The 42736-nt window shown below is 71.2% G+C and carries 35 protein-coding genes and 1 pseudogene; 19 read left to right on the plus strand and 17 right to left on the minus strand.

Annotation, left to right across the window (positions count from 1 at the left end; translation table 11 throughout):
• Positions 1-133: 133 nt before the first annotated feature.
• Together ABZ795_RS27120 and ABZ795_RS27125 are read left to right on the plus strand one after the other, a co-directional pair.
• Positions 134-715, plus strand: coding sequence for a LemA family protein (locus tag ABZ795_RS27120; protein WP_357532392.1), 582 nt, complete (start codon positions 134-136; stop codon positions 713-715).
• 28 nt (positions 716-743) lie between these two features.
• Positions 744-2573, plus strand: coding sequence for a hypothetical protein (locus ABZ795_RS27125; protein ID WP_357532393.1), 1830 nt, complete (start codon positions 744-746; stop codon positions 2571-2573).
• Between the two features lie 5 nt (positions 2574-2578).
• Here ABZ795_RS27125 and ABZ795_RS27130 read toward each other — a convergent pair whose 3' ends face one another.
• Positions 2579-3541: a helix-turn-helix domain-containing protein gene (locus tag ABZ795_RS27130; RefSeq protein WP_357532394.1), complete on the minus strand. Its 963-nt coding sequence runs from the start codon at positions 3539-3541 to the stop codon at positions 2579-2581.
• Positions 3542-3599: 58 nt separating this feature from the next.
• Here ABZ795_RS27130 and ABZ795_RS27135 point away from each other — a divergent pair, with 58 nt between their 5' ends.
• From ABZ795_RS27135 to ABZ795_RS27165, 7 genes are all read left to right on the plus strand, one after another.
• Positions 3600-4820, plus strand: coding sequence for an MFS transporter (locus ABZ795_RS27135; protein WP_357532395.1), 1221 nt, complete (start codon positions 3600-3602; stop codon positions 4818-4820).
• Between the two features lie 85 nt (positions 4821-4905).
• Complete coding sequence (locus tag ABZ795_RS27140) at positions 4906-6969, plus strand: copper resistance protein CopC (protein WP_357532396.1); 2064 nt, start codon at positions 4906-4908, stop codon at positions 6967-6969.
• Positions 6970-7135: 166 nt separating this feature from the next.
• Positions 7136-10150, plus strand: a complete 3015-nt coding sequence (locus ABZ795_RS27145; RefSeq protein ID WP_357532397.1) for a family 43 glycosylhydrolase — start codon at positions 7136-7138, stop codon at positions 10148-10150.
• Between the two features lie 71 nt (positions 10151-10221).
• On the plus strand, positions 10222-12633 hold the full coding sequence (locus tag ABZ795_RS27150; protein WP_357532398.1) for a family 43 glycosylhydrolase: 2412 nt from the start codon (positions 10222-10224) through the stop codon (positions 12631-12633).
• Positions 12634-12662: 29 nt separating this feature from the next.
• Positions 12663-13295, plus strand: a complete 633-nt coding sequence (locus ABZ795_RS27155) for a hypothetical protein (RefSeq protein WP_357532399.1) — start codon at positions 12663-12665, stop codon at positions 13293-13295.
• Between the two features lie 93 nt (positions 13296-13388).
• Positions 13389-14279 carry a hypothetical protein gene (locus tag ABZ795_RS27160; RefSeq protein ID WP_357532400.1) on the plus strand — a complete coding sequence of 297 codons (891 nt, stop codon included), beginning with the start codon at positions 13389-13391 and terminating at the stop codon, positions 14277-14279.
• 67 nt (positions 14280-14346) lie between these two features.
• Positions 14347-14874 (plus strand): AAA family ATPase, encoded by a 528-nt coding sequence (locus ABZ795_RS27165; RefSeq protein ID WP_357532401.1) that lies wholly within the window; start codon positions 14347-14349, stop codon positions 14872-14874.
• A gap of 12 nt (positions 14875-14886) precedes the next feature.
• Here ABZ795_RS27165 and ABZ795_RS27170 read toward each other — a convergent pair whose 3' ends face one another.
• The 3 genes from ABZ795_RS27170 to ABZ795_RS27180 form a co-directional block, all read right to left on the minus strand.
• Positions 14887-15522 (minus strand): response regulator transcription factor, encoded by a 636-nt coding sequence (locus ABZ795_RS27170; RefSeq protein WP_327025294.1) that lies wholly within the window; start codon positions 15520-15522, stop codon positions 14887-14889.
• Positions 15491-17611, minus strand: a complete 2121-nt coding sequence (locus tag ABZ795_RS27175) for a sensor histidine kinase (RefSeq protein WP_357532402.1) — start codon at positions 17609-17611, stop codon at positions 15491-15493. Before ABZ795_RS27175 ends, ABZ795_RS27170 begins: the two co-directional genes overlap by 32 nt.
• 107 nt (positions 17612-17718) lie before the next feature.
• Positions 17719-18417, minus strand: a complete 699-nt coding sequence (locus ABZ795_RS27180) for a hypothetical protein (protein ID WP_357532403.1) — start codon at positions 18415-18417, stop codon at positions 17719-17721.
• A gap of 235 nt (positions 18418-18652) precedes the next feature.
• On the opposite strand from ABZ795_RS27180, the gene ABZ795_RS27185 reads away from it, so the two are divergent.
• Positions 18653-19084: a Fur family transcriptional regulator gene (locus ABZ795_RS27185; protein WP_357532404.1), complete on the plus strand. Its 432-nt coding sequence runs from the start codon at positions 18653-18655 to the stop codon at positions 19082-19084.
• Positions 19085-19150: 66 nt separating this feature from the next.
• Positions 19151-21355 (plus strand): catalase/peroxidase HPI, encoded by a 2205-nt coding sequence (gene katG / locus ABZ795_RS27190; RefSeq protein WP_327027082.1) that lies wholly within the window; start codon positions 19151-19153, stop codon positions 21353-21355.
• 48 nt (positions 21356-21403) lie between these two features.
• Here the strand turns inward: katG and ABZ795_RS27195 are convergent, their stop codons facing one another.
• From ABZ795_RS27195 to ABZ795_RS27225, 7 genes and pseudogenes are all read right to left on the minus strand, one after another.
• Positions 21404-22480, minus strand: coding sequence for a DUF2332 domain-containing protein (locus ABZ795_RS27195; protein WP_357532405.1), 1077 nt, complete (start codon positions 22478-22480; stop codon positions 21404-21406).
• A 236-nt stretch (positions 22481-22716) separates the two neighbouring features.
• Positions 22717-23318, minus strand: a pseudogene (locus ABZ795_RS27200) (S8 family serine peptidase); the annotation flags it as partial.
• 24 nt (positions 23319-23342) lie between these two features.
• Complete coding sequence (locus ABZ795_RS27205; protein WP_357532423.1) at positions 23343-24293, minus strand: hypothetical protein; 951 nt, start codon at positions 24291-24293, stop codon at positions 23343-23345.
• A 5-nt stretch (positions 24294-24298) separates the two neighbouring features.
• The gene (locus ABZ795_RS27210; protein WP_357532406.1) at positions 24299-25666 is read right to left on the minus strand and encodes a hypothetical protein; all 1368 of its coding nucleotides are present in this window, start codon (positions 25664-25666) and stop codon (positions 24299-24301) included.
• Positions 25663-25968 carry a DUF6403 family protein gene (locus ABZ795_RS27215; protein WP_357532407.1) on the minus strand — a complete coding sequence of 102 codons (306 nt, stop codon included), beginning with the start codon at positions 25966-25968 and terminating at the stop codon, positions 25663-25665. The genes ABZ795_RS27210 and ABZ795_RS27215 overlap by 4 nt, the downstream gene beginning before the upstream one ends.
• 232 nt (positions 25969-26200) lie before the next feature.
• Positions 26201-26995 (minus strand): hypothetical protein, encoded by a 795-nt coding sequence (locus ABZ795_RS27220; RefSeq protein WP_357532408.1) that lies wholly within the window; start codon positions 26993-26995, stop codon positions 26201-26203.
• Positions 26988-27560 (minus strand): RNA polymerase sigma factor, encoded by a 573-nt coding sequence (locus tag ABZ795_RS27225; protein ID WP_357532409.1) that lies wholly within the window; start codon positions 27558-27560, stop codon positions 26988-26990. The genes ABZ795_RS27220 and ABZ795_RS27225 overlap by 8 nt, the downstream gene beginning before the upstream one ends.
• A gap of 84 nt (positions 27561-27644) precedes the next feature.
• On the opposite strand from ABZ795_RS27225, the gene ABZ795_RS27230 reads away from it, so the two are divergent.
• Together ABZ795_RS27230 and ABZ795_RS27235 are read left to right on the plus strand one after the other, a co-directional pair.
• Complete coding sequence (locus ABZ795_RS27230; RefSeq protein ID WP_357532410.1) at positions 27645-28886, plus strand: hypothetical protein; 1242 nt, start codon at positions 27645-27647, stop codon at positions 28884-28886.
• A gap of 157 nt (positions 28887-29043) precedes the next feature.
• Entirely contained in the window at positions 29044-29454 is a 411-nt protein-coding gene (locus ABZ795_RS27235) for a roadblock/LC7 domain-containing protein (protein ID WP_357532411.1), read from the plus strand.
• Positions 29455-29458: 4 nt separating this feature from the next.
• Here the strand turns inward: ABZ795_RS27235 and ABZ795_RS27240 are convergent, their stop codons facing one another.
• Positions 29459-29848 (minus strand): DUF2267 domain-containing protein, encoded by a 390-nt coding sequence (locus ABZ795_RS27240; protein ID WP_357532412.1) that lies wholly within the window; start codon positions 29846-29848, stop codon positions 29459-29461.
• 189 nt (positions 29849-30037) lie between these two features.
• On the opposite strand from ABZ795_RS27240, the gene ABZ795_RS27245 reads away from it, so the two are divergent.
• On the plus strand, positions 30038-32230 hold the full coding sequence (locus tag ABZ795_RS27245) for an alpha-glucuronidase (RefSeq protein ID WP_357532413.1): 2193 nt from the start codon (positions 30038-30040) through the stop codon (positions 32228-32230).
• 105 nt (positions 32231-32335) lie between these two features.
• Positions 32336-33109 (plus strand): LppX_LprAFG lipoprotein, encoded by a 774-nt coding sequence (locus tag ABZ795_RS27250; RefSeq protein ID WP_357532414.1) that lies wholly within the window; start codon positions 32336-32338, stop codon positions 33107-33109.
• A 58-nt stretch (positions 33110-33167) separates the two neighbouring features.
• On the opposite strand, the gene ABZ795_RS27255 is transcribed toward ABZ795_RS27250, so the two are convergent.
• Positions 33168-34115 carry a DMT family transporter gene (locus ABZ795_RS27255; RefSeq protein WP_357532415.1) on the minus strand — a complete coding sequence of 316 codons (948 nt, stop codon included), beginning with the start codon at positions 34113-34115 and terminating at the stop codon, positions 33168-33170.
• 81 nt (positions 34116-34196) lie between these two features.
• Between ABZ795_RS27255 and ABZ795_RS27260 the strand changes: the two genes are divergently transcribed.
• Positions 34197-35096, plus strand: coding sequence for a LysR family transcriptional regulator (locus tag ABZ795_RS27260; RefSeq protein ID WP_357532416.1), 900 nt, complete (start codon positions 34197-34199; stop codon positions 35094-35096).
• On the opposite strand, the gene ABZ795_RS27265 is transcribed toward ABZ795_RS27260, so the two are convergent.
• From ABZ795_RS27265 to ABZ795_RS27280, 4 genes are all read right to left on the minus strand, one after another.
• Entirely contained in the window at positions 35093-35788 is a 696-nt protein-coding gene (locus ABZ795_RS27265) for a DUF624 domain-containing protein (protein WP_357532417.1), read from the minus strand. The two genes, ABZ795_RS27260 and ABZ795_RS27265, sit on opposite strands and share 4 nt — an antisense overlap.
• A 99-nt stretch (positions 35789-35887) precedes the next feature.
• Positions 35888-37528 (minus strand): extracellular solute-binding protein, encoded by a 1641-nt coding sequence (locus tag ABZ795_RS27270; RefSeq protein ID WP_357532418.1) that lies wholly within the window; start codon positions 37526-37528, stop codon positions 35888-35890.
• Between the two features lie 44 nt (positions 37529-37572).
• Positions 37573-38511 carry a carbohydrate ABC transporter permease gene (locus ABZ795_RS27275; protein ID WP_357532419.1) on the minus strand — a complete coding sequence of 313 codons (939 nt, stop codon included), beginning with the start codon at positions 38509-38511 and terminating at the stop codon, positions 37573-37575.
• A complete protein-coding gene (locus ABZ795_RS27280; protein ID WP_357532420.1) occupies positions 38508-39467 on the minus strand; it encodes an ABC transporter permease subunit in 960 nt (319 codons plus the stop codon). Before ABZ795_RS27280 ends, ABZ795_RS27275 begins: the two co-directional genes overlap by 4 nt.
• A gap of 333 nt (positions 39468-39800) precedes the next feature.
• On the opposite strand from ABZ795_RS27280, the gene ABZ795_RS27285 reads away from it, so the two are divergent.
• From ABZ795_RS27285 to ABZ795_RS27295, 3 genes are all read left to right on the plus strand, one after another.
• Positions 39801-40832 carry a LacI family DNA-binding transcriptional regulator gene (locus ABZ795_RS27285; RefSeq protein ID WP_327025310.1) on the plus strand — a complete coding sequence of 344 codons (1032 nt, stop codon included), beginning with the start codon at positions 39801-39803 and terminating at the stop codon, positions 40830-40832.
• An 18-nt stretch (positions 40833-40850) separates the two neighbouring features.
• Positions 40851-41891 carry an acetylxylan esterase gene (locus tag ABZ795_RS27290; protein ID WP_357532421.1) on the plus strand — a complete coding sequence of 347 codons (1041 nt, stop codon included), beginning with the start codon at positions 40851-40853 and terminating at the stop codon, positions 41889-41891.
• Between the two features lie 322 nt (positions 41892-42213).
• The coding region (locus ABZ795_RS27295) for an endo-1,4-beta-xylanase (protein WP_357532422.1) at positions 42214-42736 on the plus strand (523 nt) is incomplete at its 3' end.

A 42736-nucleotide genomic window follows, 5' to 3' on the forward strand; every position in this document is an offset into this window, starting at 1 on the left:
ATGCTCGCCGACCGGCCTCGCGGCGACCGGCTGGGCCGTCAGCCCGCGCGCCGTGTTACCCCGAACACCGTGAACGTTTGTGGTCATGGCACTAGGCTGCTCATGCTCGGGCCAGGACTGCCGGGGGGTGGGGATGGGCAGGGGCGTGATGCTCGGCGCGGTCGGCGGGCTGTTCTGCCTGCTGGTGGTGCTCGTGCTCGGTTGGGGGCTGGTCGCCTACAACCGGTTGGTCCGGCAGCGCAACCAGGTGCAGGCCTCCTGGGCCCAGATCGATGTGCAGCTCAAACGCCGCTACGACCTGATCCCCAATCTGGTGGAGACCGTCCGGGGCTATGCGACACATGAGAACGCCGCCCTGACCGGGGTGATCGCTGCCCGCAGCGGGGCGATCGCGGCAGCCGGTGCCCCTGCGGTGGTCCACCGGGCGGAGGCGGAGAACACCCTCACCCAGGCCCTGGTGCGACTGTTCGCGGTCGCCGAGGCGTACCCGGAGCTGAAGGCCAACCAGAACTTCGCGTCCCTTCAGGGCGAGCTGGCCCGCACCGAAGACAAGATCGCCTACGCCCGGCAGTTCTACAACAGCGCGGTGTTGACCTTCAACACGAGTGTCCAGTCGATTCCCACCAACCTGGTAGCGAACCTCGGCGGGTTCCGACCGACGGAATACTTCCAGGCCGACGGGGCGGAACGCGCCGCCGTCCAGGTCCGGTACTGACGGCGAGAGCACCACAAGGGAGGCCGGGTTGTTCGTCGAGATCGCGGTGATCGCGGTGGCGGTGGCCGGCTGGTTCGCGGTGTACGGTGCCATCCGGTTCGCCACCCGACCGGCCAACCCGACACCGGCGCCGGCCACCATGGAACTCGGCGACGAACCACCGGCCCTGGTCAACCTGCTGGCCAACCGGTGGACGGTCACCGAGGACGCGGCCGAGGCTACCCTGCTCGATCTCGCGGCCCGTGGCTTCGTCGAGCTGCGCCAGCCGGGCGACGACCCGATGCACACCACCCTGCATATGCCCGCCTCGCCGCCGGACGAGACCGGGCTGCGTCCGTACGAACGCCGGGTGCTGAACCGGGTGCGAGGGCTGGCCGCCGGCGGGGCGCTGCCGTTGACCGCCCTGACCTTCCGCGACCAGGGCCAGGCCAAGGCGTGGAACAGGCGGTTCCGCGCGGAGGTGGTCGACCACGCGCGGCAGGCCGGGTTGTCCCGGCGGCGCTTCGGCCCGAGGGTTACCGCGTTGCTGTCGGCCGCCGCCCTGGTCGCCGGGGTGTTCGTCTGGCTCGCCGTCACCAGCTACGGAGTGTCGCACTCGGCGGGGGGCATCCGGGGTGTGGCCGCCGGGTTCTTCACTTTCGCGGTGCTGTCCAGCCTCGGCGCGGCCGCGCAGGGCGAGCGGGACACCCCCCGGGGCGCCGAGGTGGCGGCGCGGTGGCTGGGGGTGCGGGACTGGCTGCGGGGGCACGAGCAGTTCGATGATCTGCCCCCGGCCTCGGTGGCGATCTGGGACCGGTACCTAGGCTACGGCGCGGCACTGGGCGCCACCCACCTGACCAGCGCGGTCCTGGACCTGGGCATGGGCGATCGAAACCTGGTCTGGTCCTCGTACGGGGGCACCTGGCACCGGGTCCGGGTCCGCTACCCCCAGCGGACCCACCAGGGTCGCACCCTGCCGGGACTGCTGCTCAGAGCGGTGATCCCCGGCGGGGTGGCGTTCTTCGTGCTGAGACTCTTCGGCCCGGTGGCCGATCCCACCCCGAATAGCGACTATCCCGGCTCCCGGGCCTTCTCCATGGTCATCTTCGGCCTGGTCGTGGTGGCGGGGCTGATGCTGGCCCGGGCCGTCTACACGCTGGTGCGCGGGGTGGTGGACCTGTTCACCGAACGCACCATCACCGGCGAGGTGCTCTGGGTGCAGGTGTGGAAGTCGACCTCCCAGGGGGAGAACATGCCGTCCCGGCCCTGGCTGTACCACCTGGCGGTGGACGACGGCCGCGGAGATCGGACCACCGCCTGGGGGCTGCCGAGTCAGTGGGCCGGTCAGTGCCACGACGGGGACATCGTGACCATCCGGGTGCGGCCCTGGTCCCGACGGGTGGTCGGGTTCGCGGTGGTGGGCCACGGTCGGTCCCGCAACCTGGCCGAACCGGTCACCCACCCCAGCGAGATGTCGGCCGCGACCGGTGCCGAATCGCCCGTGTACCTGATCACCCCGGAGGAGATCGGCGAGGCGCTGGGCCTGGCGGTGCACGCCCCCGAGGCGGTCGACCTGCCCGGCCCGGTCAGCGGGGTGCAGTTCCGGGCGGCCGGGGACGGCCGGCCGGTGCTGACCATCCAGGCGGTCTCCGGTACGGCGGCGGAGTGGATCTGGCGGATCAACACCCGAGGTCAGGAAGTGCCCGGGGTGGGTGACGGGGCGTACCTGCGCGGTGAGCGGGCCGTGCTGCGCCTGGGTGACCGTACGCTGCTGGTGACCCTGCACGGTGCCGCCCGGTCCCGGACGGCCAGCCTGCCCTGGCTGCTGACCCAGGCCGCCACCCGGGCCTCGGCGGGCCGACCGGAGACCACCGGCTGACCGGATCATTCGCCGGTAGCCGGTCCACAGAGGGTCGCCCCCCGCGAGGTCTGCCAGTAGAGCACCTCCCGACCGGACCGGCGCTTGGTCACCAGACCGGAGTCGAGCAGCACCCGCAGGTGGTCACCGACCGAGCCCAGGGACAGCCCGGTGACCGAGGCCAGCTGCGAGGTGCTCAGCGGGCTGGTCAGCCGGACGAGGATGGCCGCCCGGTTCGCCCCGATCAGCCGGTCCAGCCCTTCCGGCACCGGTGGGGTGGTCTCGGCGAGGATGCCGGTGGCCGGGTAGACCATGCCGAACCGGGTAGGTTGGTCCCACAGCACCCAGCCCCGAACGCAGTGGGCCGGGACGAAGACCAACTCCTCGGCCCGGTCGAGGGGCAGTGGTGCCGCCGGATAGTCGTTGACCCGCAGGCAGCCGTCACCCAACCACCGCATCCCGGGGTTGAAGCCCGCCAGCACCCCGGCCCACCCCTCGGCGCTCAGCCGGGCGGTGCGGGCCACGATGTCGGCCTGGAGCCGACGTCGGCGGTTCGGCCACTCCGGCCGTACGGTGTGCCCCCAGACCCAGTCCAGCAGGAACACCACCTCGGCGGTCAGCCCGTCGGCGGACAGGATCTCCGGTAGCGGGCCGGGCCGGGTAGCCCGCAGGTCCGCGCGGATCTGGTCGTCGCCGCGTTCAGCGACGACGGCCAGTTCCTCGGCGAAGTCCGGTGCGGCCGTCGCGGGGGCCAGGGTGAGGAAGTCGGCCGTCCACCGTGGTTGGAAGGCCGCCGCCAGCACCGCCCGCAGGGTCGCCCGCCGCGCCAACATCTGTCGGTACGCCCCGAGGTGCGGCTGTCGCCAGGCGTGTTGCCAGGGACGGGCGGGGTGGTGCAGGGCCCGCAGCGCGGCGACCGTGTCCGTCATCGGCGAGACGATGAACCGGCTGCGCGCCAGCAGGTCCACCGGTACCCGCCAAATCGACATGTTTCGCCTCCAGCCGTAACTCTACGGGTACGCCCCGGACGCCACGAGGATCGTGCCGGTGAGGACCTACTCGGACCTGTTCGCCGTAGCCGAATTCCGCAACCTGTTCGTGGCCAACTGCGCCGGCATCGCCGCCCACACCACCTCGGCGCTGGCCCTGGGCTCGCTGACCTATGCCGCGACCGGCTCCGCCCTGCTCACCGCTCTGAGCATGTTCGGTGCACCCCTGGCGGGCGTGCTCGGCAGCCTGACCCTGCTCTCGGCGGCGGACAGCCTGCCGCCGCGTCGGGCCCTGGGCCTGGCCGCGCTGGTCGCCCTCCTGGGGGCCGGACTGCAAGCCCTGCCCGGGCTGCCGTTGTGGGCCCGGTTCGCGGTCATCCTGATCGTCGCGTACGTCGGATCGGTCACCGGGGGTGCCCGCTGGGCCCTGATCAACGACATCCTGCCCGCCGGTGGGTACGTGCTGGGCCGCTCGGCGATGAACGTCAGCGTCGGGGTCATGCAGATCGCCGGGTTCTCCGCCGGCGGGCTGCTGCTGGTGTGGCTGAGTCCGGACCAGGTGTTCGGAGTGGCCGTCCTGCTGCGGGCGGTGGCGCTCGCGGTCACCCGCCTCGGGCTCAGGGAACGTCCCGCGCGGGCCACCGGAACCGCCTCCACCCGCCGTACCCTGCGGGTCAACCGGCAACTGTGGCGGGACCCGGGCTGCCGGTCGCTCTACCTCAACCTGTGGCTGCCCAACGGTCTGGTGGTCGGCTGCGAGGCGCTGTTCCTGCCGTACGCGGGCCAACGGGCCGGTTTCCTCTTCGCCGCCGGGGCCTTCGGGATGCTCGCCGGTGACGTCCTGGTCGGACGCTTCCTCTCCCCGTCCGCGCGGGACCGGTGGGTGCTGCCCCTGCGGCTGCTGCTCCCGCTGCCGTACCTGGTCTTCCTGGTGCAGCCGGCGCTGCCGCTGGCGATGCTGGTCGCCCTGGTCGCCTCGGTGGGTTTCGCGGTCTCGCTGCCGTTGCAGGAGCGGCTGATCGCCCGGGCCCCGGCCGAGGCGCGGGGCCAGGTGCTGGGTCTGAATCACAACGGCACGATGACCGGGCAGGCGGTGTTCGCCGCCCTGGCCGGGGTGCTGGCCGACCTGGTGCCGACCCACCTGGCGGTGGCCGCCCTGGCCGGCTCCTCCCTGGTCATGACGGCCCTGCTCACCCCGGGCCTGCGCGGCACCCATCCGGTGTCGGCAGAGACTCCGGAGTCGACCGGACCCAGCCGGGTCGGGGGCGGGCCCGGATGAGGGCGGCCGATGTATTGACTTTCGTCATGCATGCAAAAAGATGTATGGGTCTTGGCTGAAGCTGTGCCGTCGTGAGGATGAACTGATGCGTCGTCTCCCCAGGACCCCCATCCGGGTCACCTCCGGGCTGCTAGCGCTCCTCCTGGCCACGGCGGTCGGGATCCTGGTCGGTGCGGCCCCGGCGGCGGCGCACGGCAGCCTGGCGATGTCCACCCCGAAGGCCGACGCCACCGTGACCGAGCCGCTGACCAGGGTGCAGCTCTACTTCACCGAACAGGTGGTACCGAACGCCCACTTCGCGGTCACCGCACCGGGTGGCATCCGGATCGACAACGGCTGGACCCAGGGGGAGCCCCGCCCACTGGACCAACCGGTGCGCGAGTACTTCCTGGTCGACGGCACCTTCCAACCCCGGGAGTACACCACCGGCTACCCGGCGGTGGTCAACCTGGCCCACCTGCCGGCGACCGGGCGGTACACGGTCAGCTACCTCTCCGTGGCCTCCGACGGGGAACCGGTACGCGGCACCCTGAGCTTCCGCTACACCGGGCCGGTGACCCCGGCCCCGGCCGGATGGCGCCCCCCGACCGATCAGCCGGACCCGGCCCTGGTGGCCGCCGTCGACCAGCACGGGCACGACGCCGAGCCCGCACCCGCCTCCGCCGTCCCACCGGCCTCGGCACCCCCGGCCGCCGCCCCGACGCCACCCGCCGAGGGCGGCCTGAGGGCCGGGGCCTGGACGGCGGTGGCGGTGGCGGTCGCCGTCGCCCTGATCGGCCTGCTCCTCTGGCGCCGCCCCACCCTGGCCGCCGGGTTGCTCCACCGCCCGAGCCGTACCGCCCCGGGTCGCCGCCCCGCCACCGGCTCCCGCCCCAAGGGAAAGAAGAAGACCACCGCCCGCTCCGGTGCGACCGCTCGCTCCGCTGCGGTGACCCCTCGTTCTGGCGCGACCGCTCGCTCCGGTCCGGCGACCGCAAAACCCGGGCGAGGCGGTACCGGGTCGGACCGGAGCGCTACCGGGTCGGATCGGGGCATTACCGGGTCGGATCGGAGCGCTACCCGGTCGGATCGGGGCAGCACGGGCGAGGCCGGGGCGGCCGACCGAAAGGGTGCGTCTGTCGTCGCGGCGACCCGGCCCCGGCCGTCCGGCGACCCGGTCACCGTCGGCCTTCCGGCGGCTGCCGAGTCGGCGGCACCGACGGAATCGTCGGCGTTGGCCGACGAACCCGTGCCCACCGACCGGTCCAGCAACCTCCGCCTGGCCCTGCTCGTGGGTGGGTTGGTGATCGCCCTGTTGGCCGGTTTCGGGCTGGGCCGGATCGGCGGCGGCGAGCAGCCCGGCAACACCGGGGCCCGGCCGGGGGACCCAGGGGTACCGGCCGGATCGGCCGCCGAGGGGCACCAGCACCCCCCGGGCACCGGGGCACACACCCACCCCGGGGAGGACCAGGTGGCCGGGGCGGGGGTCAGCGCGGCCGGCTACACCCTGCAACCGGTGCAGCGGTCCCAACCCCCCGGGGTGCGGGTGGACTACCAGTTCCGCATCGTCGACGGCAACCGGCAGCCGGTGACCGACTTCGCGGTCGTACACGACAAGCCCCTGCACCTCATCGTGGTCGGCCGGGACCTCGGCGGCTACCAGCACCTGCACCCCAGCATGGGCGAGGACGGAGTCTGGCGGGTGCCCCTGGAGTTGCCCCGGGCCGGTGACTACCGCCTGTACGCCGACTTCTCCGTCACCACGGCTGACGGCCGGCAGCTGCCGCTGGTGCTCGGGGTCGACCACCAGGTGCCGGGGGTCTACTCACCGGCACAGTTGCCCGCCCCGGCGCCCCAGGCCACCGCCGGGCCCTACACGGTGTCGATGGACGGTGCGCCGACCATCGGGCTGAGCGCACCGATCGTGCTCCGGGTGGCCGGTGCCGCCGGGCCCGCCGAGTTGCAGCCCTACCTCGGGGCGTACGGGCATCTGGTCGTGCTGCGGGAAGGGGACCTGGGCTATGTGCACGTGCACCCGGAACCGGAGGTGGTCGACGGGGCGGTCACCTTCTGGCTGACCGTGCCGAGCCTCGGGCGGTACCGGGCCTTCTTCGACTTCCAGGTGGACGGCAAGGTGCACACCGCGGAGTTCACTCTGGACCTGAGCTGAGCAGATCCACTGTGGCAGCGAGCGGGCTGAGCACTGGGAGCGCTCACACCGGACCTTCCGGGAGATGTTGCTCGTAGATTTCGCCGAAGTGTCGATCAGGGTCTTGACGATCGTTGTTAGCGCTAACACCATAGGGGTCCCGTCACGCTCGCGTCTGGAGCCCGCCATGCACGTGCCCGTCGCCGCTGCCGCCGACCCCTGCCCCGACTCGTCTCGCCGCACCCCGCCGCTGCTGACGATCGTCCGCACCATGACTCGCCTGCTGCGCCGGATGCGGCCAGGTCGGCAGGGTCTGGGGGTGGCCACGGTCGGCACCCTGGTCGGCGCCGCCGCCCTGGTGCCCGGTGCCGCCGCCCACGCCGACCAGCCCTGGTCGCCCCGCTCGTCGTACACCTCGACCGACCGGGGCGACGGCACCTACACGGTGCCCCTGCTGCGCTCCGACGTGCCGGACATCAGTGTGGAACGGGTGCCGGCCGCTGAGAACGACGAGGGCCGGGACATCTACTACATGATCAGCACCACCATGCACCTGAGCCCGGGCGCGCCGATCATGAAGTCCTACGACCTGGTCAACTGGGAGATCGTCAACTACGTCTTCGACCGGGCCAGCATCGGCGACTCGTTCTCCCTGCGCAACGGCCAGAACTCGTACGGGCAGGGCCAGTGGGCCTCCTCGCTGCGCTACCACGAGGGCATGTTCTATGTCGCCTTCAACACCAACAACCTGAGTGGCGCGTACATCTACCGCACGGACGACATCGAGGACGGGGCCTGGCAGCGTACGGCGTTGGGCCGGGGCCTGCACGACCCCTCCCTCTTCTTCGACCACGACGGTACGCCGTACATCTTCTACGGCAACGGCACCATCAGCGCGGTACGCCTCAACGCCGGGCTGACCGCCATCGTGGCCGACTACCCGAACGTGTTCAGCGCCAACGACTACGCCGGTCAGCCCTTCATCGGCGGCCTGTTCGAGGGCGCCCAGTTCTACTACATCGACGGCCAGTACTACGCCGTCATCATCACCTGGCCCTCCGGTCAGGGCCGCCAGGTGGTCATGCTCCGCTCACCGGAACTGCTCGGCCGGCACACCGCCCCGGGTGGGACGAACACCTGGCAGGCCCGCGGGGTGCTCAACTCCAACGGCTTCGCCCAGGGCAGCCTGGTGCCGATCGCCCGCACCGGCGGCGCGACCGACTGGTACGGCATGTTCTTCCGGGACACCTTTCCGATCGGCCGGATCCCGGCCCTGATCCCCGCCACCTGGGCCGACGGCTGGCCGACCTTCGGCGACAACGGTGTGGTGCCGGTCGAGGGCGGGTTCGACAAGCCGATCCGACTGAGCCCTGCGGAGGAGCTGTTCGAGCGGCAGAAGAGCATCGTGGTCTCCGACGACTTCGCCAACGACGCGCCGCACAAGGCGTACCTGGACGAGCAGTGGACCATTCCCACCCCGCCGGCCGTCGACGAGTCCCTGCTCGGGGTCGAACTGCTGACCAACCCCGGCTTCGAGTCCGAGGAGGTGTCGCCGTGGGCCGCGCAGTTCGGGGCGACCCTGACCCGGGACACCGCCGACCCGGCGACCGGCGCGGCGGCGCTGAAGGTCGGCAACCGTACCCTCAACGGCTCCGGCCCCCATCAGTACCTCGCCGGCAAGCTGCAGCACGGGGTCACCTACACCGTCTCCGCGAAGATCAAGTACACCTCGGGCCCGAGCAGCGTACGGTTCAACCTGGTCGCCGACTGGGGCTCCGGGGTGCAGGTGATGACCTTCGGCACCGTGCCTGCCGGGCAGTGGACCACCGTCACCGGCCAGTACACCCTGCCGGCCTCGGCGAACGTGAGCAACGTCAAGTTCGCCGTGGAGACCCCCTGGGCCAACCCGCAGCCGGCCTCCTCCAGCGTGGAGTACCTTCTCGACGAGGTGTCGATCGTCGGGCAGCGCTCCAGCATCGAACACCCCACCGAGGCGGAGATCCGGCCCAACGGGTCGCGGCTGGACATGGCCTGGGAGTGGAACCACGCCCCGGACAACCGGTACTGGTCGCTGACCGACCGGGAGGGCTGGCTGCGGCTGACCACCGGCAAGGTGGTGACCGGCGACTACGTCTACACCAAGCTGTCCAACCGGGCCGAGCTGGCCTGGTTCGAGGAGGCCCGCAACACCCTGTCCCAGCGGACCTTCGGCCCCCGACAGTCCGTCGAGACGAAGATGGACATCTCCCGGATGCGCGACGGGGACGTCGCCGGGCTGGCCGCCTACAACCGGGGCTTCTCGTACGTGGCCGTCAAGCGGGCCGGTGGGGTGAACACCCTCGGGGTGGTCAACCGGGGTCAGCCCTTCGCGGTCGACCTGGACCAGTCGACCCTGGAGAACTTCCTGCCCGGCACGACGGTCGCGCTCGGTGAGGCCACCGAGGTGCACCTCAAGGCCGACCTGGACTTCGCCGCGCCGACCGGGCAGCTCTGGACCACCTTCCACTACAGCCTGGACGGGCTGACCTGGACCCAGTTGGGCAACCGGGTCGGTCCGCAGGTCCTGGACGGCAGCCTCGCCCACTTCATGGGTCACCGGGTCGGCCTGTTCAACTACGCCACCCAGCAGACCGGCGGGCAGGTCGACTTCGACCACTTCCTGCTCAGCGACACCCTCACCGCCCAGAGCCGGCCCCTGGACACCATCGCCCTGGACGCGGCCATCGCCCACGCCGGCACCCTGGACCAGGCGCAGTACCCGGCCGAGGCCTGGGCCGCGATGCGGGCCGCCCTGGCCGCCGCGAGCGCAGCCCGGGCCGGTGAGTTCGGCACCCAGAACCAGATCGACGCGCCCGAGCGGGCCCTGAGCTACCACCTGGCCCGGCTGGGGGTGCTGCGGGATTCCGTCGAGCTGCCGGTCACCGTCAGTGCGCAGACCCGGTGCGTCGCCGGCAAGGCGTACCTGGCGGTGCAGGCCCGCAACGACCACGACGGTCCGGTCGAGGTGGTCGTGGAGACCGCGTACGGCCAGCGCAGCTTCCCGGCCGTCGCCCCGGGCGCCAACGCCTTCCAGCAGTTCACCACCCGGGCGACCGCCATACCGGCCGGTACGGCGACCTTCCGGGTCACCGGCACGGTCGAGGGTCGGACGGTGACCACCGTCCGCACCGCGGAACACGCCGCCACCACCTGCGGCGGCTGACCCCCTGAGCTGCCCCGGGGCCGGACCCACGCCGGCCCCGGGGCCCCCGTCCCACGTGAAGGAGGGCATTTGTGACACCCCATCTGCGAAGGGTGGCCCGTCGCCGGGTCGCCGCGGTCGCGGCGGCCGGCCTGCTGCTGGCCGGTTTCGTGTCCGCGGCACCGGTCCAGGCCGCCGAGGCCGACCTCATCGTCAACGGCGGCTTCGAGCAGGGGCTGACCGGCTGGTTCGTCAACAACGGCAACGCCACCGACGCCGCGACCCTGACCCCCACCAGCGACGCCTACTCCGGATCGAGCGCGGTGCACGTCACCGACCGGGCCACCACCGGCTCCGGCCCGATGCAGGACCTCTCCGGCAAGGTGCAGGCCGGGCAGACCTACGCGCTGAGCGCCCGGATCAAGTACGACAACCCGCAGTCCCCGGCGACGAAGCAGTTCTTCGCCACCATGCACTACGGCGGCGGCACCTACACCAACCTGGTCAGCGTGACCGCCACCCGGGGTCAGTGGGCCCACTTCAACGGGCAGTTCACCATCCCGGCCGGGCAGGGGGTGTCCACCGCACGGCTGTTCTTCGAGACCCCCTGGACCAGCGACCCGGCAAGTGACCCCAACCTGCACCTGATGGACTTCACCCTCGACGAGGTCTCCGTGGTCGGCGCCCCGCCGCCCCCGCCCGCCTCGAAGACCATCGAGGTGGTGGGCAAGCTGCCCGGCGAACACAACCCCTTGATCGGGCACAAGTTCGGTGCCGACGGGTACGGCTTCGTCCACGACGGCCGGGTGTACATGTACATGACCAACGACACCCAGGGGTACGCCCCGAACCCCACCACCGGGGTCTCCCCGGGCATCAACTACGGCGACATCAACCAGATCACCGTGATCTCCACGACGGACATGGTCAACTGGACCGACCACGGTGAGGTCCCGGTCGCCGGCCCCAACGGTGTCGCGCCGTTCACCAACAACTCGTGGGCGCCCGGCATGGCCAAGAAGGTCGTCGACGGCCAGGAGAAGTTCTTCCTCTACTACGCCAACGGTGGCGGCTCCAGCAACGTGATCACGGGTGCCTCGCCGGTCGGCCCGTGGACCAGTGAGCGCACCAGCACCCTGATCGACGGTCGTACCCCCGGTGCCGAGGCGGTCGCCTGGAAGTTCGACCCGGCGCCCTTCGTCGACACCGACGGCGAGCCGTACCTCTATTTCGGTGGGGGTCCCGCCTCGACCAGCATGCCGGCGGCCGAGCGGTTCAACAATCCGAAGAACCTGCGCGCGATCAAGCTGGGTGACGACATGGTGTCGACCGAGGGCACCGCGGCTGTGGTGGACGCCCCGGTGGCCTTCGAGGCCGCCCAGGTGTTCAAGCGCGACGGCAAGTACTACCTGTCGTACTCCTCGCACTTCGGCGGCAGCGACTTCGGGGGCAACCAGACCCCGCTGCCCGGCTACCCCGGCGGCGGCCAGATCGGCTACATGATCTCCGACGACCCGATGTCCTGGCCCAAGGAGACCTACGCCGGGGTGCTGTTCCCCAACCAGTCGCAGTTCTTCGGCACCGGCACCGGCGGCAACAACCACCAGTCGGTCTTCGAGTACGAGGGCAAGTACTACTTCACGTACCACGCCCCGACCCTGAACAAGCGGATCAACGGCAACACCACCCAGGGCTACCGCAGCCCGCACATCCAGGAACTGGCCTTCAACCCCGACGGCACCATCCAGCAGGTGGTCGGCACCTACGCCGGGGTCGAGCAGGTCCGGGACTTCGACCCGTACCGGGTGTTCGAGGCGGAGACCTTCGGCTGGAGCAAGGGCATCGCCACCGCCAAGGTCGACGGCGGCTCCGCCGAGTTCGGTGGCTCCGCCCCGAACCTGGTGGTCCGCGACATCGACAACGGGGACTGGACGGCCCTGTCCTCGGTGAACTTCGGCTCCGGCGCTGGCAGCGTGACCGCCAGGGTGCGCCCGCTGGCAGCCGGTGGCCAGATCCAGGTGCGCCTCGACGAGGTAGCCGGGCCGGTCGTGGCGACCATCCCGGTGGAGGGGACCCTCGGCGAGTGGACGGAGCTGACCGCCTCCCTGGAGGGGGTCTCCGGGGTGCACGACCTCTACTTCACCTTCAGCGGTGCCGCCGGGGCCGACCTGTTCGAACTCGACACCTGGCAGTTCACCGCCGCCACCGACCAGCTGCCGGTGACCGCCACCGCGCAGACCCGGTGCATCGGCGCGAACGTGTACCTGGCGGTGCAGGCCCGCAACGACCACGACGGGCCGGTCGACATCGAGTTGGAGACCGCCCACGGCAAGCGCACGGTCTCCGGGGTGGCCGCCGGGGCCAACGCGTACCAGCAGTTCAACACCCGCACCGCTACCCTCACGGCCGGATCGGTGACGGTCCGGGTCACCGGCTCGATCGAGGGCCGGACCGTGACCACCACCCACACCGTCCCGCACTCGGGCGCCACCTGCGGCGCCTGACCGACCCTCGGGCAGAAACGGAGCATTGAATGGACACAGGCAAACGCGGGCGGCTGCTGGCCGCCGGTGCCGCCGGCACCCTGCTGGTCGGCGCGGTGGCGCTGGCCGGGCCGGCCCACGCCGAGCCGGGTGACGAGACCGGGGTGGAGGTGACCGTCGAGATCGAGGAGATCCGGCAGCCGGGTGTCCTCGCCATGTCGGTCGCCGCCGACTCGGTGGCGTTGTCCGAGGACGGGTCGACCCTGCTGGTCCGCCAGTTCACCGGCAACCTGCCGACGGTGACGGTCACGGACACCCGTACGGCCGACGAGGTGCCGGCCGGTGCCGCGTGGGCGGTGCTGGGCAGCGCTACCGATTTCGTCGGTGACGCCGACCAGGCCCCGATCGGTGCCGGGCACCTGGGTTGGAAGCCGAAGCTGATCGAGGGTGGGGACACCGGTCTGGTCAGCGCCGGTGAAGAGGTCGTCACCGTCGTGGACGAGCCGACTCAGCCGGGTAACAACGTGGGTCTGGTGGACCAGGAGCTGCTGGTCTCGACCTTCGATTCGGGTGCGGTGACCCCTGGCGAGTACACCGTCGACGCGGATCTGTTCCTGCGTACTCCGGCGGATGTCGCCGCGGGTGCGTACACCTCGACCCTGACCCTGTCCCTGTTCGAGTAGGAAGCCGATCGTGGGGGCCGCGCGGTGCGGGCGGCCCCCACATCCGGTGCGGGATCGACGAAACCGATCCGGGCGCGGCTACGTCAGATCGGCATGACAACCACACGCTACGGGCGACTGGCCGTCGTTCCCCTGCTGTTGCTGGCGTCGGCGGCCTGCGGGCAGCAGGCCGCCGACGGTGCCGGGGACTCCGGCGCTCCCGAGAAGTCCTACTCCGCCGACGCCGTGGTGTTCCGGATGGACCACGTCGGCGGGTTCACCACCCCGGCCATGCTGGCCACCCGACTGCCCGCGATCAGCGTCTACGGCGACGGACGGGTGATCACCCAGGGGCCGGTCAACCTGGTCTATCCCGGTCCGGCCCTGCCCAACCTCCAGGTCGGCACAATCAGCACCGATGAGCTGGAGAACCTGATCAAGGCGGCCCGGGAGGCCGGGGTGGGTAAGGTCAGCGACCTGGGCAGCCCGCCGGTCGCCGACGTCCCCGCGACCCGGTTCACCATCTTCGACGGGACCAGCACCGAGCAGTTGGAGGTGCAGGCGTTGGACATGGGCGCCGACCCCGGCGCCGACCCCGGCCAGGGGGTGACCGCCGAGCAGCAGGCCGCCCGGGACAAGCTACGGGCCTTCGCCGAGTCCCTGACCACGGAAACCGGCCCGCTGGGCAAGGCGACCACGGACACCCAGGCGTACGCGCCGACCGCCGTCGCCGCCGTCGCCGAGGACTACGTGACCAACTCCGAGGTCGGCGACCAGCCCGAGGCGGCCTGGCCGGGCCCGGCGCTGCCCGGCGCCGAGCTGAGCAAGGACCTGGGCCTGAGCTGCGTCACCGCCACCGGCGATCAGGCCAAGCAGGTGCTGGCCGCCGCCGCCAGCGCCAACACGGCCACCCCCTGGGTCTCCGAGGGCAAGCAGTGGACGGTCCACCTGCGGCCGCTGCTGCCGGACGAGACCGACTGCGGCGACCTGGCCAGCAAGCGCTGACCCGGCGTCCGGGGCGGTCGGGCGCTGACCCGGCCGCCCGTGGCACGCTGCACTAGGCTGCACCGCGATGAACCCGCCCGCGCGCATCCTGGTCTACGGGGTCCACGGCTCCGGCAAGTCCACCCTGGCTCACCGGCTGGCCGAACGGCTGGGGTTGCCCTGGCACCCGGTCGACGACCTGCTCTGGGAGCCGGGCTGGGTGGAGGTGCCGGTCGCCGTGCAGCGCAGCCGGATCGAGGCGATCTGCCGGCGCGAACGGTGGATCCTCGACGGGGCCTACCACGGCTGGCGGGACGTACCCCTGTCCCGCGCCGACCTGGTGATCGGTCTGGACTATCCGCGTGGACTGTCCTTCCGCTGGCTGCTGCGGCGCACCCTGCGCCGACTCTCCACCGGGGAGGTGATCTGCAACGGCAACCGGGAGTCGCTGGGCAGCGTGCTGGGCTGGGACTCCGTGCTGCGCTGGCACCTCACCGGGTACAGCCGGGAACGACGCCGGATGCGGGCCTGGCAGCAGGACCCGGCCGGGCCCCCGGTGCTGTTGTTCGACACCCCGCAGGCCTTGGAGCACTGGCTGGCCGGCCTGCCCGGGTAGGCCGGCCCACGCTCACAGCCGGCGTTCCCGGGCCACACTGATCGCCTGCGCCCGGTCGACGACCTGAAGCTTGGCGAAGATGTTGGAGACGTGGTTGCGCACGGTCTTGGTGCTCAGCCCCAGCCGGGTGGCGATCTGCGGATTGGTCAGGTGCTCGGCGATCAGGGTGAGGATCTCCCGCTCCCGGGTGGTGAGTTCCGGGAAGGCCGGCTCGTTGCGGGCCAGCCCGGCGAAGTACCCCATCAGCCGGGTGGCGATCGCCGGACCGAAGATCGCCTCACCGTCGGCCACCACCCGCACCGAACGGATGATCTCCTGACGGCGGGCCCCCTTGAGGACGTAACCCCGGGCCCCCGCCCGCAGGGCGGCGAAGACCGAATCGTCGTCGTCGGCCATGGACAGGATCAACACCCGGGCGTGCGGACTCATCCGCACCAGCCGTTGCGTGGTGGCGATGCCGCCGATGCCGGGCATGGTCAGATCCAGCAGCACCACGTCGGGCTGGAGGCGAGCCAACACGGCCAGCGCCTCCTCGCCGCTGGCGGCCTCACCACACACCTCGATGTCGCCGCTGGTGGCCAGCAACGCCCGCAGCCCCGTCCGGAACGGCGCGTGATCATCGACCAGCAGTACCCGGATCTGATCCATCGGTCCCCTTCGTGCCGGTGAGCAGGGTAGCGGTGACCTCGGTACCACCACCCGGGGTGGAGGTGACCACACAGGAACCGCCGAGTTCCTCGGCCCGTTCCCGCATGGAGTGCATACCGACGCCGTCCGGTCGGCCCGGCTGGCGGCCACATCCGTCGTCGCGTACCTGAAGGTGCAGCAGGTCCGCCTCCACCCACAGCCGCAGCTCCACCCGGTCGGCCCGGGCGTGCCGGCGGGCGTTGTTCAACGCCTCCACCGCGATCAGGTACGCCGCCACCTCGGCGGCGGCCGACAGCGCAGGCAGGGCCGCCGGGACCTCCAGGAGCACCTGCGGCCCGTCGGAGGGGCCGGTGGCGATGTGCGACCGCAGCGCCGCCGCCAGGTCCATGGTGTCCAGGGCGGGAGGGCGCAGACCGTGGACCAGCCGTCGTACCTCGGCCACCGCGGTACGGGCGTCGACCACGATCTCCTCCAGCAGCCGCTGCGCCGGGGCACCCGGCCCGAGTTCCTGAGCCGCCTCCGCGCGCATGGTCAACCCGGCCAGGGTAGGCCCCAGGCCGTCGTGCAGGTCCCGCCGCAACCGCCGACGTTCCTCCTCCCGGGCCAGCACCAACTGTTCCCGGGACCGTTGCAGGTCGGCGGCGAGGGACTGGGCCCGGTCGAGAGCCCGGACCGCCTGCACGGCCACCCCGATGTGCCGGGCCAGATCCCGCAGCAGCCGCAGTTCCCGGGCGCCCAGGGTGCTCTCCCCGGCCCGGGGACCGAGCAGCAGGTGTCCCACCGGCGTACCGGCGGACAACGGCAGCCGCACCGGCTCGGCGGGGGGCGCCCCCAGCCGGTACGACCACCCGTCCACGGTGGCGATTTCCACGTACGACAGTTGCAGCGCCTCGCGGACGGTGGCGGTGCTGGTGGCCAGTACGGCGGCGGCGTCCTGGGTCTGCTCCAGCCGCTGCCCCAGCCGGGCCAGGACGGCGTACGGGTCGTCCCGTTCGCCGTACACCAGCAGGTTCACCCGCCGTTGCAGCCAGTGCCGCACCGGGGCTACCAGCAGGGCGGCCACCGCCGCCCCGACGAAGGAGACCGGCAGGCTGGCCGAGGTGCCGAAACCGGCCCCGAGTAGCCCGACGACCAGCACATAGGTGCCCCCCACGACGGTCGACAGGGCGACGAACACCGCAGTCCGGCTGATCAGCAGATCGATGTCGAACAGTCGGTGCCGCCGGATGGCGATGCCGATCGCGATCGGGATCAGGGCACCACTGATCCCACCGGCCAGGTCCCAGAACACGTTGCCGTACGGGAAGGGCCCGGGTCGCCCGTCGGTCAACCCGGCCACCAGCCGGGCGGCCACCACCGCGACCGCCAGGGCCACCGCGTACCCGAGCCACTTGACCTGCTGGCGGCGTACCCCGTGGGCCCGGCGGGCCTGCCAGGTCAGGGTGGCGCCGGCCGCCAGGAAGACCAGGGCGCTGGTCAGGGTGGCCACCCCGGCGGTCAGATCGGCCACCGGCTGCCAACCCGGAACCCCCAGGGGGTTGACCGCGCCGACCGGTGCCACCTGTTCGTTGGCCCCGGGCCGCAGGGCCCCGGTGACCATCGCCGCCGCCCCGGTGACCAGCACCGCCCAGATCGCCGGCCGCCACCTGGGCGAGGGCGGCCGACCGTCCGGGAAGAAGACCGGGATCAGGGCCAACGCCGCGTTGCCGGGCACCCACAGCCAGTTCTGCGGCCAGGCCAGGGCGGCGGCCATGGGCAGGGAGCCGGGCTCCACGACCAGGCCGTGTGCCGCGTACTGGCCGCAGGCCTCCTGCAGGGCGAAGCAGAAGGCGCTGGTCAGGGCCAGTACGCCGATCGGGTGCCCCGGGCGCGCTGCGGCGATCGTCGCCCCGACCACCGCACTGGCCACCACCAGGAACAGATGGGTGACATCGTTGACCGTGGCCCGGTTGAGCACGGCCAGGGCCACCGCGCAGGCGCACAGCAGCAGGGTGGTGACACACACCGGCCAGGCCGCCCGGCGTACCCAGCCGAGTCGGCGGTCCGTCGACACCTCGGCGGGGGTGTCGGCCGTACGGTGGCTGGTCATGGCCTCGCTGACACTAATGGCTGCATCCGTTGCGGTGGATCGGACGACCGGCCCGGCACCTCGTACCTGATGCCGAGCCGATCGGTGCGGCTCCGCAGGCGGCACGGTCAGTTCCGGGCGGGCCGGCTACCCTGACCGACCGCCAGGACCAGTCCGGCCACGATCGTCCAGATTCCGGCTGGCACCAGCGCGATGTACTGCACCGGGGCCAGTTGGGTGGCCGCGATCAGTACGGCGATCACCGCGCTGAAGACCGCGAACCAGCGGCTCACCGAACCATGCCGCAGCCCACCGACCGCCACCGCACCGGCGCTCAGCCCGATGCCGCCCCACAGCCAGGTCATGGTGGCGACGATGGTCAACTGCGGGGCGATCACGTCCGGGTCGTACTGTTCGGCCGCGCCCAGGGCGAAGAACAACTCCGTCGAGATGCCGCCGCCGACCAGCAGCCCGACCAGCACCAGCCCGACCCCGGTCGCGGCCAGGGTCGGCACCAGACTGTCGGCCGGTTCCTGGGCCGCCAGGTATCGCCGCAGACCGGCGGCGAAGACGGCCAGGCAGACGATGGCCACCACGGTCACCACCTGGTGTGCCCAGACATGCCCGGTGCGCTCGGTCAGGGTGGCGACGTACTCGGCGTTGTCGCCCCGGAACTGCTCGGCGGGTTCGGTGAGGGTGGCCGTGGTGAAGATGCCGACCAGGCCGACCAGGCCGCCGACCGCGCCGGAGAGGGCCCAGGCCCGTCTCGGGCGTACGGCCTGCGGTGGCCTCCCGGTCGGGCCGGTCGGTGTCGTGGCGGGATACATGGGTGGTCGCCTCCTCGGTCGGTGAACCTCTTCGGCACCGACCCTGTCGCCCGACCGACCCGGCCCACATGTGTCATTCCGTCCCGACCGACCGGGATTTCCCCGGGACACCCGCTGAACCGGGTGTTCGGAGTGACCGAATCGACGCTCGATTCTGCCCGGGAACGGCCTTTTATCGCCGAATGCCCGAGACTTCTTCTTGACTCATTCCAGAAAAGCGGCAAGACTGCACGGCATGCCGACGCCCGAGGATCTCGAACAGCTGCTGCGTGACGCGGCGCTGCGCGTGACCCGTCCCCGGGTGGCGGTGCTGAAGGCGGTGTACGCGCAGCCGCACGCCGACACCGAGTCGATCATCAAAGCGGTCCGGCAGGACCTGCCCGGCGTCTCCCACCAGGCCGTCTACGACGTGCTCCGGGCGCTGACCGGGGCGGCCCTGGTACGACGCATCGAACCACCCGGTTCGGTGGCCCGGTACGAGTCGCGGGTCGGTGACAACCACCACCACGCGGTGTGCCGGTCCTGCGGCCTGATCGTCGATGTGGACTGCGCCGTCGGTGCGGCGCCCTGCCTCACCGCCTCCGACGACAACCACTTCGAGATCGACGAGGCCGAGGTCATCTACTGGGGCCGGTGCCCGGACTGTTCGACCGCCCAGATTTCCTGAACCACCCGTTCCCGCAATCCTGGAAGGATCCCCGTGGCTGAGAAGCACGACGCAGTCGTAGGAGACATGCAATCGGAGGAGAGCGAGGGTCGCTGCCCGGTCACGTCCGCGCGCGCTCCGCACCCCACCCAGGGCGGGGGGAACCGCGAGTGGTGGCCGAACCGGCTCAACCTGAAGATCCTCGCGAAGAACCCCGCGGTGGCCAACCCCCTCGGTGTGGACTTCGACTACGCCGAGGCGTTCAAGAGCCTGGACCTGCCCGCCGTCAAGCGGGACATCGCCGAGGTGCTGACCACCTCGCAGGACTGGTGGCCGGCCGACTACGGCCACTACGGCCCGTTCATCATCCGGATGGCGTGGCACAGCGCGGGCACCTACCGCATCAGTGACGGCCGTGGTGGCGCCGGCGCCGGTCAGCAGCGCTTCGCCCCGCTGAACAGCTGGCCGGACAACGCCAACCTGGACAAGGCCCGCCGCCTGCTCTGGCCGGTCAAGAAGAAGTACGGCAAGAACCTCTCCTGGGCCGACCTGATGATCCTCGCCGGCAACGTGGCCCTGGAGACGATGGGCTTCGAGACCTTCGGCTTCGCCGGTGGTCGGGCCGACGTGTGGGAGCCCGACGAGGACGTCTACTGGGGCCCGGAGTCCACCTGGCTCGGCGACGAGCGCTACACCGGTGAGCGGGAGCTGGAGAACCCCCTGGCGGCGGTGCAGATGGGTCTGATCTACGTCAACCCGGAGGGCCCGCACGGCAGCGGTGACCCCCTCGCTGCGGCCCGGGACATCCGGGAGACCTTCCGCCGGATGGCGATGAACGACGAGGAGACCGTCGCCCTGATCGCCGGTGGGCACACCTTCGGCAAGACCCACGGCGCGGCCGACCCGAACAAGTACGTCGGCCCCGAGCCCGAGGGCGCCTCCCTGGAGGAGCAGGGCCTGGGCTGGCGGAACACCTTCGGCACCGGCAACGCCGGTGACACCATCACCAGCGGCCTCGAAGGCGCCTGGACGAACACCCCGATCGCCTGGGACAACAGCTTCTTCGAGATCCTCTTCGGCTACGAGTGGGAGCAGACCCGCAGCCCCGCCGGAGCGATCCAGTGGAAGCCGAAGGACGGCGCCGGCGCCGGCACCGTCCCGGACGCCCACGACCCGACCCGCAGCCACGCCCCGACCATGCTCACCACCGACCTGTCCCTGCGGGTCGACCCGATCTACGAGCAGATCTCGCGGCGGTTCCTGGCCAACCCGCAGGAGTTCGCGGACGCCTTCGCCCGGGCCTGGTTCAAGCTGACCCACCGGGACATGGGCCCGATCCAGCGCTACCTCGGCCCGGAGGTTCCCAGCGAGACCCTGATCTGGCAGGACCCGATCCCGGCGGTGACCCACGAGCTGGTCGACGCCGAGGACATCGCCGCCCTCAAGCGCCAGATCCTCGACTCCGGGCTCTCCGTGGCCCAGCTGGTCTCCACCGCCTGGGCGTCGGCCTCGACCTTCCGGGGCAGCGACAAGCGGGGTGGCGCCAACGGTGCCCGGATCCGCCTCGAGCCGCAGAACGGCTGGGAGGTCAACAACCCCGACGAGCTGGCCCAGGTGCTGCGCACCCTGGAGGGCATCCAGGCCTCCTTCAACGCCGCCCAGACCGGTGGCAAGCAGATCTCGTTGGCCGACCTGATCGTGCTCGCCGGCTCCGCCGCCGTCGAGAAGGCCGCCCGCGAGGCCGGGGTCGAGGTCGAGGTGCCGTTCACCGCCGGGCGTGCGGACGCCACCCAGGAGCAGACCGATGTGGAGTCCTTCGCGGCGATGGAGCCCACCGCCGACGGGTTCCGCAACTACCTCGGCAAGGGCAACCGCCTGCCGGCCGAGTTCCTGCTGATCGACAAGGCCAACCTGCTGAACCTCAGCGCGCCCGAGATGACCGTGCTGGTCGGTGGCCTGCGGGTCCTCGGTGCCAACTACCAGCAGTCGAAGCTGGGTGTCTTCACCGCCACCCCGGGGCTGCTGACCAACGACTTCTTCGTCAACCTGCTCGACCTGGGCACGGCGTGGAAGTCGACCTCCGAGGACGCGAACACCTTCGAGGGCCGCGACCTCGCCACCGGTGAGGTCCGCTGGACCGGCACCCGCGCCGACCTGGTCTTCGGCTCGAACTCCGAGCTGCGTGCGCTGGCCGAGGTGTACGCCAGCGACGACGCCCGGGAGAAGTTCGTGCACGACTTCGTCGCCGCCTGGGCCAAGGTGATGGAGCTGGACCGCTTCGACCTGGCCTGATCCATCCCCGACGCCCAGGTCGGCCCGTCCCCCGGGCCGCCCTGGGCGTCACCCTTTCCGGTCCTCTGCTCCGAGAATGATCGGCGTGCCCAGCTCGGGTAGCGGCTCCAACCAGGCCAGGTGGCCGTCGGCGACGGCGATGGTCCGGCTACCGGCGGCGTCGGTGGCGGTCAGCCCGATGCCGGCCCGACCGGAGGGCGCGATGCGCTGATCGTCCTCCAGCGCGAGATGCAGCATCGGCCCGCCCGCAGCGAAGGCGGCCACCCCCGCGTCGAAGGCCGGACGGCGGTCGACGGGCACATGGATCCGGGTCGCGGTGTGCACCACCAGACGCGGCAGCCCGGCCGGAAGGCTGGCCGCTACCTCGGCACCGATCTCGGCGACGTCACCGCGTAGCACCCGCGGCGGATCGTCGGCCACCACCCGCATCGCCTGGGCCAGCAGCGCCGCCTGAGGCGCGTTCTCCGGCCACACCAGCGCGCGTAGCCAGGCCCGGTCCCCGGCGTCGGTGAGATCGGGCGGATCGAGATCGACCCCCACGACATCGGCGACGACCGGCAGTCGGGCGAGGTCGGGCAGTAGCCGAGCGTCCGGCACGTCGACACGGATGTGCACGCCCGAGGTGGGATCACCGATGGTGCTGCCGCCCACGCTGAAGGCGTACCGGTCGGCGCGCAGGTTCAGACCCGCACTGCACCCCACCTCGACGACGCAGACCGGCGCCCGCGTGACCGCGCGCAGCAGCGCCAACCCCAGCCGGGTCACCAGGGACCGTTGCACCTGGTTGGTCTGCACCAGCCGGGTGGCCAAAATCGCCGAGATCCGGTCGGCGTGCGCCAGGCAGAACCGGGTGAAGACCCGCCCGGTGTCCGCGTCGACCGCCCGGGCCCGCGCCCCGACGACCGACGGGTAGTACGCGGCGAGCGGATCGGTCACGCCGCCCAGCAGCAACTGGTGCACGGCCCCGAACAGGGCAAAGGTCGGCTGCTGCCCCGGCCTGGCACCCGCCGCCAACTCGACCAACGCCGGATCGTCCGCCACCACACCGAGCAGATGCCGGTACAGCGGCGAACTGTCGAACCCACGCGCCCCCCGAAACACCTCCGCCGTCCCCACACCCCCCATTCCCCGGACTCTATCGGACCCCTTAAATGAATCTTGGTACGAAACCGCCCCTCCGAGGGCGCTTGCATACCAAGAACTGCCTGCGGCCCTGTCGAGCTGATGGCGTGGGCGGATCGTGGTGACCGGCCAACCCCGTGGCGTCTCGGGTGAGAGCGCAGACGGGTCAGCTCGACAGGGTCGCGACAGGGCTGGCTGGACCGGCCAGGTGGACCGAACGGGTCGCCGCTGCCGGGTGCCTACAGGTTGCGCTTGTTGAGCAGGCGGTTCGGGGTGCCGGAGAGGCTGCCGCCGACCACCCCGGTGGTGGCGTTGTTGACGATCCAGTTGTGCACGGTGGCCTGGCTGGCGTCGCCGTAGGTGGCCTTGTAGAGGGCGGCCACCCCGGCCGCGTGCGGGGTGGCCATCGAGGTGCCGTTCAGGCTCGAGGTGGTGGAGGTGGGGTATGTCGAGACGATCGCCGAGCCGGGAGCGTAGAGGTCGACACACGAGCCGGTGGAGGAGTAGCTGGCCCGGGCGTCGGTGTTGGTGCTGGCGGCGACCACCAGGGCGGCGGTGAGGTTGCGCGGCAGCCGGTCACACGAGTTGCCGCCGGTGTTGCCGGCCGAGGCGGCGAGGAAGGCCCCACTGTTCATCATGTTGGTCAGCGCGGTGGCCAGGGTGGAACTGTAGGCACCCCACTGCCGGTGGAGGTGTAGGTGTAGCTGCGCGACAGCGGCAGGTTGGTCTGGTCGATGCGGTCCAGCCCCCAGGAGGGCGGGTTGCTCTGGGTGGCGTCGAGCACGTCGTACTGGATGATGTCGCGTTCGATGCTCAGCACGTCGGCGTTGTGCGACAGCTCGGCGAACATATAAGGCTGTGGATGTTACGAATCGGTGTCGGGTTTGCCGTCCGGTGTCACGAGCTTCCTGCCATGAGCCTGCCGTGCCTCGGTGAGCCCGGCGGCCTGCCGGCTGAGCGCCTCTACCTGCTCGCGCAGTCGGCGTACGGCGTCCTCGTCGGCCCCCCGCACCGCCGTGACCTCGTCCAGCAGCCGGGTGTAGTCACCGGCCAGCCGCAGATACTCCGGTTGGGTCTGGATCCGGCGGCCCCCGAGTCGCTGCTCCAGGTCGACGATCTGCTGGGCCAACTCGGCCATGGCCGTGCTCAGGGCGGCCCGCCCGTCGGCGTACTCGGCACGCCGCGCCTGCCGGGCCTCGGCCAGTCGACCGGCCCGGCGCCCGAACAGCCAGAGGATCGCCGCCCCGGCCAGGACACCCCCGAGCGTCGCCCCGGCCAGCAGATAGCGCGGCAACGAGGGGCTGATGACCCGGGCGCCGTCGGGCACCGTGCCGGCCCGTACCAGCAGGTCGTAGTTGAGGGTGACCACCTTCAAGGCTTCCAGCGGCTGGTCGACGAAGAGGTCGACCCCCCGGCTGATCGTCATCTCCATCACCACCGCGCGACCGAAGTCCCGGCTGTCCCGCTGCGGGAAGCGGGAACATCCGTAGGTGTCCCAGTCCTGCTCGGCCCGGCTGATCGCCAGCACCAGGGTGCCGGAGGCGGCCCCCTCGGTCTCGGCGCAGGCCTCCCGCAGATCGTCGCCGGGGGCCATCAGCAGCACGACCAACCGGCGGTTACCGATGATCCGCTCCGCGGCGGGCTCGTCCAGGTCGACCCCCGGCGCGACATACACCGAGGAGGCGCGGACCTCCCGGGCGATCCGACCGTCGAAGATCCCACCGGACCACAACGCCCACCCGGCCAGCACCAGAGCGGCCAGCGAGGCAATCCCGAAGGTGCTGCCGAACAGGGTGCGGACACCTCGGCGGAGCATGGGGGTCACGACAACCGTCCCTGGAGGTAGTTGGCCGGTCGGTAGCTGGCGATGCCCACCACCCGGGCGGCCTCGTCCAGTTCGGTCGTCGCCTCGTCGAGCAACTCCCACACGTGGCGGGCGGGCAGGCCCTCGTCCAGGGCCTGACGGGCGGCCTGAAGCTTGCCGATGCCCCGGGTCAGCGCCGGATCGCTGCGGGCGTCGGTCAGCAGCGACACCTCGACGGCCAGGGAGGTCAGCCCGGCCAGCCGAGCCGCGTCGGCGCCGTGGCGGGCCCGAGGCGGGCTCCCCAGCACCCCCGAGCGGCGCAGCGAACGGGCCGACAACACCAGGAACCCGGCCACGCAGAGGGTGAAGATCCAGGGCAGGGCCGGCAGGGCCACCCGCAACGGGTCCACCGGCCGGTACGGCAACGGCCGGTCGAACAGACCGGCGTACCGAACGTCGGTCACCTTGCCCAGGTAGACGCCGAGCACGTTGAGCTGCGGATAGTCGTACCGGCTGAGTCGATCACCGAACTGGGCGTAGAAGCTGCCCGCGGCCAGGTCCGCGAACTCGGCCGCGGCCGGACCGTGGTACTCGATCCACCCGCCGTACAGCACCACGATCGGCTGGTCCGGGACGAGCCGGGTCAACGCCGGACCGTACGCCGGCAACGGCTTCCCGTACGGCTGGGCGGGCAGGGCGACGAACCAGGCCCCGTCCGGGAAGGCGGCCCGCACGGCCTGCTCCGGTACCCCCTCCAGGGTGGCGCCCCGGCCGAGGTGCAGCCCTCGGGCGCGCAGGTCGGCCAGGACGGCGGCCACCTCCCGTTCGGAGGGGTCCCGCCATCGCAGGTCGTCGACCTCCGGCGGGGCCGGCACCTCCCGCAGCCTGGCGATGAGGGCGATCAGCGGGTCGGTCACATCCATGGTGGCGAACCGGGCCCGCCATCCGGCCAGGGTGTCCGGGGTGGCAACCAGGCCGCCGCCGCTGACCTGGGTGCCGATCACCCGTACGGCGGCGTTGTCGACCTCGCGTACCCGCTCGCGGGCGGCCTCGTCCAGGCCGGGCGGTGCGACCAGGATCCGGATGTCGGCGTCCCCGATCGCCTCGCGTACCCGCTGCTCGTTCCAGCGGGCCACCGCACCGGGCAGCCGCACCACCGCATCGGCGGCCACCAGGGTGGTCATCTCCTGGGTCGAGGGCACGGTGACCTCACCCAACTCCCCGGCCGCGCCCTCCTCGACGCGCACCGGTGAGGAGGGTGACTGGCCGTAGCTGACCTCGATGCTCTGCCGCTGGGCCAGCACGAAGACCACCAGGATGATCACCGCCAGGGCGAGCAGCACCCACCGCAGCACGTACAGGTTCCGCAGGATCCGGCCGGTCACGACTGGCCCCGCCACAGCCGGTCGGCCTGTCGGGCGTGCTCCGTGGCCGCCTCGGCCGCCGCCGTACCGCCGCGCTGCGCGGCGAGCAGTTCGGCGCGGGCCAGCAGCCGGTCGGCCTCCGGCAGCCGTACGGCCGCAGCGTCCCGGCTGACCGTGGCGCTGTCGATGGCCGCCCGCGCCCTAGACCAGGCCACCCGGGTGGCTCGGGTGCGATCGCGTAGGCGGGGCAGCAGGGTGGTGGCGATCCCGGCGGTCAGCAGCAGTACGCCACCGACCGACCAGATCAGCAGGGATGGTGACATGCGCTCCCACCGTCCGAGGGGTTCCGGTACGGCTATCTGTCTAACCCAACGGCGCCGGCCCTGCCACGCCAGCCCCCGCCCGACGGGGTGAAACGTGGGGTGGCCCGCCACTCCGATGGCCCGGCACCCGCCCCGGCGGGGGAGTCGGTCGAGCAGATCGCCCTGCGGGCGGAACTCGGCATCGTGGGGGACCGGTACCTAGCTCGGTCAGGGTTGAACGCCAGGTCGTTCGTCACGTCAGGGACTGTGCGACCTCGACCGCCTCGGTGAGGGTGAACGCGCCTTCGAGGCGGTAGGTGACGCCGTCCCGCTCCCAGATCAACGTCTCCGCCGCCAGTCGGGCGCCTTCTTCGCGCACCACGCCGGAGCGGTCCACGTACGACACCGGGTGCGGAGCGCCGATCCATACCGCCTGCCGCCCGTCGACGACCGTCCACTCCGCTCCCGCTCCACCGGCCTGCTTGAAGAAGACCGGATCGAGGTGCCCGTCGAAGGCGTCCAGCCGCACCGCACCACCCCGCCAGAGCAGGGTCACCACCCGGTGCCCACCGCCGCCGTCGGGGTCGGCGACCAGCACCCGCTCGGGTGGTCCCAGGGCCGCGGGCAGCCGGATCGGGAAAGCCACCGCCTGCTGGGCCTGCATCAACTCGGCCGGGTGCTGCGCGGGCAGCGGGGACGGGGAAGCGGTCGGCAGTACCGGCTCCGGCGAGGTGCTGATGGTGATCCCGGCGAAGCGCAGCAACCCGGTGACCGCGTCGGCGAGCGCCGCCCGCCCGGGAGGCAGCACCGCGACCAGCACCGCGACCAGCGCCCCCACCAACGCGTACCGCCAACGCCGTCGCCTCCCGACGGCCAACAGGCGTGGCACGGCGGCCCGCAGACGCGGCGCGCGGATCCGAACACGCGGCGCGGAGGTCTCGGTGCGTTCGGCGGTCAGGCGGGCGCGGACCTGCGCGGTCACGTCCGGCGGATCGGGGGTTTCCAGCCAGGCGGACAGGTCCCGCAGTTCCCGTTCCAGGTCACCCACGGCTGAGTTCCTCGACGTCGAGCAGGCCACGCAGCTTCGCCAGGGCGCGGGAGGTGCGTGACTTCACGGTGCCCCGGGCCCAGCCGAGCATGGCGACCGTCTCGTCCTCGCTGAGGTCGAGGAAGTACCGGCAGACGATCACCTCACGATCCCGCTCGGGTAGCTGCCGCAGCGCCCGGACCAGGGCGGTGCGTCGTTCCTCGGCGAGGACGGCACCGACCGCGCCGTCCTCGCCGGCCTCCGAGCCCGGTGCCACCCGGGCGGCCCGCAGCACCAGGCCGGTGCGGCGCTCACGGGAGCGGTGCAGGTTACGGGTCTCGTTCGCGACGATGGCCAGCAGCCAGGACCGGAACGACGAGTCACCGCGATAGTGGGACAACTTCCGGTAGCCCTTCACGAACGCCTCCTGGATGACGTCTTCGGCCTCCGTCCCCGCGCCGAGCAGCACCGCGGTCCGGTACGCGGACGCGGTGTGCCGGGCGACCAGGAGTTCGTACGCCTCCAGGTCGCCGGCCTGCGCTCGGGTGACGAACTCCCTGTCGTCCAGTGCTACCTCCGTTGGCATCACCCCTACTGACACCGGCCGATGCGGACGGGTTCCGCCTCTCGTCGACGGAACCCGAACCCGCTCCGGCGGTGTCATCCGGTCATGACTGCCACGCCGATGATGTCGCGTCGTACCCTGCTGGCCGCCCTTGGTGCCGTGGGCGCCGCCACGCTGACCGGCTGCGAACCGGACGGCGGCCGGACGGCGGGAACGCTGCCGGACCCGCTGCTCGTCGAACTCGACGGCGGGCTCGCCGTGTTGCGCGGCGCTGCGCCGCAGGTGCTCCCGCACGCGATCGCCACCGCCGACGCACGGTTCATTCACGCCACCGCCCCGGACGGCGAGAACACCGCGCTCTGGCGCATCGACGTCGCCACCGGCGCGGCCTCCGAACGGGTCCGGCTACCGGGCCGGTGGGTGCCGCAGACCGTCTCCACCGACGGTACGCAGGTGGCGTTGACCACCGAGGAGGTGAGCGTCACCACGGAACGCCCCGCCGGGCGTACGGAGACCCCGGTGCTGATCGCCGACGCCGGTGGCGTACGGCGGCGGTTACGGCTGCCGGGCAACGTCGTGCCGGAGGCGTTCACCACCGACCACACCGGCCTGTTCGTGCTGGAGTGGTTGCCACCGCACGCACCCGACCGGTACCGGGTCCGGGTCGTGGACCTCGACAGCGGGGTGTCCGGCCCGCTGTCGACCCGGCTCAAGGAGGCGATCCCGGCCGGCGCGGAGGAGGAGATGCGCGGCGACGGGCGGCAGGCGGTGCTCGCTGCGGACCGCCGGGTGCTCTACACGCTCTACACCCACCAGCCCGACCACCAGCACACCCGGGACCGGATCAGTGGGCGGCCGGGCAGCGACGTGCACGCCTTCGTGCACACCCTGCACCTGGAGCAGCGGTGGGCGTACTGCGTGGATCTGCCGCATCCGTTCGGGCAGGGGCCGGCCGAGAGCCACGCCATGGCGATCACCCCGGACGGCACCCGACTGCTGGTGGTCGATGTCGGCTCGGGCATCGTCGCGGACATCACCACTGAGGAGTTGACCGTACGCCGGACGGCCGCGATCACCGGCGGTGCCGGGCCGGCGTACGCGGCAACCGACGGTGACCGGCTGTTCGTCGCCGCCGGCACCTCCGTCGTCGTATGTGACCTCGCCGACCTCGGTGGCGGCGTCGAGTTGACGGCGGGGGAGCAGATCAACGGGCTGCTGCTCAGCGGTGACGGCAGTCGGCTGCACGTGGCCGGACCCACCGCGTTGAGCTGGCACGACTCGGCCAGCGGCAGGGAACTCGGCCGGCTCGCCGTGCCCGGCCTGACCGGTCTGCGTGGCCTTGCGTAGCGCAGCAGCGCCCGCCGAGCCGGTGGGCAGGGAAGACGGACCATCGGGACGAATCCGTCTGCCCCGGTTGATCCCCAGCGAGTCGGGCATCGTACGTTAGGAGCACCGAAACACGAACCCGCCGTCGGTAGTCGCTGCCGAGAGGAAGGACAGCCCTATGCCCTCTGCCCGGATCGCCGACAACCTGGGCCATGCCCTGGACAGCCTGGTCGACCGGGTACCGGGGGCCCAGTTCGCGGTGGTGCTCTCGCCGGACGGCATCAGGCTGGGGGCCTCCCGGGGCATCGACGACGAGATGGCCGAGCAGTTGTCCAGCATGGTCTGTGGGCTTCAGGCGTTGGGTACGGCCGCCGCCCGGGTGTGCGGCGAGGGTGAACTGCACCAGGTGGTGATCCAGATGTCCCGGGCCTTCCTGTTCCACGCCACCACCGGCAACGGGGCGATCCTCACCGTCGGTATCGACGGGGACGCCGAGGTGGGTGACATGGCGTACGAGGTGGCCATGTTCGTCGCCCAGGCCGGGGAGTACCTGCCGGTCTACCTGGAACCGGCAGTGGCCGAGGTCTAGCCGGTCACCCGTCGTACGGCGGGACCGGATCGGCCACCTGCCACAGTTCGATCGGCAGGTGTGCGACCACGTCGTCGTACTCGTCCGCGGTGGTGGCCGTACGGATGGTGTCCAGCACGGCCTGGATGCCGATCTCGGCCAGTTCCGGGTCGACATCGGCCCGCCCGCTGACCCGCTCGACGAACACGTCGAGACCGAACCGCTCGGCGGCCTCATGGGGGGCGAAGGTGTACGCCCGCATTCCTTCCGGAAGCTGATCGGCCAGGTCCCGGGCCTGCCCACCGTCGATCCGCTCGGCCAGGGTGGTCAGGGTGGCCCGCGCGATGGCGGCCGCCTGTTCGGCCGACGCCCCGGTGCGGCGTGCCACGGAGTCGATGAACTCGTTGTCGTCCACCTGGCCGACCCCCCCTTCTCGCTGCGGATGTGCCGGGTACCCGCACAACAGCCCAGCAAACGGCGCTGCCGCCGACAGCGGCCAGCCCAACGGCGCCGCCGCCGACAGCGGCCCAGCGCAAGGCGGCCGTAGGAGCGGATCTTCGGGGAGGACCTTGACGCATCGCGGGATATCGATACGATCTGCGCAATGCGACGGCCCCTCCGCCAGGTGCGGACGAACACCCCTGAGCCGACCGACCTCCACCCCGCATGGCTGCCGCCCGAGGTCTGGGCCGCCATCGGTGCCCGCCGGACCCTGATCTGTGGACAGGGCCTGCTCATCGACACCGTCCAGGCCGAGGTCGAGCAGGCCGCCGACCGGTACGGCGGCACAGCCCGGCGGATCACCGCCGAGGCCGACCTACCCCCGGCGGACCTGGTGCTGGCCCTGGCCGCCGACCTGCCCCGCCCCCGACCCGCAGACCCACCCTCGACCGACTCCAAGGCGACCGTGGCCGAGGCGGCCGACTCCAAGCCAGCCGCCCTCACCCCGACCGACTCCGAGGCGGCTGGGGTGTGGGCGGCGCTCGCCGGCGCCCGGGCGGAACTCGCCACAGCCGAGGCGCTGGGCGCGGAGGACTTCGTGGTGACCCGGCACCACGGGGTGACCGTGGTGGTGGCCGGCGCCCCGGCAGGGCTGCTGTACGGACTCTTCGAGGTGGTCCGGCTGGGGGAGTCCGCCTTCGGCCGGGGACACCGGGTACGGGTGTGTCGTCCGGTCATGGCCCGCCGGATGCTGGATCACTGGGACAACGTCGAGGTGCACCCCGTGATGGGGCAGGTGGAACGCGGCTACGCCGGTGGGTCGATCTTCTGGCGGGAGGGTGGGCCCCGGGGGGACCGGGACCGGGTCACCGCGTACGCCCGGTTGCTGGCGGCCTGTGGGATCAACGCCGTGGCGGTGAACAACGTCAACGTGCACGCCACCGAGGCGCGGCTGCTCACCGAGCGGCTCGACGACGTCGCCGAACTGGCCGACCTGCTGCGCCCGTACGGCATCGGGGTGCACCTGGCGGTGAGCTTCGCCGCCCCGGTCGTCGTCGGTGGCCTGCCCACCGCCGACCCCCTGGACCCGGCGGTACGCGCCTGGTGGGCCGAGATCACCTCGCGGGTGTACGCCCGCATCCCGGACTTCGGCGGCTACCTGGTCAAGGCCGACTCGGAGGGCCAGCCGGGTCCGTTCAGCTACGGCCGGGACCACGCCGACGGGGCCAACCTGCTGGCCGAGGCCCTGGCGCCGCACGGCGGGGTGGTGCGCTGGCGGGCGTTCGTCTACAACCACCGGCAGGACTGGCGGGACCGCTCCACCGACCGGGCCCGCGCCGCCCACGACCACTTCGCGCCGCTGGACGGCCGGTTCCGGGACAACGTGATCGTGCAGGTCAAGCACGGGCCGATCGACTTCCAGACCCGGGAGCCGGTCTCCCCGGTGATCGCCGCGATGCCGCACACCCGGTTGGCGGTGGAGTTCCAGGTCACCCAGGAGTACACCGGCCAGCAGCGCCACGTCTGCTACCTGGCCCCCTGGTGGAGCGAGGTCCTGGGGTTCCGGCCCTGGGGCGACGAGGGGGGTACGGTCGCCGAGGTGGCGGCCGGTGGCGGGGGTCTGGTCGCGGTCTCCAATGTGGGCGACGACCGGTTCTGGACCGGGCATCCGCTGGCCCAGGCCAACCTGTACGCCTTCGGCCGGCTCTGCTGGAATCCCGGGCTGCGCCCTGCGGCGGTGCTGGACGAGTGGATCGACCTGACCTTCGCGCCGGACCGGCGGGCCGATCCGGACCTGCTGCGGCGCACCCTGCACGAGATCATGGACGACTCCTGGCGCAGCTACGAGCGGTACACCGCCCCGTTGGGGGTGGGCTTCATGGTCCGGCCCGGCCACCACTACGGCCCCGACGTCGACGGGTACGAGTACACCCCCTGGGGCACGTACCACTTCGCCGACCGGGACGGGGCCGGGGTGGACCGGACCCGGGCCACCGGCACCGGCTTCACCGGCCAGTACCCCTCGCCCTGGTCCGAGGTGTACGAGTCGGTCGAGAGCTGCCCCGACGAGCTGCTGCTCTTCTTCCACCACGTGCCCTACGACCACCTGCTGCACAGCGGCAGGACGGTCATCCAGCACATCTACGACACCCACTTCGACGGCGTACGCGAGGTCGAGGCGATGTGCCGGCGCTGGGAGTGGCTGGCCCGGCTGGTCGACCCGGCGGTGCACGCCCGGGTCACCGAGCGGCTCAGGGAACAGTTGCGCTGTGCGCGGGAGTGGCGCGACCAGGTCAACGCCTACTTCCATCGCAAGTCCGGCATCCCCGACGCCCACGGCCGCCCGCTGTACTGAATCCTGTCGACTGTCGCTCGTTGCCCGGCTGACATAACGTCGCTCATGGTCATGTCGACCCGGGAGAGAGGCGACCGCATGCCCGTCTGGAGTAGGCCCGCCGCGATGGCGCTCGCTGTCGTCACGGCCGCCGCGCTGACCGCCTGTACCGGCGGGGAGGCCGACCCGGCCGAGAGGCCGGCGCCCTCCGGCGGGGTGGAAGGCCGCACCGTGGACGTCAGGGACGCCTTGCAGAAGGCGGTCGAGGCCGTCGAGCAGAGCGACTCGGTGAACGTGACCATGAAGCACGGCCCGGGCGGCGAGGAGATCCTGATGAAGGGCGACCTGACCCTGGGTGACCCGGTCAAGGCCGAGCTGATCACGACCGGTTCGGGAAACCAGCCCATCACGGTCCGGATCATCGACGAGATGGTCTTCGTCGAGATCCCGGAGGATGATCGCGCCGAGATGAACGGCAAGAGCTGGATGAAGATGGACCCCGCGGGTGGCGAGCAGCAGGGCATGGAGTTCAACAAGGAGATGGCTGAGGTCGACCCCGCTCGGCAGGTGACCGTCCTGCTGGCGACCGAGGGGGTCACGGTGGTCGGCGAGGAGACCCTGGACGGCACCCCTACCGTCCACTACACCGTCACCACCGAGTTGTCGCACTACTTCGAGCAGGTCGACGCTGAACTGCGTCGGACCGTCGAAGGGCGGTTGACCGAGATGGGAGTCAAGGAGGTCAAGATCGACCTCTGGGTGGACGAGCAGCACCGGCCGCGACGGGATCGTGTGGTGATGGATCCGGTGAGCGACATGACGGTCGACTACACCGACTACAACAAGCCGGTGACGGTCGAGATCCCGCCGGACGCGGACACCATCGACCTGGCCAGGTAGATGCGCAACAACGGCTGAGGCCGGCGGTGGGTCTGCGCCCACCGCCGCCCCGGGTGGCTCAGCGGCGGGTGGCCAGGACCACTCCGGCCAGGCAGAGGGCGCCACCGGCCAGGGCCAGGGGTGCCGGCACCTCGCCCAGCAGCATCCAGGACAACCCGACGGTCACCGGCGGGACCAGGTAGGTAGCGGCGGTGGTGCGACCGGCGGTCCAGCGGGACAGCACGTACCCCCAGGTGAGGAAGCCGATCGCGGTCGGGAACACCCCCAGGTACAGCATCCCCAGGGTGGCTCCCTGCGGCGCGGTGGCGAGTTCGTCGAGCAGGGCCGGTGCGAACGGCAGCAGGGCGATCGTGCCGGCCAGGGCCCCCAGCCAGGTCATGGTCACCGCCTCCACCCGGGCCAGCAGCCGCTTCTGAAGCAGTACCCCGAAGGCGTACAACACCGCGGAGAGCGCGGCCAGCGCCACCCCGAGCTGGTCGACGTGCCCGGTGAAGCCGGTGGCGGCGATCAGGGCCACGCCCACGAAGGCGACCGCCACCCCGACACCTAGCCGGCCGGTCAGCCGCTCGCCCAGGACGAGGGTCGCGGCCACCGCCACCAGGATGGGGGCGATCGCCACGAGCAGCGCCGCCGTCCCGGCATCGACCAGCCGCTCCGCGGCATTCAGAGCCACGTTGTACCCGCCGAACCAGGCCGTTCCCCAGAGTGCGATGAGCCCCAGGGTTGCCCCTCGGGGCCAGCCGGTACGACCACCGGCGGGGCGAGCGCGGCGACCCCCGGCGGTCAGCGCCACGAAGGCGCTCAGCGCTATGGAGGCTGCCAGCATCCGGCCCAGGGCCATGGCTCCGGGGGAGTAGTCGTGCCCGGCGAACCTGATGCCGACGAAGGCCGAGGCCCACAGCAGCACCGTGATCGCGGCGGCGGCGATGACCGGCCAGGACGAGGGCTGGGTGGAGGGTCTCGGGCGCGGACGCTCGGCGGGGGAGGCGGTCTTCAGGCTGGTCATAGGCCGATTCTGGTCCGCTGGACAGTTAAGCACCAGCGACTGTTTCTTCACGACTCTTAAGTTTGCCTATATGGTTGGCGGGTGCTCGATGTCCACCGCCTCCGGATCTTCCGGTCCGTCGTGGCCTCCGGGTCCGTCCAGGCAGCCGCGACCAACCTGGGCTACACCCCCTCCGCCGTCAGTCAGCACCTGACCGCCCTGCAACGCGAAACCGGCCTGGCCCTGTTCGCCCGAGCCGGCCGGGGGATGCGGCCCACCGCCGCCGGGCACGCCCTGGCCGCCGAGGCGGATCGGCTGCTGGCCCGGGTCGGCGAGGCGGAGTCACTGATCGCGGACCTGCGCGCCGGGCGCACCGGGGTGCTGTCCATCGCCTACTTCGCCTCCGTCGGCGCGGCCTGGATGCCACATGTGGTGCGGCGGATCACCACCGAGCTGCCCGGGGTACGGCTGGACCTGACCCTGCGCGAGGACATCCCGCCCGTCCGGGAGGAGCGCCCCGACCTCCAGTTGGTGGTGGCGCCCGCCGGCTTCGACCCCGGCTCGGGCTTCACCGCCCAGCACCTGGTCGACGATCCGTACGTCGCGGTGCTGCCGGCCGGGCACCGCCTCGCCGACCGGGCGCAGGTGGAGTTGGCCGAACTGGCCGAGGACCGCTGGGTGGACAACGACTTCGCCCGGGGCTGGTGCCGGGCCAACCTCCTGGAGGCCTGCACCGCGGCGGGCTTCGCCCCGACCTTCGGGGTGGAGGCGCACGACTATCCGACCGCCCTGGCCTTCGTCGAGGCCGGCATCGGCCCGACGGTGCTTCCCGCCCTCGGTGCGGTGCGGCTGCCGCCGGGGGTGACCCGGGTCGGGCTGCTGCGTCCCACCCCGATCCGGTCGATCCACCTGGTGATCCACGACGCGGTGGAGCACACCCCGGCGGTACGGATCGCCACAGCGGCCCTGCGGGAGGCCGTGGCCGCCGTACCCACCCGCTAGGTGAGGTCTGCGGCGGTGAACTCCTGGCGGATGATGCTGATCATCGGCTCGCCGCCCCGGACCAGGGCCAGCGCCAGCACCGAGGCCAGCGCGGCCAGGGCGGCCTCCGAGGCGACCAGGGTCAGCACGGTCGCCGCTACCAGCAACAACCCGACCCCGATCACCACCACCGGGGTACGCAGCACGAAGTAGCCGGCCAGCCGGAGCACGTCGCGCAGCCGGAAGGTGAACAGCGAGGTGATCACCAGCGCGTTGATGCCGACCACGGCCACCCCGGCGGCGACCAGCACCAGGGGCACCACCCACCAGCGGGGCAGCCCCACCGCGGTCAGGTTGACCAGGTTGACGGCCAGCAGGGCCAGCCACATCAGCATCGGCACCCACACCAGCAGGGCCCCCAGCAGGTTCACCCGGTAGCCACGCCAGAACAGTCGGGCCGGGTGCAGTTCGGTGAGGTCCAGGCGTTGGTGGTGCAGGGCGTACAGGGCGGCGGACAGGGCCGGGCCCAGGGGCACCGCGCAGACGGCGACCAGCGGCAGGTTGCTCACATGCCGTTCCAGGGCGAACAACGCGATCAGGCCGGGCGCCGCGCAGACCAGCAGCAGCACCTCGACCACCAGCAGGGTGTAGACCAGCGCGGCCACCCGCGACAGCGGCCCGGCACCGAACTCGCGTCGGGTCGCCGTACTCACGAGATCCTCGAGGGGGGTACGGCGAGGGTGGTCGGCATCGGTTCCTCATCCTTCGCGGGGTGCGGGGCCGGTCCGACGAACGCCGGACCGGCCCCCACCTCAGTTGCCCCGGTCGCGGTAGCGCTCGTACGCCTTGTTCACCGTGTCCAGGTAGGCGTCCATGTTCTTGCTCTTCAGCTCGTTGACGTAGCTGTCCCACTGGGCCAGGTCACGCTGCCCCAGGGCGAACTGCAAGGTGGCCTGGTAGACGTGGTCCTTGAGCGGGGTCTCCCAGAGCGACACCTGCTCCCGCTCCTCGTCGGTCAGCGGGTACGGCGGCGGCGGTGACTTCGGGGTACGGGCGTTCATCACCTTCTGGAACTCCTGCTCCTCCGGGGAGAAGAAGGCCTGCACCAGCTCGGGCCGGCCGCCGTAGGCGAACACTCCGTTGGCGAAGCCGAAGTCCTTCTGCAGGTGCTTGGGGGCCCCCGGGTTGAGGCCGATCATGTCGACCTCCTTGGCCAGGCTCGCCTTGCCGGCGGCGTCCTTGACGTAGGTGGTGCCCTCGACCCCCCACCGGGCGAACATCTGGCCCTCGTCGGAGTACCAGAGCCAGTCGACGAACTGCATCATGGCCACGAAGTTCTTGCTCTCCCGGGCCTTCGAGGAGATCATCATGCCGTTCTCCAGCCGACTGGCCGGGTTGATCTCCCCGGCCGGCCCGACCGGCAGCGGAATCTTGGTGACCTTCGCCTTCGGGTTGGTGGCCGCCAGGTCCGGCCGGTAGTCGTTCACCAGGGCCTGGGCGTTACCGCTGATCACGAAGGACTTGCCGTTGGCCAGCTTCTGCCGGGCCAGGTCGTCGGTCTGGGTGAAGCTCTCCGGGTCCAGCAGCTTCTCCGCGACCAGCTTGTTGAGGTACTCCAGGATGTGCCGGTAGTGCTCCGTGGCCCCGGTGTACTCGAACTTCTGCGCGCCGGCGTTCCAGCTGACGTGCTGGAAGTTCCAGCCCGCCCCCTCCAGGCCGTGCGAGACGGCCAGCAGGTTGAGCAGGGCGCCGGCCGGGTTGGGCTGGCTGTACCGGTCGGAGAAGGGGTAGACGTCCGGGTACTTCGCCTTCATCGCCTTGAGCATGGTGTAGACCTCGTCCCAGCTCTTCGGGATCTCCAGGCCCAGCTCTTCGAGGATGTCGGTGCGGACCACCAGGGAGTACTCGTGCCAGGGCTTCTCGTGCACCCCGGGCAGCAGGTAGAACTTCCCGTCGGCCTGGCGCAGGGTGTCCAGCTCCGGGTTCAGGTTCCACTTCTCGATCTTGTCCTTGAGGTTGGGCATCAGATCGAGGTAGTCGCTGACCGGCAGGATCGCCCCCGAGGAGACGTAGGCGTGCACGTCCGGCGGGTAGGTCTTCGGGATGAGCAGCGGCGCGTCACCGGCCCCGATGAGCAGGCTGCGCTTCTGGTTGTAGTCGCTCAACGGCACCGCCACCGGTTCCAGGGTGACATTGGTCCGGGCGGTCAGCTCCTTCCAGAACAGCCAGTCGTTCTTCAGCGGATAGTTCGGGTGGTTGTTGTAGAGGACGGAGAAGGAGAGCGCCTCGGTGGCCTTGAACTGCGTACCGGCGGCGTAGTTCTCCATCGCGCCGACCCGGTTCTCCGACAGGTTCTCCGAGTCGGTGGGATCGTCGCCACAGGCGGTGACGCTGGCTAGGGCGAGTAACGCGACGGTGGCTGCTGCCGCGTGACGCCACGATCTGCGGAACATGGCGGGTCCTTTCGCAGGTGATGGTGCGAGGGTGGGTCGGCTGCTCAGCCCTTCACCGCGCCGAGCATGATGCCGCGGACGAAATACCGCTGGACGAAGGGATAGACCAGCAGGATGGGCAGGGTGGTGAGCACGATCGTCACGGCCTTGAGGGTCGCCTCGGCCTGCACCTCGTTGGCCTCGGAGATGGCGCCGATGTTCTCCGCGCCGGTGGCCCCGGCGATCAGGTTGCGCAGGTAGATGGTGACCGGCCACAACTCCTGCCGGTCCAGGTAGAGGAAGGCCGCGAACCAGGAGTTCCAGAAGGCCACCGCGTAGAACAGCACCATCGTGGCGACGATGGCCTTCGACAGCGGCAGTACGATCCGCCACAGGATGCCGTACGTGTTGAGCCCGTCGACCGCGGCGGCCTCCTCCAGGTCGTTGGGCAGGCTCTCGAAGAAGGCCTTCATCACCAGCAGGTTGAACACGTTGATCGCGTTGGGCAGGGCGATGGCCCAGACGCTGTTCTTCAACCCCAGGCTGGTGACCAGCACGTAGTTGGGGATCAGCCCGCCGGTGAAGAACATCGTGAACACCGCTATGCCGATCAGGGCACTGCGTCCCTTGAGGTGCTTCTTGGACAACACGTACGCGTAACAGGTGGTCATCACGATCGAGATCAGGGTGGCGGTGACCGTGTAGAACACCGTGTTGCGGTAGTTGGTCCAGAACATCGAGTCCGACAGCACCAACTCGTACGTCTCCAGGGTGAACCCGCGCGGCACCAGGTTCACCTGCCCGGCGATGATGTACGCCTCATGGCTCATCGACCGGGCCACGATGTTGACGAACGGGTACAGCGTCACCACCACCACGGCGGTCAGGATGAGCGCGTTGACCACCTGGAACACCCGGTAGCCACGGCTCTGCTGAATCCCGCGCCGCCGTCGTCGGGGCTGGGGCGCGGGTGCGGTGGCCGGCTTGGCGGCCTCGACGGTCACCACAGGCTCGTCCCCACCGTACGGCGGGCGATCAGATTCGCCGACAGCACCAGGATCAGCCCGATCACCGCCTCGAACAGCCCGATCGCGGCGGCGTAGCTGAAGTTGCTGGAGGTGAAGCCGACCCGGAACAGGTATGTGGAGATGACGTCGGCGGTCGGATAGGTCAGCGGGTTGTACAGCAGCAGGATCTTCTCGAACCCGACCGCCATGAAGGTGCCGATGTTGAGGATCAGCAGGGTCACCATGGTCGGCCGGATCCCCGGCAGGGTGACATGCCAGGTCTGCCGCCAGCGGTTGGCCCCGTCGATGCGGGCCGCCTCGTACAGGTCGTCGTCGATGGTGGTCAGCGCGGCCAGGTAGAGGATGGTGCCCCAGCCGACGGTCTGCCAGACCTCGGAGGAGACGTAGATGGTGCGGAACCACTCCGGGCGTTGCAGGAAGGGGATCGCCTCGCCGCCGCCCGCGCGGACCAGCTGGTTGATCGTGCCGTCCATGGACAGCAACTGCATGACCATGGCCGCCACGATCACGATGGACAGGAAGTGCGGCAGGTACGACACCGACTGCACGAACCGCTTGAGCCGGCGGGCGCGTACCTCGTTGAGCAGCAGGGCCAGCACGATCGGCAGCGGGAAGCAGAACAGCAGGGTCAGCGCGCCCAGCGTCAGGGTGTTGGTGAAGACGTTCCAGAAGGTCGGGTCGCTCAGGAACATCTTGAAGTAGCGCAGACCCACCCAGTACTCGCCGAACAGGCTGCCGCCGGGCTGGAACCGGCGGAAGGCGATGACGTTGCCGAGCATCGGCAGGTACCGGAAGACCAGGAAGAACAGCAGCGGCAGGATGGCCAGGGAGTACAACTGCCAGTCCCGCCGCAGCGCCCGCCGCCAGGTCCGCCGCCGGGCCGCGCGGGGCAGCCCGGTCGACGGCGGTGCCGCCGAGGCCGGGCCGCTCATCGCCTCGGTCGATCGTCGACGGGTAGCTGAGCTCTCATGCGCGCCCTCCGGTCGCGTCCGGGGTGGGTTGTCCAGACGGCTCGCCCTGCCGCTGCGCGGCACCGCCACAACGAAAATTTCGGAAACCCGCTCGTAGTCCGTGCGGGGAACCTAAGTGTGTCCATAAATCGATGTCAAGGGCTGGAAATCCGATCAGCGCACTGGCACTGTGGTGCGGGTAAGCGATTGCCTGCGGTCCTTGGCCGTCGCGCAATCCATCGATCGTTGTCCTCGGTGATCGGTTGGGACATGGTGGGTGCTCCGAAATTCTCGGGGCCGGTGGTAGAGGGGCCGATGACTGAGAACCGCTCGTCGGCGGCGCTCGGCGCCACGACACTCGCGACCATCGCCCAGGAGGTTGGCGTCTCCTCGGCGACGGTGTCCAAGGTCCTCAACGGCCGCTCGGATGTGGCGGCGGCCACCCGGGCCCGGGTGGAGGCGAGCCTGGAACGGCACCGCTACCGCCGCCGGACCCGGCGGGCCGTCGGCGACGGCCAGATCGACCTGGTGTTCCACGAGTTCGGCTCCGACTGGGCGATGGAGATCATCCGGGGGGTCGAGGCGATCACCACGGCGGGCCGGGTGAACGTGGTGCTCTCGCAGTTGGACGGCGCCCACCGACCGCCGCAGCCCTGGTTCGACGCGATGCTCGCCCGGCGTCCCCTCGGGGTGCTGCTGGTGATGTGCAATCTGACCGACCAGCAGCGCCGGCAGCTGCGCCGACAGGCCATTCCGGTCGTGGTGGTCGACACCGACAGCGCCAGCGCGGCCTCCGGGCCGACCGTGGGGTCCAACAACTGGAACGGTGGCCTGCTGGCCACCCGCCACCTGCTGGATCTGGGGCATCGCCGGATCGCGATCATCTCCGGTCCGCGGGACGTGCTCTGCGCCCGCGCCCGCACGGCCGGCTACCGTTGCGCCCACGAGGAACTCGGCGTACCGGTCGATCCCGACCTGGTGCGCTCCGGGACCTTCCACCTGGACGCCGGATACACGCACGGCATCGAGCTGCTCAGCCGCCCGGACCGACCGACCGCGGTCTTCGCCGGCTCCGACCTCCAGGCGCTGGGGGTCCTGCGGGCGGCCCGGCAGCTCGGTCTGGACGTGCCCGGCGACGTCTCCGTGGTCGGCTACGACAACCTGCCGGTCTCCGCCTGGTCCGGCCCGCCCTTGACCACGGTCAACCAACCCCTGCGGGACATGGCCGGCACGGCCACCCAGATGCTGCTCGACCTGGCGCACGGGGTGGCCCTGCCCACCAGCCGCATCGATCTGGTGGCCGAGCTGGTGATCCGGGAGAGCACCGCCCCGCCACCGCGCCCCTGACCACAGCTGCGAGGACGGATGTCTCTGTTCGACCTGCCCCTGGACCAACTGCGCCGGTACGCCCCCACCATCACCGAACCGGCGGATCTCGACGACTTCTGGCGTACCACCCTCCAGGCGGCGGAGTCGGTGCCGGTGCTGGTCGAGGTACGCCCGGAGCCGACCGACCTGCGGCTGCTCGACACCTGGGACGTGACCTTCGCCGGTTTCGCCGGTGACCCGGTCCGGGCCTGGTACACCCGTCCGGCCGGGGTGCCGGAGCCGCTGCCGGTGGTGATCGAGTACGTCGGCTACGGGCGTGGCCGGGGCACCCCGCACGAGCGGCTGACCTGGCCGGTGGCCGGTTACGCGCACCTGCTGATGGACGCCCGGGGTCAGTCCGGCATGTACGGGGTGGGGGACACGGCCGACCCGCACGGGGCGGCACCGGGCGGCCCCTCCCCGGTGACCCGGGGCATCCTGTCGCCGCAGGGCTACTACTACCGCCGGCTCATCACGGACGCGGTACGCGCCGTCCAGGCGGCCCGGGCCCTGCCCGGGGTGGACCCCGGCCGGGTGGTCGTCGCCGGCAACAGCCAGGGCGGCGGGTTGGCCCTGGCGGTCGCCGGGCTGGCACCGGGGCTGGCCGCCGTTCTGGCCACCGCACCCTTCCTCTGCCACCTCCAGCGGGCCATCGAGATCACCGACGCCAGTCCGTACGGTGAGATCGGCACCTACCTCGCCGTGCACCGGGAGGCCGAGGCGGCCGTACGCCACACCCTGTCCTATGTGGATGCCGCCTGCCTGGTACGACGGGCCACCGCTCCGGTGCACCTGGGTCTGGGGCTGCGCGATCGGGTCTGCCCGCCGAGCACGGTGTTCGCCGCCTACCACCAGTACGGTGTCGCCAACGGCGGGCCGGTGCCGGAGCGCAGCATCCACGTCTACCCGTTCAACGGCCACGAGCACGGGGAGGCGGTGCACCTGCGCCGGCAGCTACGTTGGCTGGCCGAGCTGCTCGGCGACCCGACGCAGCCCGCCGGGCCGGCCCGGTCGACGCAGCCGGTCGGCGCAGGGTGACCGGTCGCCGATCAGCGGGGACCGAAACTTTCGGTGGTCATCGGTCCGGGTCAATCCGCTGTCCGCTGTGGTTTACTGCCGACCAGGGGTCGGTGCGGCCGGGTCACGTCGATCCCGAGAAGACAGTCGGGCACATTGAGCTTGCGGACGTGTTTCGATACTGTTTTCGATAGAACAGCTCCGATCTACTCACGAGGGCCGGCCGAAGTGCACCGGCCTGCGCGGCATCCGGGCGACCGCGCAGGTGACGGAAGGGTCATCGTGTTGGGCGGTAGTCGGAGCCGGCTTCCCATCAGCACGGCTTCGTCGAAAGGCTCACGCCATGAACAACGCGTTCGCCCGCGCCAGCGGGCGTCCCGCGACCAGACTGCGATCGCGCTCCGCGCTGATCTCGGCCGTGGTCGGTCTCTCCCTCGCCGCTACCACCGTGGTGGTGACGGCCTCCAGCGCCAGCGCGGCGACCACTCTGGGCGCTGCCGCTGCGGAGAGCGGCCGGTACTTCGGGGCCGCGATCGCAGCACACAAGCTCAACGACAGCGTCTACACCGGCATCCTGAACCGCGAGTTCAACTCGGTCACGGCCGAGAACGAGATGAAGATCAACGCCCTGGAGCCGCAGCAGGGGGTCTTCACCTACGGCACCGCGGACCGGATCGTCAACCATGCCCTCTCCCGGGGCTGGAAGGTCCGGGGTCACACCCTGGCCTGGCACTCCCAGCAGCCCGCCTGGATGGAGCGGATGGAAGGGCCGGCCCTGCGCTCGGCCATGCTCAACCACGTCACCCAGGTGGCCACCTACTACCGCGGGAAGATCGACTCGTGGGACGTGGTGAACGAGGCGTTCG

The organism is Micromonospora sp. NPDC047134, assembly GCF_040643455.1.
Classification (GTDB): Bacteria; Actinomycetota; Actinomycetes; order Mycobacteriales; family Micromonosporaceae; genus Micromonospora.

Coding starts and splice junctions, on each gene's coding strand:
- ABZ795_RS27120 (WP_357532392.1), top strand. CDS start 134: ATGGGCAGGGGCGTGATGCTCGGCGCGGTCGGCGGGCTGTTCTGCCTG.
- ABZ795_RS27130 (WP_357532394.1), bottom strand. CDS start 3,541: ATGTCGATTTGGCGGGTACCGGTGGACCTGCTGGCGCGCAGCCGGTTC.
- ABZ795_RS27140 (WP_357532396.1), top strand. CDS start 4,906: ATGCGTCGTCTCCCCAGGACCCCCATCCGGGTCACCTCCGGGCTGCTA.
- ABZ795_RS27145 (WP_357532397.1), top strand. CDS start 7,136: ATGCACGTGCCCGTCGCCGCTGCCGCCGACCCCTGCCCCGACTCGTCT.
- ABZ795_RS27155 (WP_357532399.1), top strand. CDS start 12,663: ATGGACACAGGCAAACGCGGGCGGCTGCTGGCCGCCGGTGCCGCCGGC.
- ABZ795_RS27160 (WP_357532400.1), top strand. CDS start 13,389: ATGACAACCACACGCTACGGGCGACTGGCCGTCGTTCCCCTGCTGTTG.
- ABZ795_RS27165 (WP_357532401.1), top strand. CDS start 14,347: ATGAACCCGCCCGCGCGCATCCTGGTCTACGGGGTCCACGGCTCCGGC.
- ABZ795_RS27170 (WP_327025294.1), bottom strand. CDS start 15,522: ATGGATCAGATCCGGGTACTGCTGGTCGATGATCACGCGCCGTTCCGG.
- ABZ795_RS27175 (WP_357532402.1), bottom strand. CDS start 17,611: ATGACCAGCCACCGTACGGCCGACACCCCCGCCGAGGTGTCGACGGAC.
- ABZ795_RS27180 (WP_357532403.1), bottom strand. CDS start 18,417: ATGTATCCCGCCACGACACCGACCGGCCCGACCGGGAGGCCACCGCAG.
- ABZ795_RS27185 (WP_357532404.1), top strand. CDS start 18,653: ATGCCGACGCCCGAGGATCTCGAACAGCTGCTGCGTGACGCGGCGCTG.
- katG (WP_327027082.1), top strand. CDS start 19,151: ATGCAATCGGAGGAGAGCGAGGGTCGCTGCCCGGTCACGTCCGCGCGC.
- ABZ795_RS27195 (WP_357532405.1), bottom strand. CDS start 22,480: ATGGGGGGTGTGGGGACGGCGGAGGTGTTTCGGGGGGCGCGTGGGTTC.
- ABZ795_RS27205 (WP_357532423.1), bottom strand. CDS start 24,293: ATGCTCCGCCGAGGTGTCCGCACCCTGTTCGGCAGCACCTTCGGGATT.
- ABZ795_RS27215 (WP_357532407.1), bottom strand. CDS start 25,968: ATGTCACCATCCCTGCTGATCTGGTCGGTCGGTGGCGTACTGCTGCTG.
- ABZ795_RS27225 (WP_357532409.1), bottom strand. CDS start 27,560: ATGCCAACGGAGGTAGCACTGGACGACAGGGAGTTCGTCACCCGAGCG.
- ABZ795_RS27230 (WP_357532410.1), top strand. CDS start 27,645: ATGACTGCCACGCCGATGATGTCGCGTCGTACCCTGCTGGCCGCCCTT.
- ABZ795_RS27235 (WP_357532411.1), top strand. CDS start 29,044: ATGCCCTCTGCCCGGATCGCCGACAACCTGGGCCATGCCCTGGACAGC.
- ABZ795_RS27245 (WP_357532413.1), top strand. CDS start 30,038: ATGCGACGGCCCCTCCGCCAGGTGCGGACGAACACCCCTGAGCCGACC.
- ABZ795_RS27250 (WP_357532414.1), top strand. CDS start 32,336: ATGGCGCTCGCTGTCGTCACGGCCGCCGCGCTGACCGCCTGTACCGGC.
- ABZ795_RS27255 (WP_357532415.1), bottom strand. CDS start 34,115: ATGACCAGCCTGAAGACCGCCTCCCCCGCCGAGCGTCCGCGCCCGAGA.
- ABZ795_RS27270 (WP_357532418.1), bottom strand. CDS start 37,528: ATGTTCCGCAGATCGTGGCGTCACGCGGCAGCAGCCACCGTCGCGTTA.
- ABZ795_RS27280 (WP_357532420.1), bottom strand. CDS start 39,467: ATGAGCGGCCCGGCCTCGGCGGCACCGCCGTCGACCGGGCTGCCCCGC.
- ABZ795_RS27285 (WP_327025310.1), top strand. CDS start 39,801: ATGACTGAGAACCGCTCGTCGGCGGCGCTCGGCGCCACGACACTCGCG.
- ABZ795_RS27290 (WP_357532421.1), top strand. CDS start 40,851: ATGTCTCTGTTCGACCTGCCCCTGGACCAACTGCGCCGGTACGCCCCC.